Source organism: Salmonella sp. SA15303, assembly GCF_029962125.1.
In the GTDB taxonomy this organism is placed as follows: Bacteria; Pseudomonadota; Gammaproteobacteria; order Enterobacterales; family Enterobacteriaceae; genus Salmonella; species Salmonella enterica.
This window is the reverse complement of record NZ_CP123924.1, coordinates 1,268,774-1,326,444: the sequence shown is the minus strand read 5'-3', so window position 1 is coordinate 1,326,444 and position 57,671 is coordinate 1,268,774. Positions and strand designations below refer to the sequence as shown.

Sequence of the window (57,671 nt, the reverse complement as noted above, 5' to 3'; positions counted from 1 at the left end):
ATAAAGTGGCGGCGAGAAATAGCGGGCTGTTCGCCATTTCCCTGGCTTTTTATATTTTTCATGATCCGACTCGTCAAATAAAAACCCATTCTCACGTTTTTATGCGCTGGTTCTCTTGATATTTATCAAGCTCCCTCATTAAGGGTAATTCCGGAAAAATTAATAATTCTCATTAACTTTAAATTAAATGAAATTCATAATTTATTCTGAAGAGTTGTTAACGTATTAATTCAAAATTAACCGCTGCAACCTGACCGGACTCATCCATTACGACAAGTTGATAACGTCCAGCGATATTGAGTAATAAAGAAAGGCGATTATTTTCGCCATTAACAGGTTCGCCATTTAAAAACCACCAGCGACGCCCTTTGCCGCCGGTAGTCGAGACGGGCAGCGTGACGTTTTCCTGGCCTGGCAATTGCCTGATCACCGCGCCATCCCTCACTCCTGACAGCATTAACGGCGCGGCGTCATTGCCCTGTAGCGGCGGACAGTGGTCGGACGCCGCGGGCAAGCGGGCGCTACGTCTTTCCGCAGGCGGCAGCCACGGCTCCAGCGGCCGCGGCCAGACGATAAACGTATGCGCACGCGCCTGCGGACAGTCGGCAGCGACACGCCGCCCCGTATCATCCAGCCAGACCGGGAAACGAATACCGTTGATGTCTTCCTGCTCAGGTAACAGCAGCGTGGGCGGCTGGCTGTCATCGAGCAGCCATGTCGCCAGTCGGCGGCGACAGTTGCTGTCTCCGGCAGGCAGAGTCTGTCCGCCCGGCCAGCAAATGACGCCGCGGCTTACCGCCTGCGGACGCGGATCTTCCGGCAGGCGTCCCGTATGCGCCAGTAACAGATTATTGACCTGGTTAAGCAATGGCACCGCGCTGGCAAAACCAAATTGCCCCACCACAGGCGTGCCGTCGGGTCTGCCTGTCCAGATACCGATGATATAGCGCGCGTTAACGCCAATAGCCCACGCATCGCGATAGCCGTAACTGGTGCCGGTTTTCCACGCCAACGGCACAATGCGCGGCAGCGCGTTATCCGGCAAGGGTTGCGCTTCATCCGCCATAATCCGTCGAATGATCCACGCCGCTCCCGGCGACATTAATGGTCTTTCCGACAGCGGATCGTCCGGCTGTAACCGTAGTTTCGCCGCTTTCCCATGACGAGCGAACGCGCTGTATGCCGCCGCCATCTCGTCAAGCCGCGCGCCCGCGCCGCCCAGAATCAGCGAAAGATTGGGCGCCGCGCCAGCAGGCAAATATAGCGGCAGGCCGACGTTACGCAGTTTTGCCGCAAATCGTTTCGGCCCATAGGCTTCAAGCACCTGAACGGCTGGCAGATTCAGCGAGCGTACCAGCGCGTCGCTCATGCTGACCGGGCCGTGAAATCCGCTGTCGAAGTTTCCCGGGCGGTAATCTCCGGTACGGCGCGGAACGTCCTGTAATAATGATGCGGGATGGATCAAGCCGTCATCCAGCGCCAGACCATACACAAAGGGTTTGAGTACCGATCCCGGCGATCGGATCGCCGTTACCATGTCGACATGACCAAAACGGCTGTCGTCATTAAGGTCTACCGATCCTACCCAGCCGCGCACGCTCATATCGGTATGATCGACGACGATCATCGCCAACGAACTGCGTGCAGGCAGCCGCCCTTTCCATGCCCGCGCCAGATCTTCCAGTTGCCGCTGCAACCCGGCGTCCAGCGTGGTCACAATTTTGTCGTTCTGGCTTTTACTCAACATCATTCGGGCAAAAAGCGGCGCCAGTTGCGGCATTTGACGCGGCGCCAGCCAGACCGGTTCTTCACGCGACTCGCGTACCGTTTCGGCAGGCCAGACGCCCTGCGCCGCCATCCGATCCAGCACTTTATTTCGTGCCGCTTCGGCTCTCGCAGGCCAGCGGTCGGGGCGTAACCGGCTCGGCGCCTGCGGCAATACGGCCAGCAGCGCCGCGTCAGCGTAGCTCAGGCGCGCGGGCGGCTTGCCGAAGTAGGCCCAGCTTGCAGCGCCAATACCCTGTAGCGTGCCGCCGAACGGCGCGCGGTTCAGGTACAGCGTCAGGATATCGCGCTTGGACAAATGCCATTCAAGCTGGAGGGCGCGCCAAAGCTGGCGGATTTTACCGCCGAACGTGCGCGAATGCGGGTCCAGCAGTCTCGCCACCTGCATAGTCAGCGTACTGCCGCCGGAAATAACGCGCCCGGCGGTAAGATCCTGCCATGCCGCGCGCGCGACGGAGAAAGGGTTAACGCCAGGGTGCCGCCAGAACCAGCGATCTTCGTAATTGATTAGGGCCTCCAGGTAGCGGGGAGAGACCTCTTCAATCGTCACCGGATAACGCCAGATCCCCCCGGCGTCGGCAAAGCGCCACAGCGGCGTACCGTCATGGGCTACCACGACCCGCGCAGGATGGACCTCATTGAGCGGCAGCGGCCAGAGTTTATCCGCTGCCCATAACGCCAGGAAAATAAAAAGCGGCGCGCCCGCCAGCCACAGCCAGCGGCCACGTTTACCACGCCAACCGTTCATTTAAGGCGTCACAATCAGCAGCCCCTCGCTCGCGCCGGTTGCCCGCCACTGAGGCGCATACATCGATTCCACCTGCGGTTGCGCAAGCTGGTACGTCCCCGGCGTTACCGCGCGCGCCAGGTAGACCAGCGTCACGGGCTGGCCCTCATTGACAACGACGGCAGCCACAAACCGATCGTCGCGGAATTCCATATACTGAATATCCGCCTGCTGCATCTGATTAAGCAGATTTTGCACTTCGCTACCGCTCTCCGGCAGGCTGGCGCTGCTGTCAGCCAGATTCTGGTTTTCCAGCTCCAGCCCGGCCGGGAGCAGGTCCACCACCAGCGCATCCGGCACATTGCGATCGGCCACTACCGTTAACCAGACCAGCACCAGTTCGCCGCTACGCAACGAGGACAGCGATTTACGCTGACCATCGGTCCCCAGTATTTGTCGTTCAATCTGCAAAACGTTGCTGGCAGGCTCAGGCGCAGATGAGGGATAGCCGCTGCTATCCAGACGCAGCCATAGCGGCTGGCTACCGGTGTTCGTCACCTCAAGGGCGGCCAGCTGGTCAGCATCCAGATTACGGGTCAGCGCCTTGTCGCCCGACAGCGGCTGCGCCTCTAACGAGGTCTGCACCTGCCAGGCGCCCGCGCTGGCCTGTCGCGAATGCGCGGCGAGGAACAAGGCATTGTTCTCCTGGGTAGAGAGCCAGCGCTGACCGAAGGCCTGCTCAGAAAGCGAGCTTAATAGCGCGTTTTGCGCGTCCGGTCTGAGGTTGTTCTCTTCCAGTAGCGACAACATCAGAGCGTTATCGCGCAGAGAACTGCCGTAATCCGCTATCCATTGCCGTTCGTCCTGACGCGGCGTATTCAGAGCCAGCGTAATGGCCTCTTCGCCGCGTCTGGCATCACCCATCGTGTTTAACGCGATGCCCAATTGCATCAGCGGCAGTCCTGAAGCCGCCTGACTACGGCGCTCCCAGATTTCGCGCAGCGTGCCGAGCGGCGCTTTCTGCTGACGCGCCAGTACCAGCGCAGCGTAAGCCTGAGCGGCAAAAGTACTGGCCTGAGTATTATCGCTATAACGAATCAGCATCGTACCGGGATCCTGCAGATAGCGCAGCAGTCGCTCATTGCCCCGGTTAATGGCCTCCGGCGGGACGCTATATCCCTGCTCGCCCGCGCGAATAAGGAAATCCATCGCGTAGGCCGTTAGCCAGGGCTCTTCCGCCCCATTTTCATCCCATAGCGCAAAACCGCCGTTATCACGCTGCATCTGTAGTATCCGGGAGATGCCGATATCTACCGCAGCGCGCCGTTTTTCATCGCTATCGCCGGTAATACCGAGCGACTGCAATTGAGCGGCATTGGTATACAGCGCCGGGAATAACCCACTGGTGGTTTGTTCCAGGCACCCGTACGGATATGCTTTCAGCTCGCGAATGTAGCGCGCCAGATTGAGCGGCGGTTTTCCGCTTAACAGCAGTTGTCCCTGTAACGTGGCTGGCGAGATGTTTGCCAGATGCTGCTCTGGTACATGCCAGCTCTCTCCCGGAGCCAGCGCAATGCCGCTATTTACCGTTTGGGCAGGCCAGGCCGGACGCACGCCGATTTGCCACTGCTTATGCTGCGCGTCGAGGGTTTCTCCCGGCAGATTCAGACCGCTAATGGTCGCCTGGATTTCGCCTTCGCCAAAACCTTCCAGCGCGCGTACCGGAACGAATAAGGTGGTGCGCACGCCCGGCGCCAGGTTGACCGGTTGCGGCTGCTGGCTAAGCAGTTCCAGTAACCCACTGGCGGCGAGCGCAATATTCAGCGTCTGCGGACGGTCGGTCAGATTGGTGACGTCCAGCACCAGTCGCGAAACATCCCCTCCCGCCAGAAAACGCGGCATATTCAGCTCGGCAATCACTGGCGCGGCGACAACGACTTTGCTTTCGCCGCGACCAAAATCGTCCGCTGTCCATGCCTGCGCCATAACCCGCAGTTCGCCGTTAAAGTCGCCAATCGGCAGCGTTACGACCCCTTCGCCCTGCTCATTGAGCGTGATCGGCTGCGCCTGCTGCGCGATGATATTGACATGGTTTACCGGCGGTTTTCCGCCGCGCTTAAGGTCGTCGCCATCGCCGCCAAAACGCAACGCCGCCAGCCGCCCCTGCCCTTCAATGACCTGGCCGTAAATATCGTAGATATCCGCACCGTAGCGTTTTTGACCGAAGAACGCCTGCCACGGGTCCGGCGTCGCGTAATCGGTGATGTTCAATACGCCGCTATCGACCGCGGAGACCAGCACGTTGATCTGTTTTGGCATTTCGCCGTGTTTAACGCTGGCTTTAACCCTGACGGTGAGCGGCTGATTCGGGCGCATTTTAGCCGGGCTTTCCAGCGCCAGATCGAGGCGGCGGTTGTCATCCCCCAGCGGTAGATGTAGTAACCCCACGGCGCGTTTTGGCGTCGCGGAACGAGATTTATCGCCGGGACGCACCACCAGCGTACTGAGATAGAGATCGTGGCGATTCCAGGTTTTATCCACCGGAATCGTGAGCTCCAGCCCCTGCGCCGGCACGTCGATCGCCTGCCACCACAGCGGACCATCGCTGGACTCCACCATCGCATAACCTTTACCGGCGACCGGCGCGGCGATATGCAATTTCATGGTATCGCCTGGACGATAATTCGCTTTATCCAGTTTGAGGGTGACGCGATCCGGACGCGCCGCGCCGCTACCGTCGCTGTTATCCTGCCAGCTATAGCCGGCCCAGAAACGAACGCTGCTGACCGTCTCATTCGGCGCTTTGACCTCCAGACGGTACGCGCCCCATTCCACCGGGAAGCTGACTTTTCCGGTTTCATCCGCGTTCAGATCCAGCGTCTGCTCGCCCTCCACCAGATCTTTTTGATCAAACTGCGACTGCCAGCCTTCGCTTTCCGACCAGTTCCAGTAATAGTCGCGACGCTCGCGGATGAGCCGCACCTGTAAACCGGACACCGCTTTTTTCTCGCCCTGCGCGTTGGCGTAAACAATATCGAATGCGGCGTTGCTGTCTTCGTCGACAATCGGTTGATTAACGGTGGTATCCGTACGGTAGTCGTATACCGCTTTGGCGGCGAACTGTGGACGAATTCCCGGTAACGTATCGGCAGGCCAAATCGCCTGCTCTACGCGACGAGTGACCGGACGACCGCCAGACTCCAGCAGGCTGGCCTGTAGAATTACCTGCAGCGGCGAATGCGCTTCTTGCCACTGGCTGGCAGCACTCACTTCACCACGTCCGCCTTTATCCAACGTCAGTTGAACTTCGTCCAGGCTGCGCGAAAGATTCTCTTCGGCAATATTGCCGAACTGGAAGCCAGGCAACGCCGCGACAGCGTCGCGCAGGGGACGCAGGAAAAGTTGCCCTTGCAGGGTATTGCCGTTAGCAGGCGCGCCATACAAGTAATAGCCGACAACGGAGAATTTCACCTCATCCGCAGGCGCCAGCGGTGTTTTTTGCGCCGTCAGGTTGAGCGCCATCCGCTCCGGCATAAAGTCTTCCACGTGGAAATCCCAACTCCGCAGCAAATTATCGCCGGTGTTGGCGCGGACATGCCACAAGCCGGTCGGCGCGTTGATATCCAGCGGATAATTCAAACGGTATAGCCCGTTTTCCGGCTGGCTGACGACGGTACGCATCACCTGTCCGTCTGGTTTTACCACTTCCAGCTTAACGGGTTGATCGGGCAGCGTTTTACCGTCGCTATCGCGCAGTAATCCGTTGAGGATAACCGTTTCGCCCGGGCGGTAGAGATCGCGCGGGCCGAACATAAAGAACTGCTTGCTGTAGCCGGGCGCGCCAGCGACATTAAATTCCGACAGATCCAGAGCCGGAAGCGTGAGATCGAGCAGCGTGGTCTGCTCCTCTTTACGCGCCAGTAATAGCGCCGCCGCTTTATCAGCCTCCAGTTGCACATGTCCCTGCGCGTCGCTCGTCGCCTGCGCCAGCGTCTGCCCTTTATCATTCAGAAGAACGATCTCAATTCCCGACTGCGCCGCGCCGTTTTCCAGGCTTTGCGTAAAGATATCCAGCCGATTATGGTAACGGTGCGCGGACACGCCGATATCGCTAAGGGTAAACAACGTAGCGGCATTACTATAGTTGTAGTGTCCAGCCTGATTCATTACCGCCACATATACGCCCGCCTGTTGCAGCGGCTTAATATCGCTTAATGGCAGCAGCAGTTTCTCACGCGTATTGCGCGCCGGATTAAGATCAAAACGACCGGTATAAACCAGATCCGCCATTTTCAGCAGATTGTCGGACTCCCAGTTAGAGAGAGAACTACGGTACTCCCACTGGCTGACAAATGACGCCAGCGATCCGGGCTTAACGCGGAAAAAGTTCACATCAACGTGGTTGACGTTAAGCGCCATGACCGGCAGTCCTTCCGCGATTTTCCCCGGTAGCAGCGATCCCCGGCTGGCAAAGCCGACGCTGGGCTGGACATCACGCGTGGTAATCGTTTTTTCATAAGACTTGCCGAAGGTGGCGTTATTCAGCGCCTTAACGGCGGGATCAACCGTGACCACCAGCACGCGCTCAGGTTCCAGATGACGTAACCTTAGCTCTTTTAAATTTGGCGCCAGCTCCCATGCGCCGTCAACGCTGCCGCTTTTCTTATCAACCACGTGAACCACACGGGAGAAATCCTGTTCAGGATCTAAAGGAATTGAAAACGTCAGCACCAGCGTCGCCGCGCCGTCGAGCTGCGCTTCGGAGGCGTCTAATAGCGTGAGCGCTTTGCCCTGGCTTTGCTGCGCCAGCTTTTGTAGCTGTGCCGGGTCTTGCGCGGGCGAGGGCTGCGCTACGGCTGGCGCTTCGCTTTTAGTCGTCGGGGCGGTTTTATCGTTGTTATCGCATCCCGCCAGCGCCAGCATGATCATGCAGGCCACCACGCGTAAATGTTTCATCTTTCATCCCTGGCCTTAACGGCCTGTCAGCAACGGTTGATGAGATATTATGCGCGAGAAATTTTATTGTGTAAGTCCGTATTACTGTGATGATGCGAAAATTTTACGCAGAAATGTGGTTTCGCCAGCCAAAACAGCCTCTTCTACTTGTCCCTTTTCGGGAAACGTCCGACAATTTGACCATAATCAGGTAACAATGGAGATGCCCATGACCACCGCCTTTTTTGTCGCCGCCGACTGGCTTGCCGAACATATTGATGATCCGGAAATACAGATTCTTGACGCCCGTATGGCGCCGCCAGGACAGGAACATCGTGATATGGCGGGCGAATATCGCGCCGGACATATTCCCGGTGCGCTGTTTTTTGATATTGAAGCGCTCTCCGATCGCGCATCGCCGTTGCCGCATATGATGCCGCGCCCGGAAGCGTTTGCGGTAGCCATGCGTGAACTGGGTGTTCGTCAGGATAAACACCTGGTCATATACGATGAAGGCAATCTGTTCTCCGCTCCGCGGGCATGGTGGATGCTGCGCACGTTCGGTGCCGAGAAAGTGTCCATTCTGGCGGGCGGACTGGCGGGCTGGCAGCGCGACGAATGGCTATTGCGCGAAGGCGAGGAAGCGCATGAAGGAGGCGAGTTTGAGGCGAAATTCGCGCCGCAAGCCGTGGTGCGTCTCACCGACGTATTGCTGGCAAGTCATGAAAAAACCGCGCAAATCGTTGACGCGCGTCCGGCGGCGCGTTTTAACGCTCAGGCTGATGAACCGCGTCCGGGACTGAGGCGCGGACACATTCCTGGCGCGCTAAACGTCCCGTGGACGGAACTGGTGTATGAGGGCGAATTAAAGACCACTGACGAACTGAATGAGGTTTTTTTCAGCCACGGCGTGAGTTTCGACAGACCGATTATCGCCAGCTGCGGTTCCGGCGTGACGGCCGCGGTCGTGGTGCTGGCGCTCGCCACGCTGGATGTGCCTGACGTCACGCTTTACGACGGCGCGTGGAGCGAATGGGGCGCGCGTACCGATTTACCGGTTGAACCCGCTTAATATCCGCCATGCCGGATGGCGCTCACGCTTATCCGGCCTACCGTTCAGGCTGATGTAAAACGATCTACAGACATTGTTTTTATTCCGCTCTTTTCCGCTGTCCTGCAAACGGGCATTATTTTCTCTTAATAAAATCCTATTTTTTATCGGTAAATACTTTACGTCCGGTATAAGGAGTATCATTACCGCTGTTTTTGTTTTCACCGGAAAATAACTCCTGTAAATATAATTTTTTAAGGATGGAAAATGGATATTTCACTCACTAATTTAATTGAGTTGGTTAAAAAGGTTAACCGTAATAAGGTACCTACTCCTATGTCTGCCGAGGAAATAAGTCGTCTGCGAGTGCGTAAGTATCGCGATCCGCAAAATACGGAAACCACTGAGTTACCTGAAAGCCTGAAGGCGCTACTGGCCTACGACCGCGATCTCCTGAGCAATTATAATATGCCTGTGATTGAAACATTACAAAAATCTATTGATAACGAGGGAGTAATTCATTCTTACTCCCCTGATGAAGAGGCGTATTACGGCGTTGGCATGGATAGCTCAGGTATTGATATTGAAGATCTGATGCCTGTCTGGAGTAACGATCCCCGTCTTCCGGCATTAATTCGTATCGATCATGTCGGCGATCAGGCCATTTTTATCTATATCACAGAACGGGATGCCAACGGCGAATACCCTATTGCCCGCATGGAACGTAATGAATTCTGGCTGGCGGAGTCTTCCCTGGTGGAATATCTCTATAATATTATTTCGGGCGCTAAAGACATTGGCTTTACCGAAGAGGATTTACATCTTCCGCAATGGAAGGCACAGCAAAAAATGAATGAACAACGCGATGCCGCTTTACTTGACCTGGAGGATTATCATGAGGCGTTTTGGGCAAAACTGGACGCGCTCGTCGATTAATCGACATGATGTCGGGTGGCGCTCACGCTTATCCGGCCTACCGTTCAGGCTGATTTAAAGCGAATCTACATAAATTCTGTTTAAGCAGGCCACAAAAAAACCGCTCAATTGAGCGGTTTTTTTGTGCTGGTCCGGTTCGCGGCCTTTCCAGCAGGCTTTGTTGCCATAGCAACGCAGGCACACCGTAGGGGATTAATACTCCCTTTTAAGGGAGCAAATGTCAATATGATTTACCGGGAAACTATTCAATATTTGAGGTATTATCTTTCCCGGCCCTTTCCGCCGTCTCGCAAACGGGCGCTGGCTTCAGGAGAGGATAACCCATGGCCGTAAGCGCAGGCACACCGTAGTGCCTGCTATCACGGCATTATCGCCAGCGGTGCTGCCGTGATGCGGTCTTCGCAAGGACCGCAACATGAAGGTACGATGCTTTTGTGTCGTGCTTCTTGTTTCTGGCACGTTGTGTCTTCACGCAGACAGAAGCTACCCAGGTAATTCTGTTCCCGTAACGCTCAACGTCCAGAGCAGGTAAGCCAGGAGGCCGCCCTGTTGGGCGGCTTTCTTTTCTTCAGATGATGCGGTTCTGTTTAAAATCGCGCAGGAACCCGCCCCAGCGGCGCTCGTAGAACGGCGCGATATGCTCGGTGATAAAGTGGCTGATACCCTGCTCGCCCTTCCTCACCTGACAAATATCGATCGGTTCGTCACCCGGTAACGTGTCGGTCGCCACATTGCCCGCTGCGTGAATGATCTCTTCAATTTCGCCGTCAGCCTCAATGCCAATCAGCAGATTGGGTTGGGCGTCCGCATGTTCTTTAATCGCGCAGAGAAACGCGCGTTTCACCGGTTTGATGGTTTTAAACAGCGTAGTGAGGGAATCAATCATCTGCGACGGCGGCTCGGCCACTTCGGATAGAATAAGCGACTCGCCGCCTTCCAGCACTTCCTGCGTACTTAACGGACTTCCTTCCTCAGCGAGAAGCAGGCTGATTTCACGCGGCATAAACTCTTTGCCGGTCGGCAATTTAGCGTTGAGGAATAGCGTTTCGCCAAGCGTCATTTCAAACAGCGTGCGCGCCGGCATCACCACAAACGCCTGTTCGTCTTCCACGGCCTGCTGCAGCGCCTCCAGAGAAGTAAAGAAGGGAATGACGGTCGTGCCGTCTTCTTTTTCCCAGTGCTGCAAATCCAGAGCGCTGTCTTCCACAATCGCCTCGCCTTCGGCAGCGCTGCCCGGCACCCAGACGGTGGACTCCAGTAAGGTACGGAAAAATGCCGGACGATGCGCGGGCTCAGTCGCCGCTTTCTCCAGCAAGATTTCTAATTCATTTTTAGTTTCGGACATAGGAATCACAAATTATGTATATGGGTTGTAGGCCTGATAAGACGCACGGCGTCGCCATCAGGCAAAATGCCGGGTGGCGCTTCGCTTACCCGGCCTACAAAAACACCGTTCAGGCGGTCAGCAAATTCGCGATGGTGCGCACACCCAGACCGGTTGCCCCGGCAGCCCACTGCTCAACCGGCGCTTTGCGATAAGTGGCGGAACAGTCAATGTGCAGCCAGCCTTCGCGGTAATTTTCAACAAAGTGCGACAAAAAACCCGCGGCGGTGCTTGCCCCGGCGGGATAAGCCGCGCTGCCGGTGTTGTTCAGTTCCGCAAAGTTAGACGGCAGCTGGTTACGGTGGAACTCCGCCAGCGGCAGACGCCAGAACGGTTCATTTTCTTGCGCCGCGCTGGTCAACAAGCGCCCCGCCAGCGTATCGTCAAAACTGAATAGCGCATGGTAGTCGTTACCCAGCGCTGTTTTCGCCGCGCCGGTTAACGTCGCCATATCAATGATTAGCTGCGGGTGTTGCGCGCTGGCGTCAATCAGGCCATCCGCCAGTACCAGTCGCCCCTCCGCATCGGTATTCATGACTTCGACATTCTTACCATTACGGTAGCGAATAATATCGCCCAGTTTAAACGCATTGCCGCTGATCAGATTATCGGCGCAGCACAGGAACAGTTTTACGCGTTTATTCAACCCACGGGTAATGGCGAACGCCAGCGCGCCCGTTACTGTCGCCGCGCCGCCCATATCGGATTTCATTGAGTCCATAAAAGCGCTTTGTTTGATACTGTAGCCGCCGGAGTCAAAGGTGATACCTTTACCGACCAGGCAGGCATAAACCGGCGCATCTTTGTCTCCCGTCGGGTTGTAATCCAGCGCCAGCAGCACCGGCGGACGCTCAGAACCACGGCCTACGGTATGCAACCCCATATAGTTCTGCTCGCGCAGATCTTCGCCTTTGGTGATACGGTAAGTGACGCTATCGCACGCGACGCTGCACAGCAGATCCACTGCGCGCTGCGCCAGTTGCTCCGGCCCAAGCTCTTCCGCCGGAGCATTAATGGTGTCGCGCACCCAGTCAATAATGGTCAGGCGGTTATCCAGCTCCTGACGTTGGGCATCGTCTAAATCCGGCCACATTACGGTACGGACGCCTTTTGGTCCTTTGTAACCCGCCCAGAATGCCCAACAACGCTCGGTATCCCATCCTTCGCCTGTCAGCGCGACCTGTTTTATTCCCAGGCCGTCGATTTTACGCGCCGCACGCTGGATCAATCCCAGATCGTCTTTACCGTTAAGATGCAAGGTAATACCGTCGTTATTAATACTGTAAGTGGCTTTATCGCCCCAGCGCGCATCGGCAGGCTGCGTGGAAAGCGTAATTTTCATGGCTTCTGTCATTGTTATTTTCCTTATTAGCAAACGGGCCGCCGTAGGGCAGCCCGTTAGATCTTTTGCTAAATGATTCGCGTTGCAGGAAGGCGGCAAGTGAGCGACAAATTCGTCGGGAACGAATTTGCACAGCCAAAGGCTGCCTCTGGTGAGGGACAAGGATGTCCCTCATCATCCCCGGGAGCATAGCAAACTATGTGACTGGGGTGAGCGAACGTAGCCAACGCACCTGCGGCGAGGATCATGACGCAAAAATTACTCTGCTTCATCCAACCAGACTAGCAGAATCGCCTCCAGAATTTTTTCATTGGATGCGTTAGGGTCGTCGTCAAAATCGTCCAGTTCGCAGATCCACTGATGCAGATCGGTGAAACGAACGGTTTTAGGATCGACATCAGGATATGCGTCGTATAACGCTTCGCCGATCTCGCGGCTATCGGTCCACTTGAGTCCCATACTACCCTCTGTTAATGCTCACGCGCATGGTTGATTGTGTAACGTGGAATTTCGATAACCAGATCGTCGTCGGTAACGCGGGCCTGGCAGCTCAGTCGACTTTCCGGCTCCAGCCCCCACGCTTTATCCAGCATATCGTCTTCTTCTTCCGAACTTTCCGGCAAGGAGTCGAAGCCTTCACGTACAATACAGTGACAGGTGGTGCAGGCGCACGATTTCTCACAGGCGTGTTCAATCTCGATGCCGTTGCGCAGCGCAACGTCAAGAATGGTTTCACCGGTCTCAGCTTCCAGAACTGCGCCATCCGGACAAAGATCCTGATGAGGCAGAATAACAATCTTCGGCATGTTAAACCTCGTCTACGGAATGGCCTTTCAACGCGCGACGAACCGACTGGTCCATGCGGCGAGCGGCAAATTCCTGGGTTTGTTTATCTACGTTTTTAATGGCTTGTTCTATGGCGTCAACATCATCGCCTTGTGCGACCGCGCTTAAATGTGCGGCGGCATCATCAATGCATTGACGTTCTGCGGCGCTTAACAGCGCGGCGTCGGCAGTTAGCGCGCCGGTCAAACTTTCCAGCACGCGCGCGGCTTCGACTTTTTGCTCCGCCAGCATACGCGCTTTCACGTCCTGCTCGGCAAAACTCATGGAATCCTTGATCATCGAGGCGATTTCGCCATCGGTCAGGCCATAGGAAGGTTTGACCTGAATGGAGGCCTCGACGCCGGTGGATTTTTCCATTGCGGTGACGCTCAACAGGCCATCGGCGTCTACCTGGAAGGTCACGCGAATATGCGCCCCGCCCGCCGGCAGCGGCGGAATCCCGCGCAGCGCAAAGCGCGCCAGCGAGCGGCAGTCCTGCACCAGTTCGCGTTCGCCCTGCATCACATGGATAGACATCGCGGTCTGGCCGTCTTTGAAGGTGGTGAAATCCTGCGCGCGCGCCACCGGGATAGTGGTGTTGCGCGGAATGACTTTTTCCACCAGGCCGCCCATCGTTTCCAGCCCAAGAGAGAGTGGAATCACGTCCAGCAGCAGCATTTCGCTGTCCGGCTTGTTGCCGACCAGAATATCGGCCTGAATCGCTGCGCCAATAGCGACCACTTTATCCGGGTCAATAGCGGTTAACGGCGTGCGGCCAAAAAATTCGCCCACCCGCTCACGCACCAGCGGTACACGGGTCGAACCGCCGACCATGACCACTTCCAGAACGTCCTGGGGCTCAACGCCGGCATCTTTCAATGCGCGACGGCAGGCCAATAGCGTGCGCTTAACCAGCGCGGAAATGAGATCGTTAAACTGCTCGCGAGTGATCTCCCCCTGCCAGCCCGCAACGTTAACGCGAACGGTATCGGCATCGCTTAAGGCGATTTTCGCCGCAATCGCGGCATCCAGCAGTTCGCGCTGAACGCGATTGTCGCTACGATCGGCAATTCCCGCCTGCTCACGAATATAGTCCGCCAGCAGATGGTCAAAGTCGTCGCCGCCGAGCGCAGAATCACCGCCCGTCGCCAGCACTTCAAACACCCCGCGGCTCAGGCGTAAAATAGAGATATCGAAGGTACCGCCGCCGAGATCGTAAACAGCAATAACGCCTTCTTTGCCTGAGTCCAGACCGTAGGCAATCGCCGCCGCCGTCGGTTCGTTGAGCAGGCGCAGCACATGCAGGCCTGCCAGCCGCGCGGCGTCTTTCGTTCCCTGACGTTGGGCATCATCGAAATAGGCGGGAACGGTAATCACCACGCCATCCAGCTCGCCGGAGAGCGATTCGCTAGCCCGCGCGGCCAGCGCTTTGAGAATATCAGCCGATACGCGCACCGGATTGAGCAATCCAGCCGCCGTGTCAATCATCGGCAGCCCATTAACGCTTGCCTTAAACCGGTAAGGCAGATGCGGATAGCGCGTCTGGATATCCGCCAGCGAGCGTCCCATCATGCGTTTCACAGAGCTGATAGTGTTGGCCGTATCCTGCGCGGCATTGTCACGCGCAGCGTAACCGACCGTATGGCCCTGCTGCTGATAGTGAACCACTGAAGGCAACAGGTGGCGCCCTTCGTGGTCAGGCAGAGTTTCCGCCTGGCCGCTGCGAACCGTCGCAACCAGAGAGTTGGTAGTGCCTAAGTCGATGCCCGCCGCCAGACGACGCTGATGCGGCGCGGCGCTCAGACCAGGCTCACTAATTTGTAATAAGGCCATGTTAGATTCCAGTTAAAAATCGAGCAGCTTTTCTTCGAGTTGTTCTGCGCTGCTTCGCAGTTTATCGAGAAACCGCAGTTTGCGCACCGTATCCGCCGCCGCGTCCCACGCGGCGTTGTCCAACTGTTCCACCATTTGCTGAAGACGAGCATCAAACATCTTTTGTACGCGTTTGATGAAGCTTTCCAGCCGCGCGTCGTCTTTTGATTGTTCGATATCGTCCAGCTCTTCGCGAAGCGTGAGTTGTTCCATCAGAAACGCGGTGTCGCGTACCGTATGTTGCTCGCTGGCCAGATCGAACCCGTGTAAGGAAAGCAGATACTCCGCGCGCGTCAAAGGGTGACGCAGCGTTTGCCAGGCCTGGTTGATCGTGGCGGATTGCTGGACGGCGGCAAGCTGCTGCGCCTGAGTGCCGTTGGCAAATTTGTCAGGGTGATACTGGCGTTGCAGATCCTGAAAACGAAGGCTCAGCGCCTGGGTGTCAATCTGATAACGGGCTGGTAAGCCAAAGAGGGTGAAGTAATCCATAACATTCTCAGGGATAGCCTGTCAGAACAAACCCCACACGCAGGCGACCACGGTGGGGTTATACCTTCTTACTTCGCGCAGCAGATGCGTTGTCTGCGCGGGTTCCCCCAGTCATTTACTCAAGTAAGCGCCAGGGGATTCACTCGCTTGCCGCTTTTCTACAGCACGAATGCTCGGTATAACAGCGGAACACGGTTACACGTGGAAGCTTTCGCCGCAACCACACTCATCTTTCACATTCGGGTTGGAGAATTTAAACCCTTCGTTCAGACCTTCTTTTACGAAGTCCAGCTGTGTACCGTCCAGAAATTGCAGGCTCTTGCCGTCAACCACTACCTTAACGCCTTTGTCTTCAAACACGGTGTCTTCCGCCGTTGGCTCGTCAACAAATTCCAGTACATAAGCCATACCTGAGCAGCCGGAGGTTCTCACGCCCAGACGCAGACCAAACCCTTTACCACGGTTGGCCAGGAAGGTATTAACTCGCGCTGCTGCACTGTCGCTAAGTGTAATCGACATAACAAAACCTCAATGTTAACGTTCTATTTTATTTCGCTTCGCGTTTGCTTTTGTAATCCGCAATAGCGGCTTTAATCGCGTCTTCCGCCAGAATAGAGCAGTGAATTTTCACCGGCGGCAGTTCCAGTTCGTCTGCAATGTCGGTGTTTTTAATCGCCTGCGCTTCGTCCAGGGATTTCCCTTTCACCCACTCCGTTACCAGAGAACTGGAGGCGATAGCGGAACCGCAGCCGTAAGTCTTGAAGCGCGCGTCTTCAATGATACCTTCATCGTTAACTTTAATCTGCAACTTCATGACGTCGCCGCAGGCCGGCGCGCCAACCATGCCGCTTCCCACGTTATCGTCGTTGTTGTCAAACGACCCTACGTTACGCGGGTTCTCATAGTGATCGATTACTTTTTCGCTGTAAGCCATTATAAATTCTCCTGATTCCGATACCGATTAATGATGTGCCCATTCGATGCTGTTCAGATCCACACCCTGCTTGTACATTTCCCACAGTGGAGAAAGGTCACGCAGACGGCCAATGGATTTACGAACCAGATCAATGGTGTAGTCGATCTCTTCTTCAGTGGTAAAACGACCTAAAGAGAAACGGATAGAGCTATGCGCCAGTTCGTCATTCATGCCCAACGCACGCAGCACGTAGGACGGTTCCAGACTGGCGGAGGTGCAGGCGGAACCGGAAGAGACCGCCAGGTCTTTCAGCGCCATGATCAGCGACTCGCCTTCAACGTAGTTAAAGCTCACGTTGAGAATGTTTGGCGCGCCCTGCTCAAGGTCGCCGTTCAGGTAAACTTCTTCAATATCTTTGATGCCGTTCCACAGACGGTTACGCAGACCGCGCAGACGGGCCATTTCGGTCTCCATCTCTTCTTTCGCGATACGGTAAGCTTCGCCCATGCCGACAATCTGGTGGACAGGCAGAGTACCAGAGCGCATACCGCGTTCGTGCCCGCCGCCATGCATCTGCGCTTCAATGCGAATACGCGGCTTACGACGCACATACAGCGCGCCAATGCCTTTCGGACCATAAATTTTATGACCGGAGAAGGACATCAGATCCACTTTCAGTTGGCTCAGATCGATAGGCAGTTTGCCCACGCTCTGGGTGGCATCAACGTGGTAGATGATACCGCGCGCGCGGCACATTTCGCCGATGGTCGCGATATCCTGCACCACGCCGATTTCGTTGTTCACGTGCATGATGGAAACCAGAATGGTGTCGTCACGCATCGCTGCTTCGAGCTCGTTGAGATCGATGATGCCGTTGCGCTGCGGCGCCAGGTAGGTCACTTCAAACCCTTCGCGCTCAAGCTGACGGCAGGTGTCCAGCACCGCTTTGTGCTCGGTCTTGCTGGTGATGATGTGCTTGCCTTTTTTCTGATAAAAGTTGGCAGCGCCTTTAATCGCCAGGTTATCAGACTCCGTCGCCCCTGAGGTAAAGACGATTTCACGCGGGTCGGCGCCGACCAGTTCAGCAATCTGGTTGCGGGCGATATCGACGGCTTCTTCAGCCTGCCAGCCGAAACGGTGTGAACGAGACGCCGGGTTCCCAAAGGTTCCGTCCAGGGTCAGAAACTGCATCATTTTCTCGGCAACACGCGGGTCCACCGGCGTGGTTGCGGAGTAGTCGAGATAAATCGGTAATTTCATTGCTCTTAAACTCCGTACATCACTCAATGCAAGGAATCAGGCAACCGGCTGGATGTACGACCGTGTTGACGGGACGTCCGCGTCCCGGCCTGATTCTGAATTCTTTTTTACGCTTCATCCTTCAGACGACCGCGGCGTTCACCGCATGAGGCCGCCAGAAGAGATGGCGTAATATTTTAATTAAGCGCGTAATTTAACGTCGATAGCGTCCTGCGCACGACCGCTGGCGCGCGGCGCGTCATGCGTGTGCTGGCGACCAGACACATCCAGAACTTCCTGGTTATTCACCAGCTCGCCTAAGGTAATATTGTTGAGAAAACCGGTCAGGCGATCGCTTAAATCACGCCACAGCGCATGGGTCAGGCATTTATCGCCGCCCTGGCAGCCGCCTTTGCCCTGGCAACGGGTCGCGTCAACGGATTCATCAACCGCGCTGATCACTTCGCCGACCGCGATACTGCCAGCATCTTTACCCAGCAGATAACCGCCGCCCGGCCCGCGTACGCTGGAAACCAGACCGTTTTTACGTAAACGGGAAAATAGCTGTTCCAGATAAGAAAGGGAAATCCCCTGACGTTCAGAAATATCAGCCAACGGTACCGGGCCCGCTTCGGAGTTGAGCGCAACGTCTAACATTGCGGTCACGGCATAACGCCCTTTAGATGTCAGTCTCATGTCTTACTTAACCTCAAACTCGCCCCTGCCCGGGGTTTTTTATTGTAAAATGGGGGTATTGCATAGCAGGGACAAGTCTGACATTCCCGAGTAATTTGGTCAACTATTTACTTGAGTAAATTAGTCAGGTATTTAGCGTTCCGTGCGATATTGACGCGGTTACTTGCCTTTATTCTGCTGCTCAATAGACGCCAGAATCCCACGCAGAATATTCAACTCCTGGCTTTCCGGGCGGGCGCGGGTAAACAGACGGCGCAATTTATTCATCACCTGCCCCGGATGGTTTTCGCGAATAAAGCCAGTGGAGAGCAACGTTTGCTCCAGATGGCCGTAGAAGCGTTCAAGATCGTCCACCAGCGGATACGGCGTCTCTTCATGATCTGCCGCGTCGCCGTTTTCCTGCGTCGCCAGCCAGGCCATGCGGACTTCATACGCGATGACCTGTACCGCCATCGCCAGATTCAACGAGCTGTACTCCGGGTTAGCGGCAATAGCGACGTGATAATGGCATTTTTGCAACTCATCGTTAGTCAGCCCGACACGCTCACGACCAAAAACCAGCGCAACCGGCGTATTTGCCGCTTCCGCCACGCTTTTTAAGCCGCACTCGCGCGGATCAAGCATCGGCCACGGCAAAGTGCGGGAACGGGCGCTGGTGCCGACCACCAGGCTACAGCCAGCCAACGCTTCATCCAGCGTATCGACGATCTGCGCATTACCGATCACATCGCTGGCGCCTGCCGCCAGGGCGATGGCCTGGGAGTCCGGTTTCACCAACGGGTTTACCAGCCACAGGTTAGTTAAGCCCATGGTTTTCATAGCGCGAGCCACAGAGCCCATATTGCCGGTGTGGGAGGTTTCCACCAGCACAATTCGAATGTTTTGCAGCATTGTCTTTCTTCAGCTAAAGATTATTCTGACATCTTACCATAAAACCAAGACAGATTCCGATCTCGCTGCTATACTCTGCGCCGTTTTCCCGTTCTTTAACATCCAGTGAGAGAGACCGATGCATCCGATGCTGACCATCGCCGTGCGCGCAGCGCGCAAGGCGGGTAATGTAATTGCCAAAAACTATGAAACTCCGGACGCTGTAGAAGCGAGCCAAAAAGGCAGTAACGATTTTGTGACCAATGTAGATAAGGCCGCTGAAGCGGTGATTATCGACACCATTCGCAAATCTTACCCGCAACACACTATTATCACCGAAGAAAGCGGTGAGCACGTTGGCACAGATCAGGATGTTCAATGGGTTATCGATCCGCTGGATGGCACCACCAACTTCATCAAACGTCTGCCACACTTCGCTGTTTCCATTGCTGTACGCATTAAAGGCCGTACTGAAGTGGCTGTCGTGTACGATCCGATGCGTAACGAACTGTTCACCGCCACCCGCGGTCAGGGCGCGCAACTGAACGGCTACCGTCTGCGCGGCAGTACCGCTCGCGATCTGGACGGCACTATCCTCGCTACTGGCTTCCCGTTCAAAGCCAAACAATACGCGACCACCTACATTAATATTATCGGCAAGCTGTTCACCGAATGCGCCGATTTCCGCCGCACCGGTTCCGCCGCGCTGGATCTGGCCTATGTGGCTGCAGGTCGTGTCGATGGTTTCTTTGAAATTGGCCTTCGTCCGTGGGATTTCGCCGCGGGCGAACTGCTGGTTCGTGAAGCGGGCGGTATCGTCAGCGATTTCACCGGCGGTCATAACTACATGATGACCGGTAATATCGTGGCGGGGAATCCGCGCGTCGTTAAAGCCATGCTGGCGAATATGCGCGACGAACTGAGCGATGCGCTGAAGCGCTAAGTCTCTTCGGCGGATGGGGCCACTCATCCGCCGTGCCTTTTCAGGCGTTTTTCCTAAACACAGCCTCATCGCTTTACTTGCCTGCATGTTTTTGTACGATCGCTCCCTGCTCCGCTATTGGCATAAAGCGGCAAGGAAGCGAACATGACCCTTCAACATACCCGACGCATCGTCAAATCCCTTTTTATTCTGTTTATCATTGTGGTCTGTATTTATCTGCTACCCCGCGTAGCGATCAATGCCTTTTATTACCCGGACAATAAAGTCTATGGGCCAACCCCTGCCGAAGCTGAATCCATTACCTTTACCGCCAAAGATGGCACGCATCTGCACGGCTGGTTTATTCCCACTGCTTTCGGCAGGCCGGAAAACGCCGTCGCGACGGTGATTCATGTCCATGGCAACGCCGGAAATATGTCGGCGCACTGGCCGTTAGTCAGTTGGCTGCCAGAACGCAACGTAAACCTGTTTATGTTTGATTACCGTGGTTTTGGCGAATCTGAGGGCACCCCATCACAAGAGGGGCTACTGGACGATACGAAAAGCGCGATAGATTATGTGCGGCATCGCGCCGACGTTAACCCCGAGCGCCTGGTACTGCTGGGGCAGAGCCTGGGCGGCAATAATGTACTGGCCGCCGTAGGCCACTGCGTAGGCTGCGCAAATATGCGCTACGCCGACCAGGCGGGCATACGTGCGATTATCCTTGACTCAACGTTTTTATCCTATTCCTCCATCGCCAACCAGATGATCCCGGGCAGCGGCTATTTGCTTGATGACCGCTATAGCGCGGATCGCAATATTGCCAGCGTCAGCCCCATTCCGGTATTGATTCTTCATGGCACGGCAGACCATGTTATTCCCTGGCAGGACAGTGAGAAATTGTATGCCCTCGCCCGGGAGCCCAAACAAAAAATCTTCATTCCTGACGGCGATCACATTGATGCTTTTTCCGGACGTTATGCAAACCTTTACCGTGATGCAATGATTAAATTTATTCAGACCGCGCTATCCGCTAAATAGCGCGACGCTGTATATATGCATATTTTATGATTAAGAATATATTTATTATACCGATAGTAAAAACCATTTTTTCCCGTTAGCGAAGGCGGTGGATTAGCGCTAGCGTAACAGTAATATTCAACTGATTTTTATAACAATTTATTTTCATTTGTTTTTCCTGAATATTACTGTGGAGTATGTGATGGCTATCAAAATTACGCCTGACGAGTTTAGTTTGCTTATCCAGCGATTAAACAAAAAATGGCGCGTGTTTGCCCCGTCCGCAGAGTTTCGCGGCGGACGTTTTTCCGACACTGACAACATTATTTATCAACGGATTAGCGGCTGGCGCGATCTCATCTGGCACGAGAAATCGCACATGTCGCCGAATACCATTATCGCCCCTATCACCGAAACGCTCTTTTATTTCGATAAAGACACCATTCAAATTGCCGAGACAGACACTTCCCCGATAATCATCTTTGCCCGCGCCTGCGACATTAACGCCATGTCGCGGCTGGATTATATGTATTTATCAAATGGGAATAATTCCGATTACAGTTATCAACTGCTACGGGAGCATATTCGTTTCGTCCTTATTGAGTGTGAAGAAAGCTTCGAAAATTGTTTCTGCGTCTCAATGGGTACCAATAAAACTGACTGTTATAGCGCCGCCATGCGTTTTAGCGATGAGGGCGCGCTTGTCAGCATCCGCGATCCCTTTATCGAGGCGGCGATACAAGGGCTGGGGCAGGAGGCTGACTATACCCCCTCTTTCGTCAGCGAAAACCGGGAAACCGTCGTCACGCCGGACAGCGTTTGCCACGATCCGCAAAAAATTCGCGACATTCTCACCCACCATCCGCTATGGGACGCCTACGACAGCCGCTGCATCAGTTGTGGCCGCTGCACTACCGGGTGCCCAACCTGTACCTGCTATAGCGTCTTTGACGTCGCCTATGATGAAAATCCGCAGCGCGGCGAACGCCGTCGCCAGTGGGCAAGCTGCATGGTGCCGGGCTTTAGCGACATGGCCGGCGGTCATGGTTTTCGCGAAAAACCCGGCGAGCGTCTGCGCTACCGCGCCCTGCATAAGGTCAATGACTACAAAGCGCGCAACGGCATTGAACATATGTGCGTCGGCTGCGGCCGCTGCGACGATCGCTGCCCGCAATACATCAAATTTTCTTTGATTATCAACAAAATGACCGCTGCCGTTCGGCAGGCGCTGGCAGAGGAGGCATAACGCATGTCACATTGTTCCTGTCATGATAAACCGCAGCACAGTTTGCTGCCTGCGGCGTACCGCATCCTCAGTATTACTCGCCACACGCCGCTGGAGTGGAATTTCCGCGTGGCCGTCGATTTTCCCGCGCACTGGGGGCAATTTGTTGAGGTGTCGCTGCCGCGCGTCGGCGAAGCGCCCATCTCCGTTTCCGACTACGGCGACGGCTGGATAGATCTGCTGATTCGTAATGTCGGAAAAGTGACCAGCGCCCTCTTTACGCTGAAAGAAGGCGACAACGTGTGGCTACGCGGCTGCTATGGCAATGGCTATCCGGTCGATACGCTGCGCCATAAGCCCTTACTGGTTGTCGCAGGCGGTACGGGCGTCGCGCCGGTGAAAGGCTTAATGCGCTATTTCGTTGAGAATCCCCAGGAAATTGGTCAACTGGATATGATTCTCGGCTATAAAAATCGCGATTGCGTGCTGTACAAAGAAGAAATGGCGACGTGGCGCGGCAAACATAATCTGGTACTCACGCTGGATGAAGGCGAGGCTGATGACCGTTACCAGATTGGCCGGGTGACCGATCGGCTTGCCGACATGACGCTTAGCGATATCGACACTATGCAGGCCATCGTCGTTGGGCCGCCAATAATGATTACCTTTACCGTAAAAATGCTGCTGCAAAAAGGGCTCAAGCCGGAGCAAATCTGGGTGGACTACGAACGCCGGATGGCCTGCTCCGTCGGGAAGTGCGGCCACTGCCGTATGGGCGAAGTGTATGTCTGCACCGACGGTCCGATATTTAACTACGCCGTCGCGCAACGTTTTGCCGATTAAGGAGAACATCATGAGCATTGATATTGATATCATTAAAGCCCGTGCGAAAAACGAATATCGCCTGTCAAAAGTGCGCGGCGAAGCCATGATCAGCGTCCGCATTCCCGGCGGTATTTTGCCCGCGCATTTGCTAACGGTGGCGCGTGACATCGCCGAAACCTGGGGCAACGGACAAATTCACCTCACTACCCGCCAGAAGCTGGCGATGCCGGGTATCCGTTACGAAGATATCGACAACGTGAACGCTGCGCTGGAGCCGTTTCTTCGCGAGATTGAAATAGAACTGTGCGACGTCCAGGTTGAGGATACCAAAGCGGGCTATCTCGCTATTGGCGGGCGAAATATTGTCGCCTGTCAGGGGAACCGCATTTGCCAGAAAGCCAACACTGACACGACCGGTCTGTCCCGTCGTCTTGAAAAACTGGTCTATCCCAGCCCTTATCATCTCAAAACGGTCATCGTCGGCTGCCCGAATGATTGCGCGAAGGCGTCAATGGCCGATCTGGGGATTATTGGCGTGGCGAAAATGCGCTTCACTGCCGATCGCTGTATCGGTTGCGGCGCCTGCGTGAAGGCCTGTAGTCACCACGCGGTAGGCTGCCTGGCGCTGAAGAACGGCAAAGCGGTCAAAGAAGAGTCCGCCTGTATCGGCTGCGGCGAGTGCGTGCTGGCCTGTCCGACGCTGGCCTGGCAACGTAAGCCGGATCAGCTCTGGCAAGTCCGTCTGGGCGGACGCACCAGTAAAAAGACGCCGCGCGTCGGCAAGCTCTTCCTCAACTGGGTGACTGAAGATGTGATAAAGCAGGTGATCGTTAACCTGTATGAATTTGAAAAAGAGATGCTCGGCGGAAAACCGATCTATCTACATATGGGCCATCTGATCGACAAAGGCGGCTACCTGCGTTTTAAAGAACGGGTACTGCGCGGCGTTCAGCTCAATCCGGAAGCGATGGTCGCCGAACGCATTTACTGGGCCGAAGACGAATCCGTCGCGCGGATGCATCTCAAACCCGCCGGGCACTAATCAACCACGCCATGGCCGCAGCCCGCCCACAGGCTGCGGCACGCTAAACCACATGACCAGCGCCGCGACAAGCAGTATGCCCCCTCCAGCCAGCGCCAGCGTTGACCAGCCTACCTGCCGCCATAACGCCGGCGCTTTGTTTCCACTGAGTTTCACCGCCAGAGCACGAAAAGTGTGTACCAGCAACGCCAGCGAGGTAATCGTTAGCGAGGTTCCCGCCGCCATCGCCAGTACCGACGCCATTCCCCAGCTAAAAACGCCAATCACTTTACTGAATAACAGCACCATTATCGCGCCGGAACAGGGCCGCATCCCCATAGACAGTACGATCATGAATCGCGCGCGCCAGTCATCGCCGCTATGCAATTGTTCCTGCGTCGGTAGATGCTGATGTCCGCAGCCGCATTTTTCATGGTGAACATGGCGCGGCGTAAAAGCGATAAAGACAGGTTTACGTAGCAGCGCGCGTAACCTTTTTATGGCCCGCCAGCACAGCAAAATGCCCAGCCCGCCAACTAACGCATAGCTCCCCTTTTCCAGCCAGAAGCCGCTCAGATGGAGCTGCCTGGCCGGAAGTTGCAATACGGTCAGCACGCCCACCACCAACCCGATAGCCACGAGCCCCTGTAATAACGCGGCGGCGAGGGTTAACACGATACTCGATTTCAACTTCGAAGGATGCGTCGCCAGCCATGTCGCGATCACCACTTTGCCGTGTCCCGGCCCCAGCGCATGAAGCACGCCATACATAAAACTCAGCAGAAGCAACGATCCGCCCGCCCGCTCAGGATGCGTCGCCACCGCGTTAAGCAGCGCGCTCAACTGCTGATTCACGTCCCGCTGCCAAAGAGCGCTTTTCAACATCACCTGCGGCCAGGCCTGCCACATCCACAGACCGCCAACCAGCATCAGCAGCAGGAATAACGCCAATGGCCACAGCGAGAGCCAGCGCCGCCCCGGAGTGCGTTGAGAAAAAATTACTGACATTGCAAGGTCACCGTTTGGGCAAACTGTTTACCTAAATCCATATCCTCCGGCGGCGCGTCCTCTTTATCCAGCGACTGGGCGAAACGTAGCGTCTCTTCGCCGGGCGCAGGAGTATAAACCTGAATCCGACACTTTTCGCGCAGCGGTTCCGGCATCGTGATATCGCTGTCCTGGTCATAATGCATATCGACATAATAAGAGGGATCAAACGTTGAAAAGGTATAAGTCTGTCCGCTTAACGGCTGCGGTTCAGCCAGCGGTAGCGTAAAGGTCAATACCGCCTGATGCGCGTCACGCGTCATACCGTATTCTGTCGGCCTGTTTTTAAACTTCACTTTCGCGCCATTGCGCCACACTTCTGTAAAGTAGTGCTGCCCAAGTACGTTAGCCATCACTTCCGCCGCCAACTTTTTCCATATTTCTGACCCCGGTGCCGCGTTTCCGGCGTCATACAGCAGATCTGCGGACGTCAGCGCGTCCATTGTCCAGCGCATTTTTAACGCCACAAATTGCTCATTTTCACTGACCACCTGCGTTTGCAGACGGATGAAGCTGTGCGGATGCGCCGCCGCCACGAAAGATAAAACGGCAAGAAATAGTGTTAAGGCGCTGCGTTTCACTGGCTTCATCTGTTCCTCGCGATAAAAATTCTGTGACACTCCTCAGCATTCCTGGCCTAAAAGCACGCTTATCACATTTTTCACACGCAAACTTTAGCTATCCTTACCAGACAAACTAACGGGAGACCTGACAGATGATGCCGACAATTGCCCCACCATCTGTACTTTCCGCTCCCCAGCGCCGCTGTCAGGTATTGCTGACGCTTTTCCAGCCGGAGCCAATTGCCACGGTGGAAATCTTCAGCGCGCTTAATGGCGTTGATGATGATACTGCCCGTGAGGATATCACTGAGACAAGCCTGGAGATCCAGCGCTATCATCGCCTTGCCATCACAACATGCCAGAACGGTTGCTATCGGATCGAAGGTACAGCACTCGATCAGCGCCTTTGCCTTTTACACTGGCTCAGGCGCGGCCTGCGTTTATGCCCGACCTTCGTCACGCAACAGTTTACCCCGGCCTTAAAAAACGCGCTAAAGCAGCGCGGTATCGCGCGTCCGCTGTATGACGATATTAATCTGCACGCGCTCATCAATCTGTGCGCCCGCCGGTTGCAAAAACCATTTGAACATCGCGACGTGCAGTTCCTGCGTCTCTTTTTACAGTATTGTCTGCTACAACACCATGCCGGCATCACCCCGGAATTCAACCCTGTGCAGCAGATTTGGGCGCAGTCGTGCGCGGAATATCCACTCGCCCAGGAAATTGGTCGTCACTGGCAGCGCCACGTGATGCAGGCCGCACCGCTCAATGAAGCGCTGTTTATGGCGTTACTGTTTTCAATGATTCGCCTCCCCGACCCGATTCGCGACACGCATCAACGGGCGCAGCAACTGCGACTGGAGGTGGCGCGGCTGGTGCTGCGCTTTCGAGAAAAAGGGAACGTACGCTTCAGCGACGAACAAGGGCTTAACGATCAGCTGTATGTCCATCTCGCCCAGGCGCTGAACCGAAGTTTATTCACGATTGGCATCGATAATACGCTTCCGGAAGAGTTTAACCGTCTTTATCCGCGTCTGGTTCGCACCACACGTGAGGCGCTCGCCGGATTTGAAGCCGAATATGGTATCCACTTTTCCGAGGAAGAGACGGGGCTGGTGGCAGTGATTTTCGGCGCCTGGCTAATGCAGGATAACGATTTGCATGAGAGACAGATCGTATTGTTAGCGGATAAAAATGATGCGCTGGAGACGCATATTGAGCAGCAACTGCGTGAACTGACCCTGTTGCCGCTGAATATCAGACGGATATCGCTCCAGGCGTTTCAAAAAGAGGGATGCCCGCGCGGCGTAGCGCTGATTGTTACCCCTTACGCCACGCCGCTACCGCTCTTCTCACCGCCGTTAATTCATGCGGATCGCGCCCTCACAGAGCACCAACAGCAGCAGATCCGCAAGATCCTGGAATCATGACGCGGCAACCACTTTGGGCCGAAGGAAGATAGCGGGCAATGCCACCAGCGCCATAATCCAGAATACGCCGCCGCCCAGATGTTGATACAGAAAACCGGCAAATACCGTCATAATCGCGATACTGCCGCCCATCGCCACAGCGGAATAGACGGCCTGCAAACGAATCACCTCGCTTCCCTGACGCGCAGCGATATAGCGCATGGCGGCCAGATGGCAAACGGTAAACGTGCCACAGTGCAGGATTTGTATCACAATCAGCCACGGCAACGCCGTACTCCAGCCCATCAGTCCCCAGCGTACCACGCCGCACACAGCGGAAAGCAACAGCAAGTCGCGGGCGCTAAACCGGCGGAATAGCTTTTTACTCAGGGCGAAAATGATCACTTCCGCCACCACGCCCAACGACCATAAATAGCCGACCGCCGATGCTGAATAGCCAGCCCCCTGCCAGTAGATGGCGCTAAAACCGTAGTAGGCGGCGTGCGCCCCTTGCAGCAAACAGACGCAGGCGAGAAAACGCCAACTTTGTGCCACCAGCGTACGCCAGGCGGGCCAGCCTGCGCTCTCCTGCTGACGGCTTTCCCCTTGCGGCGGCACGCTGGGACGTAACAACATACCCAGCAACATCGAGGCGACGCCGAGCGTCAGTAGCGCCAGAATCGCCTGGTAATCGTATAAACTCACCAGCTTACCGGTCAGCGCCGACCCTATCACGAAGGCGATGGACCCCCACAGCCGCACCCGACCATAGTCCAGGGTAATTTGCTTTTGCCAGGTATTGGCCAGCGCATCGGTCAGCGGCACCAGTGGCGAAAAGAAGAGGTTAAACCCAACCATCACCACCATTAGCCACGCGACATGCGTTCCTGCCCAAAATGCCAGCGCAAATACCAGCGTCAGCAATGCCAGGACGCGCAGCGCGGAGATCAACCGCGAAGGATCGCTTACGCGAGGCGCAATGAGCAGACTACCGAGAAAACGCGCGACCAGACCCACGCCCAGCAGAAGACCGATGGTTTCCGGCGTTAGCCCAAGACCTTTGAGCCAGACGCTCCAGAAGGGCAGAAAAATACCGTAACTAAAGAAGTAGGTGAAATAACTGAGCGCCAGCCAGCGCGTGGAATGCAATACCATGATTCCCTCCCGTTTGGAGGCGATAGTCTGGCGGTAAACGGTTGCGCTGGCAAGGGTAACATAAGGTTAACAGGCGGAGGGAGAAGTTCAAACGGCAACGCCGCCGGATAATGACTTCCGGCGGCGTCACGTTATGGCGCATAAGTAATGCCCGACAGACGCAGCGCCATCGGGCCATTTTCACAACACAAGCGCTTATGCGTAAACCGGGAAGCGTGCGCAGATATCCAGCACTTTCGCTTTCACGCGTTCAATGGTGGCTTCATCATTGATGTTGTCCAGCACGTCACACATCCAGCCAGCCAGCTCTTTCACTTCCGCTTCTTTGAAGCCGCGACGAGTAACCGCCGGAGAACCAATACGGATACCGGAGGTCACGAACGGGCTCTTAGGATCGTTCGGCACGCTGTTTTTGTTCACGGTGATGTTAGCACGGCCCAGCGCGGCGTCAGCTTCTTTACCGGTCAGGTTTTTATCCACCAGGTCCAGCAGGAACAGGTGGTTCTCAGTGCCGCCAGACACCACTTTGTAGCCGCGGTTCAGGAACACTTCCACCATCGCTTTGGCGTTTTTCGCCACCTGCTGCTGGTAAACTTTGAACTCCGGCTCCATCGCTTCTTTCAGCGCTACCGCTTTACCGGCGATCACGTGCATCAGCGGGCCGCCCTGCGCGCTTGGGAAGACGGCGGAGTTCAGTTTTTTATACAGCTCTTCATCGCCGCCCTTCGCCAGGATCAGGCCGCCGCGCGGACCCGCCAGGGTTTTGTGGGTGGTGGTGGTGACAACGTGAGCGTGCGGAACCGGGTTCGGGTAAACGCCTGCGGCAATCAGGCCCGCCACGTGCGCCATGTCGACAAACAGGTATGCGCCGATGCTGTCAGCGATTTCACGCATTTTTGCCCAGTCAACCACGCCGGAGTAGGCAGAGAAGCCACCGATAATCATCTTCGGCTTGTGCTCTTTGGCCAGCTTCGCCATCTCGTCATAGTCAATTTTACCGGACTCATCGATACCGTAAGGTACGATGTTGTACAGTTTACCGGAGAAGTTAACCGGGGAGCCGTGAGTCAGGTGGCCGCCCTGCGCCAGGTTCATACCCAGAACGGTATCGCCCGGCTGCAGCAGCGCGGTGTAAACAGCGAAGTTAGCCTGAGAACCGGAGTGCGGCTGCACGTTAGCGTAGTCGGCGCCGAACAGTTCTTTCGCGCGGTCGATAGCCAGTTGCTCTACGACATCAACGTATTCGCAACCGCCGTAGTAGCGCTTGCCCGGATAACCTTCAGCGTATTTGTTGGTCAGCTGAGACCCCTGCGCCTGCATCACGCGCGGGCTGGTGTAGTTTTCGGAGGCGATCAGTTCGATGTGCTCTTCCTGACGTACTTTTTCCTGCTCCATAGCCTGCCACAATTCGGCATCATAATCGGCAATGTTCATTTCACGCTTTAACATCCGCATCTCCTGACTCAGCTAACAATAAAATTTGTGCCTGAAAAGGCAGTCCGTGGGACTTCGGCCAACAGTATAACCGAATCATTCTTCGATAACAGGTCTTGACAAAGGTTTTTACGCAAACGATTACCTATGCGTCAGATAAGGGTTTCCTGAACGAGAGTCTGACGAATTTCAACGGATTTCTTTTCAGCTTTGTGATGCAGATTTTTCACGTTGTTACCTCCATAACGTAAAGCAGAGAAGATCCATTTACAATGCAAGGGTATTTTTATAAGATGCATTTGATATACATCATTAGATTTTCACATAAAGGAAGCACGTATGCTTGACGCACAAACCATCGCTACAGTAAAGGCCACCATTCCCCTGCTGGTTGAAACAGGACCGAAACTGACCGCCCACTTCTACGACCGTATGTTTACGCATAACCCGGAGCTCAAAGAAATCTTCAATATGAGCAACCAGCGTAACGGCGATCAGCGTGAAGCCCTGTTTAATGCTATCGCGGCCTACGCCAGCAATATCGAAAATTTACCGGCGTTGCTGCCGGCGGTAGAAAAAATCGCGCAGAAGCACACCAGCTTCCAGATTAAGCCGGAGCAGTACAACATCGTCGGGACACATCTGCTGGCGACGCTGGACGAAATGTTCAACCCGGGCCAGGAAGTGCTGGACGCGTGGGGCAAAGCCTATGGCGTACTGGCTAACGTCTTTATTCATCGGGAAGCCGAGATTTATCACGAGAACGCCAGCAAAGACGGCGGCTGGGAAGGCACGCGCCCCTTCCGCATCGTTGCGAAAACCCCGCGTAGCGCACTGATCACCAGCTTTGAGTTTGAACCAGTCGACGGCGGTACGGTGGCGGAATACCGTCCCGGGCAGTATCTGGGCGTCTGGCTGAAGCCGGAAGGTTTTGCGCATCAGGAGATCCGCCAATATTCACTGACCCGTAAACCCGATGGCAAAGGGTACCGTATTGCCGTGAAGCGTGAAGACGGCGGCCAGGTATCAAACTGGTTACACCATCACGCCAGCGTAGGCGATGTGGTGCATCTGGCTGCGCCGGCAGGTGACTTCTTTATGAATGTCGCCGCTGATACCCCCGTTTCGCTGATTTCCGCTGGCGTCGGCCAGACGCCGATGTTAGCGATGCTCGATACGCTGGCGAAAGAACAGCATACCGCGCAGGTGAACTGGTTCCACGCGGCGGAGAACGGCGACGTCCATGCGTTTGCCGACGAAGTGAGCGAGCTGGGCCGTACACTGCCGCGTTTCACTGCCCATACCTGGTACCGCGAGCCGACTGAGGCCGATCGCGCCCAACGCCTCTTCGACAGCGAAGGGCTGATGGATTTAAGCAAACTGGAAGCCGCGATCAGCGATCCAGCAATGCAGTTCTATCTTTGCGGCCCGGTAGGCTTTATGCAGTTTGCCGCAAAACAACTGGTTTCACTTGGCGTGAATAACGAAAACATTCATTACGAATGCTTCGGCCCGCATAAAGTGCTGTAATTGCAACAAATCCTCTGAATAAATATCCTCCGGCATAGCCGGAGGTTTTTCAGATGCGCCTATAAGGCTCTCTTACCAGCCGCGCCCTAACAGGCGCATACGATCTGACATTTGCATCAAACTTCGTTACTTACGGCCCGTAAACGGGCTGCCCGGATACGGGATCGATAATTGCTCACCCATTTTATCCTCTTCAAGCTGGTGCTTTATGTAGTCCTGTATCTTCGCCGTGTTCTTACCCACCGTATCGACATAGTACCCTCTGCACCAGAACTCCCTGTTCCTGTATTTGAATTTTAGATCCCCAAACTGCTCGTAAAGCATCAGACTACTTTTACCCTTCAGATATCCCATGAAACTCGACACACTCATCTTCGGCGGGATCTCCAGAAGCATGTGAATATGATCTGCACAACATTCTGCTTCCAGAATTCGTACGTTTTTCCATTCACACAATTTTCTTAATATGCTGCCTACTGCCCTACGCTTCTCTCCATAGAACGCTTGTCTTCGGTATTTGGGCGCGAAAACTATGTGATATTTACAGTTCCATCGGGTGTGCGCTAAGCTCTTTTCGTCCCCCATTGGGACCCCCTTTTGATTTCTTGTTGAACTTTTGCAGTTGCCAGACCGCAAGATGTTTTAACAAATCAAAAGGGGTTTTAATAACTGGCTTAAAGCTGAAAGCTTTCCGGAACCCCCAGCCTAGCTGGGGGTTTTCCATAGACAAAAAACGGGCGTTATCGTTAAGGCGAACGCCCGTTTTCCTCCCCGTTCCCCTGCTTATTGCGCTGCTTTTTATGCCTTTCTTTTACAAAAAAGGGGAATAAAAAAAGTCTGTGCAAATCGTGTTATTATTAACGTTTGACTTAGCTCGTTAGGGCATCTTTTTATGCAGCAACCTGTTGTACGCATTGGAGAGTGGCTGGTTACACCTTCTGTTAATCAGATCAGTCGTCAGGGACGCCAGATTACTCTTGAACCACGGCTGATCGATCTTCTGATGTATTTTGCGCATCACCCGGATGAAGTGTTAAGCCGGGATAACATTATTGATCATGTCTGGATGCGCACCATCGTGACCAACCATGTTGTCACCCAAAGCATTTCTGAACTACGCAAATCATTAAGAGATGGCGGAGACAGCAATGCTGAATACATCGTTACCGTACCTAAACGCGGCTATAAGCTGACGGCGCCGGTTATCTGGTGCGAAGAAAATAGCGATGAGATCGATAATTCATCAACGTCGCCGCCGCCGCCGATCGCAGCGACGAATGCAGAACCGACGGAGGGGGTTACTGCCGCTACGCCTGTGCCGCCCGCCTCTTTGCAAACGCCGACTAAAAAGGCGAAAAAGCCGCGTATTGCCGCTTTCTGGACGTGGGTGATGTTCCTGCTCTCGCTGGCGACGCTGGTGGTGTTTATCGTGATGTCGGTGGTAGATCATAATGCCGCGGTAACAAAAACGCGGTTATTACTTAACCCACGAGATATAGATGTTCGTTTTGAAGGCGGCAATTCCTGTAATAACTGGGTCTCTCAGGAGTCCTACGCCATCGGTCTGGGCGGCTTAATCACCGACCTGCTGAACACCTACTCGACTTTTATGGTGCACGATAAAACCAATTACCGGGTCAATGAGCCAAGCAGCTCCGGTAAGACGTTAACCATTCAGTTTGTCAATCAGCGCCACTATCGGGCGCAGCAGTGCTTTATGTCTGTAGTGCTCATTGATAACGCCGATGGTTCAACCATGCTGGATAAGCGTTATTTCGTCACCAATACTAACCAGTTGTCCATCCAGGATGATCTGTTTAATAGCCTGTCTTTCGTTTTAACACAGCCCTGGCCTAATCGTATGCGAGAACAACTGGCCCTGTTCAGAACGCCGCAAAATACCGCACTGATGCGTTTTTATGAGGCGCGCCAGCTTATTCTGAGCGGCGATGCGCAGGCGCTAGGTAAAGCCAGCGATATTCTGAATGGCATTATTAAGGAAACGCCTGATTTCAACTATGCCTATGAATATAAAGTGCTGGTAGATGTATTACGGCAATCACAGCAGCCGTTTGATAAAGAACAAGTGGCCGCACTGAACGAAGAGTTTAAAAAAATAGATCAAATTCCGGGCGTTGAGAAAACGTCTGTTTATTATAAAATCAAGACCGTCGATCTGTTAGGCAAAGGTGATATCGATGCAGCGTATGAGGAAATCAATAAAAGCATCGAGCTTGAAATGTCGTGGTTTAACTATGTCCTGTTGGGGAAAGTTTACGAAATGAAAGGTGAGAATCGTCTGGCCGCTGATGCCTATCTGACCGCCTTTAATTTACGTCCAGGTGAAAACACTCTGTACTGGATCGAGAACGGCGTATTTCAGACATCCGTTCAGAAAATTGTCCCTTATCTGAATAGTTTTCTGGCAGAAGATTAAATTTAACGCTGAACCATGACAAATAAAAGCGAAAAGATATTAAATTTTTCGCTTTTATTTTGTGAAAAACATGTTGCCAAAAATAGCTTATGTTAATTTTGGCAACATATTCATTGCAAAGATATGTAAATATAACTCTTTGTAATTAAACGATGTTTATCCTTTCATGATATTTTCCATGATATTTATATGTTAATTCAAAAAAATCAATCTATCAGTTTTTTCATGTTTGTGTTTATTTCACTTTTTCTTTAGGACTTATCTCAACCCATTCGTTAATCTTGTCGACAGTTGAACGGGCACGCAGCATATATGAAGCATAAGCCCGGTTCTTAAAAATACAGCTCAGGAGAAATGAACATGAGTTCTGTCAAAAAGATCGGGCTATTTGCCTGTACTGGCGTCGTTGCCGGTAATATGATGGGGAGCGGGATTGCATTATTACCCGCCAACCTTGCCAGTATTGGTGGCATTGCCATCTGGGGCTGGGTAATTTCTATTATTGGGGCAATGTCGCTGGCTTATGTTTATGCGAGGCTGGCAACCAAAAACCCTCAACAGGGTGGCCCTATCGCTTATGCTGGGGAAATATCTCCGGCGTTTGGTTTCCAGACCGGCGTTCTTTATTATCACGCAAACTGGATTGGTAACTTAGCCATCGGTATTACCGCGGTTTCTTATCTTTCTACGTTCTTCCCGGCATTAAATAATCCAATACCGGCAGGTATTGCCTGTATTGCTATCGTCTGGCTGTTCACCTTTATTAATATGCTGGGTGGGGCCTGGGTCAGCCGCTTGACAACGATTGGCCTATTCCTGGTGCTGATCCCGGTAGTCTTGACCGCAGTCGCCGGCTGGCATTGGTTCGATATCGCGACCTATCACGCGAACTGGAACACGTCCACGACGACCGACTCTCACGCCATTGTTAAAAGTATTCTGCTCTGCCTGTGGGCGTTCGTTGGCGTTGAGTCTGCCGCCGTCAGCACCGGCATGGTGAAAAACCCGAAACGCACCGTACCGCTGGCAACCATGCTGGGTACCGCGCTGGCAGGCATCATCTATATCGCTGCGACTCAGGTTATCGCCGGGATGTTCCCAGCTTCCGTTATGGCCTCTTCCGGCGCGCCGTTCGCTATCAGTACCTCCACGATTCTGGGTGGCTGGGCTGCGCCGCTGGTTTCCGCCTTTACCGCTTTCGCCTGCCTGACGTCTCTGGGCTCCTGGATGATGCTGGTCGGCCAGGCTGGGGTTCGCGCCGCCAACGACGGCAACTTCCCGAAAATTTACGGTGAAATGGATAAAAACGGTATTCCGAAAAAAGGTCTGCTGTTGGCTGCGGTGAAAATGACGGCGCTGATGATTCTGATCACCATCATGAACTCCAGCGGCGGTAAAGCGTCCGACCTGTTCGGCGAACTGACCGGGATTGCCGTACTGCTTACCATGCTGCCGTACTTCTACTCCTGTGTTGACCTGATTCGCTTCGAAGGGTTCAACATCCGTAACTCGGTAAGCCTGATTTGTTCTGTACTGGGCTGCGCATTTTGCTTCATCGCACTGATGGGCGCCAGCTCCTTCGAACTCTCCGGCACCTTTATCGTCAGTCTGATCATCCTGATGTTCTACGGTCGCAAAATGCACCAGCGCCAGAACAACGACAGCGACAACAATACGGCTGAAGCGCTTTAACCGCTAACTCCTTTTTCTCAAAGCCCCTTTCGTCACCTGCTATAGCGTAGCGGGAGGGGCCCACTTTACCAGGAACAAGACTATGAACGTTATTGCTATCATGAACCACATGGGCGTCTACTTTAAAGAAGAGCCTATTCGTGAACTGCATCGTGCACTGGAAGGTTTAAATTTCCGTATCGTCTATCCAAACGACCGAGAAGACCTGCTGAAGCTGATTGAAAATAACTCCCGCCTTTGCGGCGTCATTTTCGACTGGGATAAATATAACCTTGAGCTTTGCGAAGAGATTAGCAAGCTGAACGAGTATATGCCGCTGTACGCCTTCGCCAACAGCTACTCTACGCTGGACGTCAGCCTCAACGATCTGAGAATGCAGGTTCGCTTCTTTGAATATGCTTTAGGCGCCGCAGCCGATATCGCGGCGAAAATTCGCCAGAATACCGATGAATACATCGACAATATTCTGCCGCCGCTGACAAAAGCGCTGTTCAAATATGTGCGCGAAGGGAAATATACTTTCTGTACGCCTGGCCACATGGGCGGGACCGCTTTCCAGAAAAGCCCCGTCGGCAGCATCTTTTATGATTTCTTCGGCCCGAACACGATGAAATCCGATATTTCGATTTCCGTTTCTGAACTGGGTTCGCTGCTGGACCACTCCGGCCCGCATAAAGAAGCGGAAGAGTATATCGCCCGCGTCTTTAACGCCGAACGTAGCTACATGGTGACGAACGGCACCTCTACGGCGAACAAAATCGTCGGTATGTACTCCGCGCCGGCAGGCAGCACGGTACTGATTGACCGTAACTGCCATAAATCGCTGACCCATCTGATGATGATGAGCGACATTACGCCGATTTATTTCCGCCCAACCCGTAACGCCTACGGTATTCTTGGCGGTATTCCGCAAAGCGAGTTCCAGCACGCCACTATCGCTAAACGGGTAAAAGAGACGCCTAACGCAACCTGGCCGGTCCATGCTGTTATTACTAACTCAACCTATGACGGTCTGTTGTATAACACTGACTACATCAAGAAAACTCTGGATGTGAAGTCCATTCATTTTGACTCCGCCTGGGTGCCTTATACCAATTTCTCCCCTATTTATCAGGGTAAATGCGGTATGAGCGGCGACCGTGTGGAAGGCAAAATCATTTATGAAACCCAGTCCACGCATAAACTGCTGGCGGCGTTTTCACAGGCATCCATGATTCATGTTAAAGGCGACATTAACGAAGAAACCTTTAACGAAGCCTACATGATGCATACCACCACTTCTCCGCACTACGGTATCGTAGCGTCTACTGAAACCGCAGCGGCGATGATGAAAGGTAATGCGGGTAAACGCCTGATTAACGGCTCTATTGAACGTGCGATTAAATTCCGTAAAGAAATTAAACGCCTGAAAAGCGAATCTGACGGCTGGTTCTTTGACGTATGGCAGCCGGAACATATCGATGGAGCTGAGTGCTGGCCGCTGCGTTCAGATAGCGCATGGCATGGCTTCAAAAATATCGATAACGAACACATGTACCTCGACCCGATCAAAGTCACTATCCTGACGCCGGGGATGAAGAAAGACGGTACGATGGATGAGTTCGGTATTCCGGCAAGTCTGGTCGCCAAATATCTCGATGAACGCGGCATCATCGTAGAAAAAACCGGTCCATACAACCTGCTGTTCCTGTTCAGCATTGGTATCGACAAAACCAAAGCTCTGAGCCTGCTGCGCGCGCTCACTGAATTTAAACGCGCCTTTGACCTGAACCTGCGCGTCAAAAACATTCTGCCGGCACTGTACCGCGAAGCGCCTGAGTTTTATGAAAATATGCGCATCCAGGAACTGGCGCAGAATATTCATAAACTGGTCGAACATCATAATCTGCCGGACTTAATGTACCGTGCGTTTGAAGTGCTGCCGAAAATGGTGATGACGCCGTATACTGCGTTCCAGAAAGAGCTGCATGGCGAAACGGAAGAGGTGTATCTTGAAGAGATGGTTGGACGCGTCAACGCCAACATGATCCTTCCTTACCCTCCGGGAGTGCCGCTGGTGATGCCTGGTGAAATGATCACCGAGGAAAGCCGTCCGGTACTGGAATTCCTGCAAATGCTGTGCGAAATCGGCGCCCACTATCCGGGCTTCGAAACCGATATCCACGGCGCCTATCGTCAGGCAGACGGACGTTACACCGTTAAGGTGCTGAAAGAAAATACGAAATAAGTACCAAAGGGAAGTGGCTTGCCACTTCCCTTTTTTCACGCAGCAAGGAGACTTTATGAAAACACCCTCACAACCGCGCGCGATTTTTTACATCGTGGCGATTCAAATTTGGGAATACTTCAGCTTTTACGGCATGCGTGCCTTACTCATCCTTTATCTTACCCACCAGCTTGGTTTTAATGACAGCCACGCGATCAACCTCTTCAGCGCCTACGCCTCTTTAGTTTACGTTACCCCTATTCTTGGCGGCTGGCTTGCCGACCGCCTGCTTGGCAACCGCGTGGCGGTTATCACCGGCGCCCTGTTGATGACGCTGGGTCATGTGGTATTGGGCTTAGAATCTGATTCAACGTTGAGTTTATATGCGGCGCTGGCCATTATTATCTGCGGCTACGGCTTGTTTAAATCCAATATTAGCTGTCTGCTGGGCGAACTTTACGCCCCTGATGACAACCGCCGCGACGGGGGATTCTCGCTGCTCTACGCCGCCGGGAATATTGGATCGATAGCCGCGCCGATCGCCTGTGGTCTGGCGGCGCAGTGGTATGGCTGGCATGTCGGCTTTGCGCTGGCGGGCGTGGGAATGTTCATCGGCCTGCTCATCTTTTTAAGCGGTCATCGCCACTTTCAGCAGACGCGCGGTGTTAATCGCCCCGCGCTGCGGGCGGTTAAATTCGCCCTTCCAACCTGGGGTTGGCTGGTATTAATGCTGTGTATCGCACCGGTATTCTTCACCCTCCTGCTGGAAAATAACTGGTCTGGCTATGTGCTGGCCATTGTCTGCGTCTTCGCGGCGCAACTTATCGCCCGTATTATGGTTAAATTTCCCGAACACCGTCGCGCCTTGTGGCAAATCGTTCTGTTAATGATCACCGGCACTCTCTTCTGGGTTCTGGCGCAGCAGGGCGGAAGTTCGATCAGTTTATTCATCGACCGTTTTGTCAACCGCCACTGGCTAAACATGACCGTCCCCACCGCATTGTTCCAGTCGGTCAATGCGATTGCGGTGATGGCGGCGGGCGTGGTGCTGGCGTGGCTGAGCAGCCCGAAAGAGAGCGCCCGCTCGGTGCTGCGCGTCTGGCTTAAATTTGCCGTGGGGCTGGTATTGATGGGCGGCGGTTTTATGCTGCTGGCGCTAAACGCGCATCAGGCCCGGTTAGACGGGCAGGCATCAATGGGAATGATGATCGCAGGGCTGGCGCTGATGGGCTTTGCGGAACTGTTTATTGATCCGGTCGCGATGGCGCAAATTACCCGCCTCAACCTGCCTGGCGTCACGGGCGTACTGACCGGTATTTATATGCTGGCGACCGGCGCGGTCGCTAACTGGCTGGCTGGCGTGGTCGCGCAACAAACCACGGAATCGCAAATTAGTGATACGGCGGTAGCCGCCTACGGACACTTTTTCTCGCAAATGGGCGAGTGGACGCTAAGTTGCGTGGCGCTGATCGTCGCCATTGTCGGCCTGAGATGGGTTTGCACCCGGACTACATCGGCGCTACCGCAGGGCGATTAAACGGTGGTTCGCTGCCCACAAGGAGGAGACGGGCAGCGAATCGGCACATCAGATAGCCGCGTCGTCTTCTTCGCCAGTACGGATACGAATAACGCGGGCGACATCAAAGACAAAGATCTTACCGTCGCCGATTTTCCCCGTCTGCGCGGTACGAATGATGGTATCAACACAGGTATCCACGATGTCGTCAGGCACAACGATTTCAATTTTTACCTTCGGCAGAAAATCCACCATATATTCCGCGCCGCGATACAGCTCGGTGTGGCCTTTTTGACGGCCAAAACCTTTGACTTCAGTGACCGTCATGCCGGTAATACCTACCTCGGCCAGCGCTTCACGGACATCGTCCAGCTTGAAGGGTTTAATAATCGCATCAATCTTTTTCATGCTATTCCTTGAAAAGGTCGCCTGTGTTTTGATCGGTTAAACGTAACATATTTCGCGCTACTTTACGGCATGAAAACTACTCTTTGAAATCATTCGCATCCAGTTCGTGACGGGAGAGTAGCTTATAGAATTCCGTGCGGTTGCGCCCCGCCATCCTTGCCGCGTGCGTCACGTTACCTTTGGTAATTTGCAGTAACTTGCGCAGATAGTTCAGTTCAAATTGGTTTCGCGCTTCGGCAAAAGTTGGCAGCGCGGTGTTTTCGCCTTCCAGCGCCTGCTCGACCAACGCATCGCTGATCACCGGCGAAGAAGTTAACGCCACGCATTGTTCAATGACGTTGACCAGTTGGCGCACGTTGCCCGGCCAGCTTGCCGTCATCAGCCGTTTCATTGCATCAGTAGAAAAGGCGCGAACAAACGGTTTATGCCGCTGTGCCGACTGTCTGAGCAGATGATTAGCCAGCAGCGGAATATCCTCGGTACGCTCCGCCAGCGCCGGAATTTTCAGGCTCACGACATTCAGCCGGTAGTACAAATCTTCACGAAATTCGCCCCGCGCCATCGCCTTCGGCAGATCGCGGTGCGTCGCGGAAATAATTCGCACGTCGATATCAATATCGCGATTGCTGCCCAGCGGCCTGACTTTGCGCTCCTGTAACACCCGCAGCAGCTTCACCTGTAACGGCGCGGGCATATCGCCAATTTCATCCAGAAACAGCGTGCCGCCTTCCGCCGCCTGGAACAACCCTTCACGATTGCTCACTGCGCCGGTAAAGGCGCCGCGCGCATGGCCGAATAATTCGGACTCCAGCAACTGTTCCGGTAACGCGCCGCAGTTAATGGCGACAAACGGCTTGTTACTGCGCGGGCTGGCATTATGAATCGCCTGTGCGAAAATCTCTTTCCCGGTGCCGCTTTGTCCGTTAATCAATACGCTGACATCCGACTGCGCGACCATGCGCGCCTGTTCAAGCAGTCGCAGCATCAGCGGGCTACGGGTAACGATAGCGTTGCGCCAGCTATCGTCCGTCGCGGGAGCGGACTGCTCCAGCGCTTCATCTATCGCTTTATATAACGCGTCTCTGTCGATCGGCTTCGTCAAAAAGCTGAATACGCCTTTCTGGGTAGCGGCCACCGCATCCGGAATAGAACCATGCGCCGTCAGAATGATAACCGGCATTCCCGGCTGTACTTTCTGAATTTCTGTGAACAGTTGCATACCATCCATTTCGTCCATGCGCAGGTCGCTTATTACCAGATCCACTTTTTCCCGATGTAGTACCCGTAGTCCTTCCTGGCCGCTCTCTGCGGTCACGACGCTGTATCCTTCACTGGTCAGGCGCATACCGAGCAATTTCAGTAATCCGGGATCGTCATCGACCAGCAGCAGGTGCGCCGGTTTACGGCTTATCATGGCGTTACCTCATCTTGTGACGGCGACGGCGCCGCGCCATCTTCAGACGTCGCGGGTTTGTCATTCGTATGCGGCGTATCGGCGTTGTAATTCCCTGCCGGTTTTCGTGTCGAAAGCTGGCGCTCAATATCGGTTAAACTCTCCAGCTTACGGGTGGTAAGATCGAGCTGCGTTTGCAAGGCCTGTTGCTGCTGGCGCAGCGCATCCAGCTCACTATCTGACATTTGCTGGAGTTTGCTATAACGCTGACGTTCGGCAGAAAGCGCCAGTTGCAGCGCCTGACCGTCATGCCAGATTTGGTAGACGGGCCGTACCTGAGCCGGTATTTGCGCGCTTAACGCCTCCAGACGGGTCACTATGGCGCGCCGCTCCGGCGGCGTAATTTTTGCATCCGCCAGTAAAATCCCGCGCCTGAAGGCATTTTGCCAGTTATCATCCGTCAACGCGCGCGCCTCTGCGCGCGACTGAACCGGCATCAGACGATCGGCGCAGTCAATCGTGCGTAGCCAGTACAGCGGATTCGTCTCCACCGCCTGCCCGCGTAGCGACCAGATATCCGCGCACGCCGTCGGGAGATAATCCGCCAGTTGATAATGGGGGAGCGTGTCCTGCGCTGCGCTACCGGGCAGTTGCTGTGAAGCATGGGGAACACATGCGGTCAGCGCCAGACACGATATGCCCACCGGTATTCCCCACCGCAAAAGGCATCGTTTAATAGTTTGGACGAAAACGTGTGACATACGCACCAGGCTTAAATTCATATTAGTGTTTGTCAGATGCAGGCAATGGCAGCGAGATGCGAAAACAAACTTCCTGCGCGTTGTCATCCACCAGTTGGATCTCTCCCTGCATTCGACGAATACAATCTCTGGCGATACTCAGCCCTAACCCACTGCCTTTTACCGCCCCTTTTCGCTGGTGGCTTCCCTGGAAAAAAGGCTCAAAAATCATTTCTCTTTCGGTTTGCGGAATCGGCTCGCCGCTATTAACCACATCGATATAAACCGTGGAGCCCTGAGAGCGACTACGGATACAAATGTTACCGGATTCAGCGCCATAGTGCACCGCGTTGGAATAGAGATTATCCAGCACGCTCATCAGCAACATGGGCTCTGCTATGCAGCGTTCGGCCTCCAGGTCGACATCGGTATGCATCATTTTAGCGCGGGCAGGCAAACTGTGGGCGGAAACCACCATATCCACAAGCGGCGCGATATCGACCGCTTCCAGCTCTGTGGCACTGTCTACCAGTTTCCGGTTGTAATCAAGCAATTGCTCAATCAATTTTTGTAAATTACGACTGCTGTCATCCAGAATATCGACCACCTCTTTTTGCTCCGGCGTCAGCGGCCCAACCACCTGATCGGCCAGCAGCTCAGTCCCCTCGCGCATACTGGCCAGCGGGGTTTTCAGCTCATGGGACAGGTGACGTAGAAACTGATGGCGCTGGGATTCCAGCCACGCCAGACGCTCACTCAGCCAGATAATGCGCTGCCCCACCGATCGTAATTCACGCGGACCGGTAAAGGTGACGGTATTCCCCAAAGAACGGCCTTCGCCCAGGCGATTAATCATCCGTTCAATTCCTTTCACCGGCCCGATAATCATGCGGGTAAAAAGTAGCACCATCGCCAGGCTCACCAGAAATAGCACCAGCGCCTGCCAGCCGAAAAATTGTCCGCGCTCGGCGATTTCTTGTTGTAACTGCTGCCCGCGCGAGTAAACCACGGTACGCGTCGCCTGCACCATTTCCGTATTCGCGTTGGCAAAGGCCTCCAGGCGCGCGGCCGCTGCCGCTTCCGGGCCGCTATCTTTACACTGCAATTGCGCCAGCGCGTTTAAATCCTGGCGTAACGCCTGATACAACTTATCATCCGGCAAGACGCCGGCATGGGCGTCCAGCATATCGCTATAGCGCTTACGCTGGCTTTGATACACTTTTGCCAGCGTCGGATCGTCAAGCACGCAATACTGTCGGTAGCTTCGCTCCATCTCCAGCGCGACGTTGGTCATCGCCTCGCTGCGCCGGGCGTCAATAAGCGTGCTGCGGTTAGTCACCGCAGCCTGATCGCTTAACGCGTTAAGGCTTTGCCACGCCTGCCAGGCCAGAACCAGCAACGGCAGCAGGATCAGCAAAAAGGCCAGCATGACCAATTGTCGTAAAGAACGGGGGAAAACAGACCAGCGCTTCAACGTGTCGCTCACATAAAAGAAGAATAAAAAAGATGCTAACCGAGGGAAGCGCCAGATACAACAAAGCCGGGCTAAACCCGGCTTTGTTATGGAATAAGGCGGTGCCTAACTCGACGTTTCGCCCGGAGGTTGATAAAGCTACGCTGTTATCAGAAGTTGGACGGCAGGCACCTTGTTGTGCGTCATTCGAAGTTTATGTAGCGCGTCCCTAAGGGGCTGACATAAGAAGGTGAATGAGCCACTGGTTACCATTATGCAGTAATTGTGCCAACATTCAAAAGAATTTGTTAACATAATGATAGATATGAAAAATATCGTTATTCATGCTAAAAATGGCTCTGTCTGTTTTTTGCCCTTTCTGTCGCCAATCAGCAACACCTGCAACACCTAAAAATAAAACAATTTAAAATCAAATAGTTAAATGTCTCTTTTTGGCGACAACCTATCCCCCACTCATGTCGGGATTTCCCGACACTTTAATCTTGCGGCATAAGCGCTAGTTTATTGCCGGATGGCGGCGTAAACGCCTTATCCGGCCTACCGCTTGACGTTCAAGACGGTAGCTACAACCGCGCTTCCCCGTGGGCCTGATAAGCGCCGTCTACAAAAAAGCCCCTCGTGAAGAGGGGCTTAATGGCTATCGGGCTAATTAACCAAGCTGCTTACGCGCATTACGGAAGATACGCATCCACGGGCTATCCTCGCCCCAGTTTTCCGGGTGCCAGGAGTTGGCGACGGTGCGGAATACGCGTTCCGGATGCGGCATCATAATCGTCACCCGACCGTTTTCGGTCGTCACCGCCGTGATGCCGTTCGGCGAACCGTTCGGGTTAGCCGGATAGGTTTCGGTCACCTTACCAAAGTTATCAACGTAGCGCAGAGCGACCAGGCCTTTGCTCTCAAGCGCGGCAAGATGCGCATCGTCACGCACCTCAACGCGCCCTTCCCCATGGGAAACCGCAATCGGCATCTGTGAGCCTACCATTCCTTGCAGCAGCAGCGATGGGCTTTGCGTCACTTCTACCAGGCTGAAGCGGGCTTCGAAGCGGTCAGAATGGTTACGTACAAAACGCGGCCACAGTTCGCTGCCCGGGATCAGCTCGCGCAGATTCGACATCATCTGGCAACCGTTGCACACGCCCAGCGCCAGCGTCTGAGGACGATGGAAGAAGGTTTCGAATTCGTCGCGCACCCGATGGTTAAACAGAATGGATTTCGCCCAGCCTTCGCCCGCCCCCAGCACGTCGCCGTAGGAAAAGCCGCCGCAAGCCACCAGCGCATGGAAGTTACCCAGACCGATACGACCGCCCAGCAGGTCGCTCATATGGACGTCAATCGCGTCAAAGCCCGCACGATGGAACGCCGCCGCCATCTCCACGTGAGAGTTCACCCCCTGCTCGCGCAGTACAGCGACTTTCGGTCGTGCGCCTGTCGCAATGTACGGCGCGGCGATATCTTCATTAATATCAAACGACAGCTTCACGTTGAGGCCCGGATCGGTATCATTCGCTTTCGCCTCGTGTTCCTGGTCGGCACATTGCGGATTGTCGCGCAGACGCTGCATCTGCCAGGTGGTTTCCGCCCACCAGACACGCAGTGTAGTGCGGCTTTCGCTGAATACCGTCTGGTCATTAGCGGTAATCACAAAGCGATCGCCAGCCAGGGCCTGACCAAGGTAGTGGACGCAGTCAGCAAGGCCGTACTGCGCCAATAGCGCTTCGACCGCGTCTCTGTCTTCAGCGCGTACCTGAATCACGCCGCCCAGCTCCTCGTTGAACAGTGCGGCCAGATGGTCATCGCCCAGCGCGGCAATATCGACCTGCACGCCGCAGTGGCCGGCAAAGGCCATCTCGGCCAGCGTCACCAGCAGACCGCCGTCGGAACGGTCGTGCCAGGCCAGTAATTTACGCGCAGCGACCAGCGCCTGCATGGCGTCATAGAAGCCTTTCAGTTGCGCGACGTCACGCACGTCCGCGGGTTTGTCGCCAAGCTGACGATAGACCTGCGCCAACGCCGTTGCGCCCAGCGCGTTGTGGCCCTTGCCGAGATCGATCAGCAGCAAGGCGTTATCTTCCGTTGAAAGCTGCGGCGTAAGGGTGTGACGCACGTCTTCCACGCGGGCAAACGCGGAAATCACCAGCGACAGCGGCGAGGTCATTTCGCGCTGTTCGTTGCCTTCCTGCCAGCGGGTTTTCATCGACATCGAATCTTTGCCCACCGGAATAGTCAGGCCAAGCTGCGGACAGAGTTCCTCTCCCACCGCTTTAACCGCGTCATATAAACCGGCATCTTCGCCAGGATGACCGGCTGCCGCCATCCAGTTAGCGGAAAGCTTAATGCGCTTGATATCGCCAATCTGCGTCGCGGCAATGTTAGTCAACGCTTCACCGACGGCCAGACGGGCGGAGGCGGCAAAGTCCAGCAGCGCCACCGGCGCGCGCTCGCCAATCGACATCGCTTCGCCGTAGTAGCTGTCGAGGCTGGCGGTAGTGACCGCGCAGTCAGCCACCGGGACCTGCCACGGGCCAACCATCTGGTCACGCGCCACCATACCGGTGACGGTACGGTCGCCAATAGTGACAAGGAAGGTTTTTTCCGCCACGGTCGGCAGATGCAGAACACGCTTTACCGCGTCGGCAATCGTGATATCCGCGCGGTTCAGCGCATCGCCTTTCGCCTTCAATGTTTGCACATCGCGGGTCATTTTCGGCGTTTTGCCCAGCAGGACATCCAGCGGCAGGTCGATCGGCTGATTGTCGAAATGGTTATCATGCAACGAGAGATGCTGTTCTTCGGTAGCGTCGCCAATGACCGCATACGGCGCGCGTTCGCGCTTACACAGTTCATCGAACAGCGGCAACTGGTCAGCCGCGACCGCCAGCACATAGCGCTCCTGGGATTCGTTACACCAGATTTCCAGCGGGCTCATGCCCGGCTCGTCGCTAAGAATGTCGCGCAGTTCGAATTTCCCGCCGCGCCCGCCGTCGCTCACCAGCTCCGGCATGGCGTTGGAGAGACCGCCCGCGCCCACATCATGGATAAACAAGATTGGGTTAGCGTCGCCCAACTGCCAGCAGCGGTCGATCACTTCCTGGCAGCGGCGTTCCATTTCCGGGTTGTCGCGCTGAACAGAGGCAAAATCGAGATCCGCATCAGACTGGCCGGAAGCCATTGACGATGCCGCGCCGCCGCCGAGGCCGATATTCATCGCCGGGCCGCCAAGGACGATCAGCTTCGCGCCCACGACGATCTCGCCTTTCTGCACGTGATCGGCGCGAATATTACCGATCCCGCCCGCCAGCATGATCGGCTTATGGTAGCCGCGCAGCTCTTCGCCGTTGTGGCTGTTCACTTTCTCTTCATAAGTACGGAAGTAACCGGTCAGCGCCGGGCGACCAAATTCGTTGTTAAACGCCGCGCCGCCCAGCGGACCTTCGGTCATGATATCCAGCGCGGTGACAATACGTTCCGGCTTGCCAAAATCCTCTTCCCACGGCTGTTCAAAGCCCGGAATACGCAGGTTGGAAACGGAGAAGCCCACCAGCCCGGCTTTTGGTTTCGCGCCACGCCCGGTGGCGCCTTCATCACGAATTTCGCCGCCGGAACCGGTCGCCGCCCCCGGCCACGGAGAGATGGCGGTTGGGTGGTTATGCGTTTCGACCTTCATCAGAATGTGCGCGGGCTCCTGATGAAAATCGTAACGGCCGGTATTGTGGTCGGCGAAGTAGCGCCCCACCGCAGATCCTTCCATCACCGCGGCATTGTCTTTATAGGCAGAGAGCACATAGTCCGGCGTGGTTTCGAAGGTGTTTTTAATCATTTTAAACAGCGACTTCGGCTGCGGTTTACCGTCGATAATCCAGTCGGCGTTAAAAATCTTGTGGCGGCAGTGCTCGGAGTTCGCCTGGGCGAACATGTACAGTTCGATATCGTTCGGGTTGCGCCCCAGTTTGGTAAACGCCTCCTGCAAATAGTCGATTTCATCTTCCGCCAGCGCCAGACCAAGACGCAGGTTGGCGTCAATTAACGCCTGACGGCCTTCTCCCAGCAGATCGACACTGGAAACCGGCGCAGGCTGATGGTGGATAAACAGTTTTTCCGCATCGGTTAAAGAAGAGAACACCGTCTCCATCATACGGTCGTGCAGCTCTGCGGCCACTTGTCGCCACTGTTCCGCCGTCAACGTCGAAGCCTCGATATAGTACGCTACGCCGCGCTCCAGACGATCAACCTGTTGCAGGCCGCAGTTGTGGGCGATATCCGTTGCTTTTGAAGACCAGGGGGAGATGGTACCAGGACGCGGTGTGACCAACAGGAGTTTACCCGCCGGCGTATGGCTGCTAAGCGCCGGGCCGTATTGCAGCAGACGGGTAAGCTGCGCCTGCTCGCTATCATTTAACGGGGCGTTCAGGTCAGCAAAATGGACATACTCAGCGTATATATTGTGGACCTGGAGGTTGGCAGCCTGAAAGCGCGCCAGCAGTTTATTGATACGGAATGCAGACAGTGCAGGCGAACCACGCAGAATTTCCATCATAAGTCTCTCGTCTTCTAAGCTTTGGTGTGCGCAAGGGGGGAAACGGCCGTCATTATAAAGAATCTGACGCGCCGACGAAACCGTTTGCGTAGAAATAAAATCACCGCTTTTTCTTGTCATACGGTGCGGCTATCGTTGCGAATAAGTTGCCAACTGGCGCATTGTTACGCAAAATGCCGCTCATTAATGACTTATCTATTGCAGCAAAACATCTTTTTCAGCCCGAGGCAACGCACGATCCAGAGAATTAACTAATTGAAAAAATTAAAGATTAATTATCTGTTCATCGGCATATTGACGCTGCTGCTGGCAGCAGCCCTTTGGCCCTCAATCCCCTGGTTCGGTAAAACCGAAAACCATATCGCCGCGATTCAAGCCCGGGGGGTACTGCGCGTCAGTACGATCGACTCGCCATTAACCTATTCCGTTATCAACGGTAAAAAATATGGTCTGGACTATGAACTGGCGCAGCAGTTCGCCAACTATCTCGGCGTGAAGCTGAAAGTGACGGTGCGCCAGAATATCAGCCAGTTGTTTGACGATCTGGATAACGGCAATGCCGACCTGCTCGCGGCTGGGCTGGTCTACGACAGCGCACGCGTTAAAAACTATCAGCCCGGCCCCATGTATTATTCAGTTTCGCAACAGCTCGTCTACCGGGTCGGACAATATCGCCCACGTTCGCTGGCGACCGTTAACGAGAATCAGCTTACCATTGCGCCAGGGCACGTCGTGGTCAATGATTTACAGCGTTTAAAAGAGACAAAGTTTCCCGACCTGAGCTGGAAAGTGGATGATAAAAAAGGCTCGACGACGCTGCTGGAAGAGGTCATCAGCGGCAAACTGGATTACACCATTGCCGATTCAGTGGCGATCAGTCTGTTTCAGCGCGTTCATCCCGAGCTGGCCGTGGCGCTGGATGTCACGGATGAACAGCCCGTGACCTGGTTTAGCCGACTGGACGACGATAATACGCTCTCCGCCGCGCTGCTCGATTTTTTCAATTCGATCAATGAAGACGGTTCTCTGGCGCGGATCGAAGAGAAATATCTGGGACATGGCGATGATTTCGACTACGTTGATACCCGCTCTTTCCTGCGAGCGGTAGATAACGTCCTGCCGGAGCTGGAACCGTTATTTAAAAAATATGCCAAAGAGATAGACTGGCGCCTGCTGGCGGCGATTTCTTATCAGGAATCACACTGGGACCCGCTGGCGACCTCGCCAACCGGCGTGCGCGGCCTGATGATGCTGACTAAAAATACCGCCCAAAGTCTGGGGCTGACCGACCGTACCGATGCGGAGCAAAGCATCAGCGGCGGCGCTCGCTATCTTGAAGATATGATGGCTAAAGTTCCCGAAACCGTTCCGGAAGACGAGCGTATCTGGTTTGCTTTAGCCGCCTACAATATGGGTTATGCGCACATGCTCGATGCCAGATCGTTGACGGTAAAAACCAAAGGCAATCCGGATAGCTGGACCGATGTGAAGCAGCGTTTGCCTCTGTTAAGCCAAAAACCGTATTACAGTAAGCTAACCTACGGTTACGCGCGTGGACATGAGGCTTATGCTTATGTGGAAAATATCCGTAAATACCAGATAAGTTTGGTGGGGTATTTGCAGGAAAAAGAAAAGCAGGAAGCGGAAGCTATGAAACTGGCGCAGGATTACCCGGCGGTGTCGCCGGAGGAGCTGAATAAAGCCCCCTTCCCCTTCCTGTCGTTTTTATCGCAGTCATCAGGCTACCTGACGCATTCGCCGTCTTTACTGTTTACGCCGCAGAAGAAAGAAGAAAAATAGCGCGATGGTCTTATCGGATGGCGACGCGCAACGTCTTATCCGGCATTGCGCTATACTGCCGGCCCCGCGCCTTCCGCACGGTCGGCTTTCTTCAGAGCTTTAATTTCCTGACGACGCATACGGAAAAAATCACTGAGCAGCGTCGCACATTCATCGCGCAACACCCCTTCAATAATCTCGACCCGGTGATTCATTCCCGGATGGTGCAGCACGTCAATTAGCGATCCGGCCGCGCCAGTTTTTGCATCGCGCGCGCCAAAGACAACGCGTCCAATGCGGCTATGCACCATAGCGCCTGCGCACATCACACAGGGTTCCAGCGTGACATACAGCGTGGTATCCAGTAACCGATAATTCTGCAATACCAGACCGCCCTGACGCAGCGCCATTATTTCAGCATGCGCAGTAGGATCGTGGCGGCCAATGGGTCGATTCCAGCCTTCGCCAATGACGCGATGGTTATGCACCAATACCGCGCCAACCGGGACCTCGCGTTCGTCCCAGGCGCGTTTCGCCAGCGTCAGCGCGTGGCGCATCCAGTATTCGTGATCTAATTCGACATCAGACAAAGAGGTAACTCCGGTAATGAAAGCGGGCGGCATTATACACAGACGCTATGCGTTTCACTATTCGAGCTGCTGCAACTCGCCGTGCGGCGTCACCCGCCAGCGATGCTGGCAAAAATAAAGCAGCGGGTTATCCTGTTTGCTGTCGCTGTAGCCGCTATAAAGACGCAGCGGCGTACCGATTTTACGTTCCAGTTGCGCGACTTTTTCATGGCCCAGACAGCGCACGGTTAATACCCAGCCGCCATACCGTCGCGCCATCTGGCTGGCGATGAGGTTAACGCGCGGCAGCCACGGCGTATCAAAATAGACTTGCTCTACCAATGATTGCGGAGAACCGGTAATAAGCCAGATATCCGCGTCAGAGCTCAATAGATAGGTGGTCAGACGCTCCTGTACAACCGGAAACGCCGTGACGTTAGCGCGAAACCAACGGACAAAATCCGCCTGATGCGCCTGCAAACGCGTTTCGCTATGGCCAAAAGTACAGCCCCACAACAACAGACTCATCGGCCAGCGGGCCGCACGCCCTTTTACCAGTAAACCGATACCGATAATGGGCAACAACGGCAGTACGAGCAGCGCATTTAGCGGCTGACGGCGCAGCAAATAACGCAGAAAACTGCCGAACATATCCTGTTGATGTAACGTTCCATCCAAATCAAAAAAGACGACACGACGCTCGTGGCTGACCAAACCTTACTCCTCTGGATCATTGAACCCCAGCAGCCAGGTAAAAATAAACCCGGCAATTACCGCTATTAAATAGCCTAACAGATAGAACAGGACTTTTCCGGCAACAATTGTTAATGCCAGCGGCAAACCGGAAATACCAAAGGTAATTACCGTCGCCACTTTCCAGTAGCTGATCAACGCCCCGCCTACCGCGCCGCCGAGGCAAGCGCCAATAAATGGCTTACCCAATGGCAGCGTGACGCCAAAAATCAGCGGCTCGCCAATCCCCAGCAGTCCGACAGGAAGCGCGCCTTTAATCACCTTTTTGAGTCGCGCATTGCGGGTTTTCATCAGTACGGCAATGGCCGCGCCTATCTGACCAACGCCCGCCATCGCCAGGATGGGAAACAGCGCGTTATAGCCGTGCGCTTGCACCAGCTCCACATGAATAGGCACCAGCCCCTGATGCAGCCCGGTCAGTACCAACGGCAGGAAGGTTCCGGCTAACACCGCGCCCACCAGAAAACCGCCGCGATCGATAGCCCAGGACGCGCCGTGAGCGATAGCGTCTGAAATCCAGCCGCCAAGCGGTTGCAGAGCGACAATCGCTACCGCGCCGGTGATAACAGTCGTCAATAAAGGGTTAAGAATTAACTCCAGCGACCCCGGCAGCAGCTTACGGAACTGGCGCTCAATCCAGCACATTAACGCCACCACCAGCAGGACGGCGATAACGCCGCCCCGTCCCGGCTGAAGCACCTCGCCAAAGAGCGTAATCTGCGCCAGTTGCGGGCTGGAAAGGATCCCCGCCATCACGCCGCCTAACGCCTGCGATCCGCCAAAGACTTTCGCGGTATTGACGCCAACCAGAATGTTCATGATAGCGAACACCGCGCTACCAAATATCCCCATCAGGCCCAGCAGGTTAGGATAATGGACGGCAACATCGCCGACGATATCCGGACGTTTAAGAATGTTGATAATGCCGGTAATCAAGCCGGATGCGATAAAGGCGGGGATAAGCGGTATAAAAACATTCGCCAGCTTACGCAACGCATCGCTCATCGGCGCTTTATACTTCGCTTTCGCCTCGGATTTGGTACGCGCCATAGCGTCATCCGGTTTTACACCACCTGCGGCAATCTGCACGCGCATCGCATCAACCACCTGCGCAGCCTTCCCCGGCCCAACGATCAGCTGATGTTGCTCCCCTTGCTTTACGTATCCACTGACGCCAGGCAACGCTTTTAAGCGCGGAATATCCAGTTGGCTGTCGTCCTGTACCTCCACCCTGACTCGCGTCATACAGTTTTCCAGGCGCAGAATATTTTGCTCTCCGCCGATACCACGTAAAATGTCGCTGGCGAGCGCTGCCGTCTTATCCATACACACCTCTTTAGTGTTCTAACGCCGCCCTTAAAAAGCCCTGATGAGCGGCAAGTTTTTCCCTGGCGGCTGCAGCATCCAGCCCCGTAAGCGCCATCAAAATGGCGGGCTTAACCTCAAAATCGGTCTGTTTCAGCAACGCTTCTGCTTCTTCACGACCTATCCCGGTCGCTTCAACGACCATCCGACACGCGCGATCGACCAGTTTGACGTTGGTGGCTTTCATATCCACCATCAGGTTTTGATAGACCTTGCCGAATTTCACCATCGCGCCGGTAGAAATCATATTGAGCACCATTTTCTGCGCGGTGCCGGATTTCAGCCGCGTGGAGCCGGTAAGCGCTTCCGGCCCGACAACGGGCGAAATAGCGATATTAGCCTCCCGCGCAATAGGCGAATCTGGATTACAGGAGACGGCAACAGTGGTACAACCGGACTGTCGCGCATAGCGCAGGCCGCCAATCACATAGGGTGTACGACCCGACGCCGCGAGCCCCACAACCAGATCCTGTTCTTGCAGATTTAGCGCGACAAGATCGTCTTCGCCTGCCTGTTGGCTGTCTTCCGCGCCTTCGACCGCTTTCAGCAACGCGCCCGGCCCACCGGCAATCAGCCCGACGACCAGACCGTGCGGAACGCCAAACGTCGGGGGGCATTCAGAGGCATCCAGTACGCCAAGCCGACCACTGGTGCCCGCGCCCATATAGATGATACGTCCGCCAGACTTCAGCGCCGCCGCAGCGGCATCCACCGCACGCGCAACGTCAGGCAGAGTGGCTTTTACCGCTTCCGCTACCAGCGTATCCTGTTCATTAAAACGCTTAACTAATTCAGGAGTAGGCAACGCATCCAGATCCATCGTTTGCGGGTTACGGGTTTCAGACACTAAGGTACCAAGATTCATTTTTGTCCCTCTGGAATTTTTAATTCATAATAAGCGTCCATGATGGAATAGAATATTCCCCCAGGCGAGTGAAATTTCGTTTTGTCGTCGCCATCACGTTTCGCAGGAGCTGCCCATGAACTGTTTGATTCGTATTCGCCAGCGTTATCCGGATCTCGCGCAAAGCGACAGGAAACTGGCGGATTATCTGCTCGCGCAACCGGATACGGCGCGGCATCTGAGCTCGCAGCAACTGGCGGCTGAAGCGGGCGTCAGCCAATCCAGCGTAGTCAAGTTCGCGCAAAAACTGGGGTTTAAAGGGTTTCCGGCGTTGAAACTGGCTCTCAGCGAAGCGTTGGCCAGCAATCCTAATCCGCATTCCGTTCCCGTTCATAACCAGATTCGCGGCGACGATCCGATGCGCCTGGTCGGGGAAAAATTAATTAAAGAGAATGTGGCGGCGATGCACGCCACGCTGGACGTTAACAGTGAAGAAAAGCTGTTAGAAAGCGTCACGATGCTGCGCCACGCCCGCCGTATTGTGATCACCGGGATTGGCGCCTCTGGGCTGGTGGCGCAAAATTTTGCCTGGAAGCTACTGAAGATTGGCATTAACGCGGTGGTTGAGCGCGATATGCACGCCCTGCTGGCGACGGTGCAGGCGCTGGCGCCGGAGGATCTGCTGCTGGCGATCTCTTATTCCGGGGAACGGCGCGAGCTGAACCTGGCGGCGGACGAAACATTACGCGCAGGCGCGAAGATCCTGGCCATTACCGGTTTTTCTCCCAACGCCTTGCAGCAGCGCGCCACCCGCTGTCTGTATACGATTGCTGAAGAGCAGGCGACGCGCAGCGCCGCTATCTCCTCGACACATGCGCAAATGATGTTGACCGACTTACTGTTTATGGCGCTGGTACAACAGGATTTAGAGCGGGCGCCGGAGCGTATTCGCCATAGCGAGGCGCTGGTAAAAAAACTGGTTTGAAAATGGCTCTTCCGCCTCATGCAGAAGAGCTATCAAGTTTATTGCGCTTCTTTAGCGTGAATCAATTGCGTCAGGAGTTTGTTAACCGGTACGGCAATATTGTTCTGAGCGCCGATTCGCGCAATCGCACCATTTAAATAGTCGATTTCGGTCAGTCGGCCTTTATGTAAATCCTGATGCATAGAAGGATAGTGGTGGCCGCTCTCACGCGGATCGAACACTTTCTTCACCGTATTCATCACCATTTGCTCAGTCAACGGAATATTCTGGCTGGCAGCAACTAACACAAACTCATCAACTACCGCTTGCGCTAAATCTAAAGCACCAGGCCGCTGACCAAATCCGCCGACATTACAATCCAGTAACGCGCAATAGGTGTTCATTACGCTATTAAAGGCTGCTTTCTTCCAGATCGATAATAATACGTCAGGGCTTATTTCAGCATTCAATCCAGCACTATTAAGGGTGGCAATGACCTTAGCCTCTTGAGCCGAATCCTGGCTGGCTATCGGCTGCAGTTCAATCGTTCCGGTACCGGTGGCCATAATATGCCCAGCCCCCTCCAGTTCGCTGGACCATAACGTCACACCCGCATAGATTTTCTGCCGATCGACATATTTCTCCAGGGTTTCGATATTTCCCAGGCCGTTAGATAAAATCATCACGACCTTCGCGGCTGGCAGCAGCGGCTTAATACGCTGTAACATGCTATCCAACTGCATGGCTTTGGTAAACAGAATAACCAGCTCAAACTCCCCCTGGGATTCATCAGCCAACATAGCAGGGATGGGGTAATACTTCTGAGTCGTTTCCGTTTCGACAAACAACCCCTTGCTACGAATAGCGTCGACATGCTCCTGCCAGCCATCAATAAGCGTCACGTCGTGCCCGGCCTCCAGCAGCATATAGCCAAAACGACATCCCATAGCGCCTGCACCTGCGATTGCAATTTTCATTTTTATTTCCTTATTATCTGATTAATGAATTTTGGCTAAAACCGTTGCGACATATTTTTTCGTTATCAGGGTCAACACGACTCCAATAAGCAATAGCACCGTTGTCAAAATAAATACTGTATTGTAGCTTCCGGTATATTTTGCAATAGCGGACGTGACGTAAGGAGCAATAACCGCACCGACGGCAAAACCAAAATACATAAAGCCGTAGTTTAGTCCCTGGTTACGCATACCAAAATTCTGGCTGGTCAAGCCAGGGAAGATAACTAATATACCGGCATAAGCAAAGCCCACGCCCAGAGCGCTGAAATAGAATACCGAAGTATTACCGTTGAAGAACAACAGCAGCAGCATACAGACGCAGGTAAAAAGATAAACAATAACCAGCGTATTATAGCCGCCTAATTTATCGGTTAACCCTCCCCAGAACAGGCGACCGATCGAGTTAAATATCGAGACCAGGCTAACGACTAATGCACCGGACAGTAAACCGTACTGCGTCATACCAATTTGCGCAGAACTTGAGCTAATTACCATCCCAGAGAACACGCCCAGCGCCAGAATCATAAACAGCAGCCAGAAGCGCAGATCTTTCAGCATGTGCCGATAGTCTTTATCCAGTGGCGAGGCTTTAATTCCTCCGCTATCTTTTGCTGGCGCGCTACGAATAAAGAACTGGACGATAAAAATAACCACCAGATAAACAATACCCAGATATAACAACGCCCGACTAACATCATGAGTTTGCGCCATAAAATATTCGGCCAGGCGGGTGCAAAGTAGCGTTCCGACGCCAACACCCGCCAGTACGATACCGCTGGCAAGACCGCGACGGTCAGGGAAAAATTTCAGAATATTATTAAGATTACCCGTAAAAGCCAGGCCCGATCCCAACCCGGCAATGACGCCGTAGGGTAAAAACAGCATGGGCAAATTATCCACAAACCCGGACAAGATAAAACCTAAAGAAAACAGGATACCGCCGATAACTATCGCCTGCTTTCCTTTACCATTGTCGATCATTCTCCCACCCCAAATCATCGGTAAAGGAATGATCCCCATGTTGATAGAGAATGCTAACGCCAGCGTAGCCGGATCCCAGTGATATTGCGCCATGAGTGGTGTTTTGAAATAGCTAAATGCGTAGACGCCCCCGAGCACAAAATTGATGCACACGTGAGCGGCAAGCATTCCCCAGCGGTTGATTGATGCCGACATAATTTTCCCTTTTTAAAATGCACTGATCACAGTTTAAAAAAAGCAAAATAGGCAAACAATTTGGTATTTTTTATAATCGTTATAACAAAACCCAATCGATTGGCATTAAATTTTAATGAATATCAAACAACTACATTCCTTCCTGATATTGTGTGATGAATTACATTATGGTCGGGCAGCCAGTCGCCTGTTTATCACTCAGCCATCATTAAGTCAGCAAATCAAACAACTTGAGTCATCACTTAAAACAATATTATTTAAGCGAAAAGGTAGAGGAATTAAATTAACAAAAGCAGGCATTATTTTGCAACGACACGCTAACAAAATAATGCTGGATTTAAAAAATGCCGAAAATGAACTTCTTCCCTATCAGGATCAACAGCGCGATACTATTTCAATCGGGGTGTCAGGCAGCTACCTGGTCCTGCCCGCTTTTCGCAACTTTATGGCGCACCATCCGGAAATATCTTTAAATGTTAAAGAGTTCTCAACTGAGCAAACCATTAAAAAGCTGACGGATAGCGCCGTTGATATTGGCATTGTTTATCGAACAGCGCTCCCTGCCCAGCTAAGCTCGACCATGCTGTTTGAAGATGAAATTATCGCTGCAATCCCACTTTCTCATCCTCTGGCGACACGCGAACGTCTGCATCTAAAAGATTTAAACGACCAGCCCATTATCGTGCTTAATGACTCTCTGCTATTAAGAGGGATCATCACCACAGAATTTAATAACCGCAAAGTCGTTCCTAACGTCATCTGCGAACTGGATAACCACTACTCATGCCTTGAGTATGCCGAAGCGCAGATTGGCATCGCATTTATTACCCGCTCGCTAACCCATTTATCGACACCCAAAAATGTTCGCCTGGTTTCACTGGGCATCCCCGCATTCTTTATTCCTGTCATGCTGGTGCACAGTAATGACCTTTCACTGGATAACGCAACCATCTGCCTGCTCAAGCAGATCAAAAATTTTTACACTGTAGATAACAAATCAGCGCCAGAAAAGAGCTGGCCCGAGCAGAAAATAGGCGTATAATGCCCGCCCGATTTGTGTTGTTTCTGAGAATTTCCTGATGGCGCTGTTAATCACCAAAAAATGTATCAACTGCGATATGTGCGAGCCGGAGTGCCCGAATGAGGCGATTTCAATGGGCGACAGCATTTATGAAATTAACAGCGACAAATGCACCGAGTGTGTAGGCCATTACGAAACGCCGACCTGTCAGAAAGTCTGCCCAATCCCCAATACGATTTTGCAGGATCCCGCCCATGTCGAAAGCGAAGAACAGTTGTGGGATAAGTTTGTTCTGATGCATCACGCAGATAAACTGTAAGCGGGTTAACGTATTTCCAACGCAACAATGTCTGATGGCGCTATGCTTATCAGGCCGACAATATATCGGCCTGTAGGTCAGATAACGTGTTTACGCCGCCATCCGGCAAATCTAACTTTCCAGAATGACCGTAGCGCAGGCGTAATGGCGTTCATCGGCCAACGTGACATGCATGTGCGCCACACCGAGTTTTTCCGCCAGCGTTAACGCCTCGCCCCACAGCCGCAAACGTGGTTTT

The 57,671-nt window shown here is 54.1% G+C and carries 50 protein-coding genes (2 of these 50 running past the window's edge); 19 read left to right on the top strand and 31 right to left on the bottom strand.

What is annotated here, in order from left to right:
* From QEN31_RS06385 to QEN31_RS06375, 3 genes are all read right to left on the bottom strand, one after another.
* On the bottom strand, window positions 1-62 hold the 5' end (the start) of the coding sequence (locus tag QEN31_RS06385; RefSeq protein ID WP_001521637.1) for a DmsA/YnfE/YnfF family dimethyl sulfoxide reductase. The gene continues 2,317 nt to the left of window position 1, outside the view; only the first 62 of its 2,379 coding nucleotides appear in the window; it begins with the start codon at window positions 60-62; its stop codon lies off the left edge, out of view.
* Between the two features lie 155 nt (window positions 63-217).
* Window positions 218-2,533: a peptidoglycan glycosyltransferase PbpC gene (gene pbpC, locus QEN31_RS06380; RefSeq protein WP_001014757.1), complete on the bottom strand. Its 2,316-nt coding sequence runs from the start codon at window positions 2,531-2,533 to the stop codon at window positions 218-220.
* Window positions 2,534-7,468: an alpha-2-macroglobulin family protein gene (locus QEN31_RS06375; RefSeq protein WP_000681858.1), complete on the bottom strand. Its 4,935-nt coding sequence runs from the start codon at window positions 7,466-7,468 to the stop codon at window positions 2,534-2,536.
* 208 nt (window positions 7,469-7,676) lie between these two features.
* Between QEN31_RS06375 and sseA the strand changes: the two genes are divergently transcribed.
* The 3 genes from sseA to timP all read left to right on the top strand — a co-directional run bounded on the left by sseA (window position 7,677) and on the right by timP (window position 9,966).
* The gene (gene sseA / locus QEN31_RS06370) at window positions 7,677-8,519 is read left to right on the top strand and encodes a 3-mercaptopyruvate sulfurtransferase (RefSeq protein ID WP_000205241.1); all 843 of its coding nucleotides are present in this window, start codon (window positions 7,677-7,679) and stop codon (window positions 8,517-8,519) included.
* 246 nt (window positions 8,520-8,765) lie between these two features.
* The gene (locus QEN31_RS06365) at window positions 8,766-9,434 is read left to right on the top strand and encodes a DUF5066 family protein (RefSeq protein ID WP_000355342.1); all 669 of its coding nucleotides are present in this window, start codon (window positions 8,766-8,768) and stop codon (window positions 9,432-9,434) included.
* A gap of 415 nt (window positions 9,435-9,849) precedes the next feature.
* Window positions 9,850-9,966 (top strand): small toxic inner membrane protein TimP, encoded by a 117-nt coding sequence (gene timP, locus QEN31_RS06360; RefSeq protein WP_242617172.1) that lies wholly within the window; start codon window positions 9,850-9,852, stop codon window positions 9,964-9,966.
* 36 nt (window positions 9,967-10,002) lie between these two features.
* Here timP and sseB read toward each other — a convergent pair whose 3' ends face one another.
* From sseB to trmJ, 11 genes are all read right to left on the bottom strand, one after another.
* Complete coding sequence (gene sseB / locus QEN31_RS06355) at window positions 10,003-10,779, bottom strand: enhanced serine sensitivity protein SseB (protein WP_001533245.1); 777 nt, start codon at window positions 10,777-10,779, stop codon at window positions 10,003-10,005.
* A 109-nt stretch (window positions 10,780-10,888) separates the two neighbouring features.
* Window positions 10,889-12,172, bottom strand: coding sequence for an aminopeptidase PepB (gene pepB, locus QEN31_RS06350; RefSeq protein ID WP_000133541.1), 1,284 nt, complete (start codon window positions 12,170-12,172; stop codon window positions 10,889-10,891).
* A gap of 246 nt (window positions 12,173-12,418) precedes the next feature.
* The gene (gene iscX / locus QEN31_RS06345) at window positions 12,419-12,619 is read right to left on the bottom strand and encodes a Fe-S cluster assembly protein IscX (protein WP_000523621.1); all 201 of its coding nucleotides are present in this window, start codon (window positions 12,617-12,619) and stop codon (window positions 12,419-12,421) included.
* Between the two features lie 11 nt (window positions 12,620-12,630).
* Entirely contained in the window at window positions 12,631-12,966 is a 336-nt protein-coding gene (gene fdx, locus QEN31_RS06340; protein WP_001124466.1) for an ISC system 2Fe-2S type ferredoxin, read from the bottom strand.
* A gap of 1 nt (window position 12,967) precedes the next feature.
* On the bottom strand, window positions 12,968-14,818 hold the full coding sequence (gene hscA, locus QEN31_RS06335; protein WP_001196669.1) for a Fe-S protein assembly chaperone HscA: 1,851 nt from the start codon (window positions 14,816-14,818) through the stop codon (window positions 12,968-12,970).
* A gap of 12 nt (window positions 14,819-14,830) precedes the next feature.
* Window positions 14,831-15,346 carry a co-chaperone HscB gene (gene hscB / locus QEN31_RS06330; RefSeq protein WP_000384396.1) on the bottom strand — a complete coding sequence of 172 codons (516 nt, stop codon included), beginning with the start codon at window positions 15,344-15,346 and terminating at the stop codon, window positions 14,831-14,833.
* Window positions 15,347-15,541: 195 nt separating this feature from the next.
* Entirely contained in the window at window positions 15,542-15,865 is a 324-nt protein-coding gene (gene iscA, locus QEN31_RS06325) for an iron-sulfur cluster assembly protein IscA (RefSeq protein ID WP_000028952.1), read from the bottom strand.
* 28 nt (window positions 15,866-15,893) lie between these two features.
* Window positions 15,894-16,280 (bottom strand): Fe-S cluster assembly scaffold IscU, encoded by a 387-nt coding sequence (iscU, locus tag QEN31_RS06320; RefSeq protein ID WP_000331704.1) that lies wholly within the window; start codon window positions 16,278-16,280, stop codon window positions 15,894-15,896.
* Window positions 16,281-16,307: 27 nt separating this feature from the next.
* On the bottom strand, window positions 16,308-17,522 hold the full coding sequence (iscS, locus tag QEN31_RS06315; RefSeq protein ID WP_000775263.1) for a cysteine desulfurase: 1,215 nt from the start codon (window positions 17,520-17,522) through the stop codon (window positions 16,308-16,310).
* Window positions 17,523-17,702: 180 nt separating this feature from the next.
* The gene (iscR, locus tag QEN31_RS06310; protein ID WP_001241346.1) at window positions 17,703-18,197 is read right to left on the bottom strand and encodes a Fe-S cluster assembly transcriptional regulator IscR; all 495 of its coding nucleotides are present in this window, start codon (window positions 18,195-18,197) and stop codon (window positions 17,703-17,705) included.
* A gap of 159 nt (window positions 18,198-18,356) precedes the next feature.
* On the bottom strand, window positions 18,357-19,088 hold the full coding sequence (trmJ, locus tag QEN31_RS06305; protein ID WP_000940032.1) for a tRNA (cytosine(32)/uridine(32)-2'-O)-methyltransferase TrmJ: 732 nt from the start codon (window positions 19,086-19,088) through the stop codon (window positions 18,357-18,359).
* A gap of 118 nt (window positions 19,089-19,206) precedes the next feature.
* On the opposite strand from trmJ, the gene suhB reads away from it, so the two are divergent.
* The 5 genes from suhB (at window position 19,207) to asrC (ending at window position 24,104) form a co-directional block, all read left to right on the top strand.
* Window positions 19,207-20,010 carry an inositol-1-monophosphatase gene (gene suhB / locus QEN31_RS06300; RefSeq protein ID WP_000553467.1) on the top strand — a complete coding sequence of 268 codons (804 nt, stop codon included), beginning with the start codon at window positions 19,207-19,209 and terminating at the stop codon, window positions 20,008-20,010.
* Between the two features lie 144 nt (window positions 20,011-20,154).
* On the top strand, window positions 20,155-21,033 hold the full coding sequence (locus tag QEN31_RS06295) for an alpha/beta hydrolase (RefSeq protein ID WP_000174944.1): 879 nt from the start codon (window positions 20,155-20,157) through the stop codon (window positions 21,031-21,033).
* 181 nt (window positions 21,034-21,214) lie between these two features.
* Window positions 21,215-22,258: an anaerobic sulfite reductase subunit AsrA gene (asrA, locus tag QEN31_RS06290; RefSeq protein ID WP_000985204.1), complete on the top strand. Its 1,044-nt coding sequence runs from the start codon at window positions 21,215-21,217 to the stop codon at window positions 22,256-22,258.
* A gap of 3 nt (window positions 22,259-22,261) precedes the next feature.
* On the top strand, window positions 22,262-23,080 hold the full coding sequence (gene asrB, locus QEN31_RS06285) for an anaerobic sulfite reductase subunit AsrB (protein WP_000017587.1): 819 nt from the start codon (window positions 22,262-22,264) through the stop codon (window positions 23,078-23,080).
* A 10-nt stretch (window positions 23,081-23,090) separates the two neighbouring features.
* Entirely contained in the window at window positions 23,091-24,104 is a 1,014-nt protein-coding gene (gene asrC / locus QEN31_RS06280) for a sulfite reductase subunit C (protein WP_000020685.1), read from the top strand.
* Here asrC and QEN31_RS06275 read toward each other — a convergent pair whose 3' ends face one another.
* Window positions 24,105-25,091: a nickel/cobalt transporter gene (locus QEN31_RS06275; protein WP_000111027.1), complete on the bottom strand. Its 987-nt coding sequence runs from the start codon at window positions 25,089-25,091 to the stop codon at window positions 24,105-24,107. It abuts the gene before it with no gap.
* A complete protein-coding gene (locus tag QEN31_RS06270; RefSeq protein ID WP_000805728.1) occupies window positions 25,082-25,720 on the bottom strand; it encodes a DUF1007 family protein in 639 nt (212 codons plus the stop codon). The genes QEN31_RS06275 and QEN31_RS06270 overlap by 10 nt, the downstream gene beginning before the upstream one ends.
* Before the next feature lie 125 nt (window positions 25,721-25,845).
* Between QEN31_RS06270 and csiE the strand changes: the two genes are divergently transcribed.
* Window positions 25,846-27,123 (top strand): stationary phase inducible protein CsiE, encoded by a 1,278-nt coding sequence (gene csiE / locus QEN31_RS06265; protein WP_000982961.1) that lies wholly within the window; start codon window positions 25,846-25,848, stop codon window positions 27,121-27,123.
* Here the strand turns inward: csiE and QEN31_RS06260 are convergent.
* Window positions 27,118-28,257, bottom strand: coding sequence for a 3-phenylpropionate MFS transporter (locus QEN31_RS06260; RefSeq protein WP_099949625.1), 1,140 nt, complete (start codon window positions 28,255-28,257; stop codon window positions 27,118-27,120). The genes csiE and QEN31_RS06260 overlap by 6 nt on opposite strands.
* Before the next feature lie 195 nt (window positions 28,258-28,452).
* Entirely contained in the window at window positions 28,453-29,706 is a 1,254-nt protein-coding gene (gene glyA / locus QEN31_RS06255) for a serine hydroxymethyltransferase (RefSeq protein ID WP_000919178.1), read from the bottom strand.
* Between the two features lie 324 nt (window positions 29,707-30,030).
* Here glyA and hmpA point away from each other — a divergent pair, with 324 nt between their 5' ends.
* A complete protein-coding gene (hmpA, locus tag QEN31_RS06250) occupies window positions 30,031-31,221 on the top strand; it encodes an NO-inducible flavohemoprotein (protein ID WP_000883146.1) in 1,191 nt (396 codons plus the stop codon).
* Between the two features lie 126 nt (window positions 31,222-31,347).
* On the opposite strand, the gene tnpA is transcribed toward hmpA, so the two are convergent.
* Window positions 31,348-31,806, bottom strand: coding sequence for an IS200/IS605-like element IS200F family transposase (gene tnpA, locus QEN31_RS06245; protein WP_000502119.1), 459 nt, complete (start codon window positions 31,804-31,806; stop codon window positions 31,348-31,350).
* Between the two features lie 307 nt (window positions 31,807-32,113).
* On the opposite strand from tnpA, the gene cadC reads away from it, so the two are divergent.
* From cadC to dtpD, 4 genes are all read left to right on the top strand, one after another.
* On the top strand, window positions 32,114-33,658 hold the full coding sequence (gene cadC / locus QEN31_RS06240; protein ID WP_001187150.1) for a lysine decarboxylation/transport transcriptional activator CadC: 1,545 nt from the start codon (window positions 32,114-32,116) through the stop codon (window positions 33,656-33,658).
* Window positions 33,659-34,018: 360 nt separating this feature from the next.
* A complete protein-coding gene (gene cadB / locus QEN31_RS06235; RefSeq protein ID WP_000100008.1) occupies window positions 34,019-35,350 on the top strand; it encodes a cadaverine/lysine antiporter in 1,332 nt (443 codons plus the stop codon).
* A gap of 82 nt (window positions 35,351-35,432) precedes the next feature.
* Window positions 35,433-37,577, top strand: coding sequence for a lysine decarboxylase CadA (cadA, locus tag QEN31_RS06230; protein WP_001100652.1), 2,145 nt, complete (start codon window positions 35,433-35,435; stop codon window positions 37,575-37,577).
* A 55-nt stretch (window positions 37,578-37,632) separates the two neighbouring features.
* Window positions 37,633-39,093, top strand: a complete 1,461-nt coding sequence (gene dtpD, locus QEN31_RS06225) for a dipeptide permease DtpD (RefSeq protein ID WP_000856793.1) — start codon at window positions 37,633-37,635, stop codon at window positions 39,091-39,093.
* Between the two features lie 48 nt (window positions 39,094-39,141).
* Here the strand turns inward: dtpD and glnB are convergent, their stop codons facing one another.
* The 5 genes from glnB to purL all read right to left on the bottom strand — a co-directional run bounded on the left by glnB (window position 39,142) and on the right by purL (window position 47,624).
* Entirely contained in the window at window positions 39,142-39,480 is a 339-nt protein-coding gene (gene glnB, locus QEN31_RS06220) for a nitrogen regulatory protein P-II (protein ID WP_000717694.1), read from the bottom strand.
* Window positions 39,481-39,556: 76 nt separating this feature from the next.
* Entirely contained in the window at window positions 39,557-40,891 is a 1,335-nt protein-coding gene (glrR, locus tag QEN31_RS06215; RefSeq protein WP_024131115.1) for a two-component system response regulator GlrR, read from the bottom strand.
* Complete coding sequence (gene qseG, locus QEN31_RS06210; RefSeq protein WP_001054236.1) at window positions 40,891-41,655, bottom strand: two-component system QseEF-associated lipoprotein QseG; 765 nt, start codon at window positions 41,653-41,655, stop codon at window positions 40,891-40,893. The genes glrR and qseG overlap by 1 nt, the downstream gene beginning before the upstream one ends.
* Before the next feature lies 1 nt (window position 41,656).
* Window positions 41,657-43,087, bottom strand: a complete 1,431-nt coding sequence (qseE, locus tag QEN31_RS06205) for a two component system sensor histidine kinase QseE/GlrK (RefSeq protein ID WP_001670672.1) — start codon at window positions 43,085-43,087, stop codon at window positions 41,657-41,659.
* A 649-nt stretch (window positions 43,088-43,736) separates the two neighbouring features.
* Entirely contained in the window at window positions 43,737-47,624 is a 3,888-nt protein-coding gene (gene purL / locus QEN31_RS06200) for a phosphoribosylformylglycinamidine synthase (protein WP_000970045.1), read from the bottom strand.
* Window positions 47,625-47,645: 21 nt separating this feature from the next.
* On the opposite strand from purL, the gene QEN31_RS06195 reads away from it, so the two are divergent.
* Window positions 47,646-47,879: a hypothetical protein gene (locus tag QEN31_RS06195; protein ID WP_001747289.1), complete on the top strand. Its 234-nt coding sequence runs from the start codon at window positions 47,646-47,648 to the stop codon at window positions 47,877-47,879.
* Complete coding sequence (gene mltF, locus QEN31_RS06190) at window positions 47,880-49,424, top strand: membrane-bound lytic murein transglycosylase MltF (protein ID WP_000734248.1); 1,545 nt, start codon at window positions 47,880-47,882, stop codon at window positions 49,422-49,424.
* Window positions 49,425-49,474: 50 nt separating this feature from the next.
* Here mltF and tadA read toward each other — a convergent pair whose 3' ends face one another.
* Genes tadA through murQ form a run of 4 tightly spaced genes read right to left on the bottom strand, consistent with a single transcriptional unit; the run spans window position 49,475 to window position 52,955 of the window.
* Window positions 49,475-50,026 (bottom strand): tRNA adenosine(34) deaminase TadA, encoded by a 552-nt coding sequence (tadA, locus tag QEN31_RS06185; RefSeq protein WP_001134566.1) that lies wholly within the window; start codon window positions 50,024-50,026, stop codon window positions 49,475-49,477.
* A gap of 24 nt (window positions 50,027-50,050) precedes the next feature.
* Entirely contained in the window at window positions 50,051-50,686 is a 636-nt protein-coding gene (gene yfhb, locus QEN31_RS06180) for a phosphatidylglycerophosphatase C (protein WP_000253558.1), read from the bottom strand.
* Between the two features lie 3 nt (window positions 50,687-50,689).
* A complete protein-coding gene (locus QEN31_RS06175; protein ID WP_000361663.1) occupies window positions 50,690-52,051 on the bottom strand; it encodes a PTS transporter subunit EIIC in 1,362 nt (453 codons plus the stop codon).
* A 10-nt stretch (window positions 52,052-52,061) separates the two neighbouring features.
* A complete protein-coding gene (murQ, locus tag QEN31_RS06170) occupies window positions 52,062-52,955 on the bottom strand; it encodes an N-acetylmuramic acid 6-phosphate etherase (RefSeq protein ID WP_001048530.1) in 894 nt (297 codons plus the stop codon).
* Between the two features lie 115 nt (window positions 52,956-53,070).
* Between murQ and QEN31_RS06165 the strand changes: the two genes are divergently transcribed.
* Window positions 53,071-53,919, top strand: coding sequence for a MurR/RpiR family transcriptional regulator (locus QEN31_RS06165; RefSeq protein WP_000995703.1), 849 nt, complete (start codon window positions 53,071-53,073; stop codon window positions 53,917-53,919).
* Between the two features lie 38 nt (window positions 53,920-53,957).
* Here the strand turns inward: QEN31_RS06165 and QEN31_RS06160 are convergent, their stop codons facing one another.
* Window positions 53,958-54,875: an oxidoreductase gene (locus tag QEN31_RS06160; protein WP_000684022.1), complete on the bottom strand. Its 918-nt coding sequence runs from the start codon at window positions 54,873-54,875 to the stop codon at window positions 53,958-53,960.
* A gap of 21 nt (window positions 54,876-54,896) precedes the next feature.
* A complete protein-coding gene (locus QEN31_RS06155) occupies window positions 54,897-56,093 on the bottom strand; it encodes an L-lactate MFS transporter (protein ID WP_099949624.1) in 1,197 nt (398 codons plus the stop codon).
* Between the two features lie 115 nt (window positions 56,094-56,208).
* Here QEN31_RS06155 and QEN31_RS06150 point away from each other — a divergent pair, with 115 nt between their 5' ends.
* Entirely contained in the window at window positions 56,209-57,135 is a 927-nt protein-coding gene (locus QEN31_RS06150; RefSeq protein WP_001022463.1) for a LysR family transcriptional regulator, read from the top strand.
* A 37-nt stretch (window positions 57,136-57,172) separates the two neighbouring features.
* Window positions 57,173-57,433, top strand: a complete 261-nt coding sequence (locus QEN31_RS06145; protein WP_001196290.1) for a YfhL family 4Fe-4S dicluster ferredoxin — start codon at window positions 57,173-57,175, stop codon at window positions 57,431-57,433.
* Between the two features lie 111 nt (window positions 57,434-57,544).
* Here QEN31_RS06145 and acpS read toward each other — a convergent pair whose 3' ends face one another.
* Window positions 57,545-57,671: the 3' portion of a holo-ACP synthase gene (acpS, locus tag QEN31_RS06140; protein WP_000986043.1), read on the bottom strand. 254 nt of this gene lie beyond the right edge of the window; 127 of the gene's 381 nt are visible here — the last part of the coding sequence; its start codon lies beyond the right edge, outside the window; its stop codon occupies window positions 57,545-57,547.

Excerpts from the sequence above, each read along its gene's own strand:
- sseA (WP_000205241.1), top strand. The coding sequence starts at position 7,677 with ATGACCACCGCCTTTTTTGTCGCCGCCGACTGGCTTGCCGAACATATT.
- trmJ (WP_000940032.1), bottom strand. The coding sequence starts at position 19,088 with ATGCTGCAAAACATTCGAATTGTGCTGGTGGAAACCTCCCACACCGGC.
- iscR (WP_001241346.1), bottom strand. The coding sequence starts at position 18,197 with ATGAGACTGACATCTAAAGGGCGTTATGCCGTGACCGCAATGTTAGAC.
- QEN31_RS06175 (WP_000361663.1), bottom strand. The coding sequence starts at position 52,051 with ATGGATAAGACGGCAGCGCTCGCCAGCGACATTTTACGTGGTATCGGC.
- hscA (WP_001196669.1), bottom strand. The coding sequence starts at position 14,818 with ATGGCCTTATTACAAATTAGTGAGCCTGGTCTGAGCGCCGCGCCGCAT.
- tnpA (WP_000502119.1), bottom strand. The coding sequence starts at position 31,806 with ATGGGGGACGAAAAGAGCTTAGCGCACACCCGATGGAACTGTAAATAT.
- cadC (WP_001187150.1), top strand. The coding sequence starts at position 32,114 with ATGCAGCAACCTGTTGTACGCATTGGAGAGTGGCTGGTTACACCTTCT.
- fdx (WP_001124466.1), bottom strand. The coding sequence starts at position 12,966 with ATGCCGAAGATTGTTATTCTGCCTCATCAGGATCTTTGTCCGGATGGC.
- QEN31_RS06295 (WP_000174944.1), top strand. The coding sequence starts at position 20,155 with ATGACCCTTCAACATACCCGACGCATCGTCAAATCCCTTTTTATTCTG.
- QEN31_RS06260 (WP_099949625.1), bottom strand. The coding sequence starts at position 28,257 with ATGGTATTGCATTCCACGCGCTGGCTGGCGCTCAGTTATTTCACCTAC.
- QEN31_RS06375 (WP_000681858.1), bottom strand. The coding sequence starts at position 7,468 with ATGAAACATTTACGCGTGGTGGCCTGCATGATCATGCTGGCGCTGGCG.
- iscU (WP_000331704.1), bottom strand. The coding sequence starts at position 16,280 with ATGGCTTACAGCGAAAAAGTAATCGATCACTATGAGAACCCGCGTAAC.
- hmpA (WP_000883146.1), top strand. The coding sequence starts at position 30,031 with ATGCTTGACGCACAAACCATCGCTACAGTAAAGGCCACCATTCCCCTG.
- pepB (WP_000133541.1), bottom strand. The coding sequence starts at position 12,172 with ATGACAGAAGCCATGAAAATTACGCTTTCCACGCAGCCTGCCGATGCG.
- asrB (WP_000017587.1), top strand. The coding sequence starts at position 22,262 with ATGTCACATTGTTCCTGTCATGATAAACCGCAGCACAGTTTGCTGCCT.
- hscB (WP_000384396.1), bottom strand. The coding sequence starts at position 15,346 with ATGGATTACTTCACCCTCTTTGGCTTACCAGCCCGTTATCAGATTGAC.
- purL (WP_000970045.1), bottom strand. The coding sequence starts at position 47,624 with ATGATGGAAATTCTGCGTGGTTCGCCTGCACTGTCTGCATTCCGTATC.
- cadA (WP_001100652.1), top strand. The coding sequence starts at position 35,433 with ATGAACGTTATTGCTATCATGAACCACATGGGCGTCTACTTTAAAGAA.
- iscS (WP_000775263.1), bottom strand. The coding sequence starts at position 17,522 with ATGAAATTACCGATTTATCTCGACTACTCCGCAACCACGCCGGTGGAC.
- dtpD (WP_000856793.1), top strand. The coding sequence starts at position 37,633 with ATGAAAACACCCTCACAACCGCGCGCGATTTTTTACATCGTGGCGATT.
- QEN31_RS06145 (WP_001196290.1), top strand. The coding sequence starts at position 57,173 with ATGGCGCTGTTAATCACCAAAAAATGTATCAACTGCGATATGTGCGAG.
- cadB (WP_000100008.1), top strand. The coding sequence starts at position 34,019 with ATGAGTTCTGTCAAAAAGATCGGGCTATTTGCCTGTACTGGCGTCGTT.
- pbpC (WP_001014757.1), bottom strand. The coding sequence starts at position 2,533 with ATGAACGGTTGGCGTGGTAAACGTGGCCGCTGGCTGTGGCTGGCGGGC.
- QEN31_RS06165 (WP_000995703.1), top strand. The coding sequence starts at position 53,071 with ATGAACTGTTTGATTCGTATTCGCCAGCGTTATCCGGATCTCGCGCAA.
- iscA (WP_000028952.1), bottom strand. The coding sequence starts at position 15,865 with ATGTCGATTACACTTAGCGACAGTGCAGCAGCGCGAGTTAATACCTTC.
- QEN31_RS06275 (WP_000111027.1), bottom strand. The coding sequence starts at position 25,091 with ATGTCAGTAATTTTTTCTCAACGCACTCCGGGGCGGCGCTGGCTCTCG.
- QEN31_RS06270 (WP_000805728.1), bottom strand. The coding sequence starts at position 25,720 with ATGAAGCCAGTGAAACGCAGCGCCTTAACACTATTTCTTGCCGTTTTA.
- iscX (WP_000523621.1), bottom strand. The coding sequence starts at position 12,619 with ATGGGACTCAAGTGGACCGATAGCCGCGAGATCGGCGAAGCGTTATAC.
- suhB (WP_000553467.1), top strand. The coding sequence starts at position 19,207 with ATGCATCCGATGCTGACCATCGCCGTGCGCGCAGCGCGCAAGGCGGGT.
- QEN31_RS06155 (WP_099949624.1), bottom strand. The coding sequence starts at position 56,093 with ATGTCGGCATCAATCAACCGCTGGGGAATGCTTGCCGCTCACGTGTGC.
- asrA (WP_000985204.1), top strand. The coding sequence starts at position 21,215 with ATGGCTATCAAAATTACGCCTGACGAGTTTAGTTTGCTTATCCAGCGA.
- glnB (WP_000717694.1), bottom strand. The coding sequence starts at position 39,480 with ATGAAAAAGATTGATGCGATTATTAAACCCTTCAAGCTGGACGATGTC.
- timP (WP_242617172.1), top strand. The coding sequence starts at position 9,850 with ATGAAGGTACGATGCTTTTGTGTCGTGCTTCTTGTTTCTGGCACGTTG.
- murQ (WP_001048530.1), bottom strand. The coding sequence starts at position 52,955 with ATGAATCTTGGTACCTTAGTGTCTGAAACCCGTAACCCGCAAACGATG.
- glyA (WP_000919178.1), bottom strand. The coding sequence starts at position 29,706 with ATGTTAAAGCGTGAAATGAACATTGCCGATTATGATGCCGAATTGTGG.
- asrC (WP_000020685.1), top strand. The coding sequence starts at position 23,091 with ATGAGCATTGATATTGATATCATTAAAGCCCGTGCGAAAAACGAATAT.
- tadA (WP_001134566.1), bottom strand. The coding sequence starts at position 50,026 with ATGCCGCCCGCTTTCATTACCGGAGTTACCTCTTTGTCTGATGTCGAA.
- csiE (WP_000982961.1), top strand. The coding sequence starts at position 25,846 with ATGATGCCGACAATTGCCCCACCATCTGTACTTTCCGCTCCCCAGCGC.
- qseG (WP_001054236.1), bottom strand. The coding sequence starts at position 41,655 with ATGAATTTAAGCCTGGTGCGTATGTCACACGTTTTCGTCCAAACTATT.
- QEN31_RS06150 (WP_001022463.1), top strand. The coding sequence starts at position 56,209 with ATGAATATCAAACAACTACATTCCTTCCTGATATTGTGTGATGAATTA.
- QEN31_RS06365 (WP_000355342.1), top strand. The coding sequence starts at position 8,766 with ATGGATATTTCACTCACTAATTTAATTGAGTTGGTTAAAAAGGTTAAC.
- sseB (WP_001533245.1), bottom strand. The coding sequence starts at position 10,779 with ATGTCCGAAACTAAAAATGAATTAGAAATCTTGCTGGAGAAAGCGGCG.
- QEN31_RS06160 (WP_000684022.1), bottom strand. The coding sequence starts at position 54,875 with ATGAAAATTGCAATCGCAGGTGCAGGCGCTATGGGATGTCGTTTTGGC.